At 71.8% G+C, this 56,255-nt stretch carries 51 protein-coding genes, 1 other RNA gene and 3 pseudogenes; 31 read left to right on the forward strand and 24 right to left on the reverse strand.

The genetic code is table 11. The features are described from left to right. Positions 1 to 16 precede the first annotated feature (16 nt). The 6 genes and pseudogenes from AQJ84_RS10560 to AQJ84_RS10585 all read left to right on the forward strand — a co-directional run. The gene (locus AQJ84_RS10560) at positions 17 to 397 is read left to right on the forward strand and encodes a MazG-like family protein (RefSeq protein WP_051869706.1); all 381 of its coding nucleotides are present in this window, start codon (positions 17 to 19) and stop codon (positions 395 to 397) included. 218 nt (positions 398 to 615) lie between these two features. Further along, positions 616 to 1,029, forward strand: a complete 414-nt coding sequence (locus AQJ84_RS10565; RefSeq protein WP_030039174.1) for a VOC family protein — start codon at positions 616 to 618, stop codon at positions 1,027 to 1,029. A gap of 352 nt (positions 1,030 to 1,381) precedes the next feature. Then, complete coding sequence (locus tag AQJ84_RS10570; protein ID WP_030039173.1) at positions 1,382 to 2,467, forward strand: sugar ABC transporter substrate-binding protein; 1,086 nt, start codon at positions 1,382 to 1,384, stop codon at positions 2,465 to 2,467. Positions 2,468 to 2,785: 318 nt separating this feature from the next. Next, on the forward strand, positions 2,786 to 3,283 hold the full coding sequence (locus AQJ84_RS10575) for an NUDIX domain-containing protein (protein WP_037802526.1): 498 nt from the start codon (positions 2,786 to 2,788) through the stop codon (positions 3,281 to 3,283). Between the two features lie 187 nt (positions 3,284 to 3,470). Then, entirely contained in the window at positions 3,471 to 5,363 is a 1,893-nt protein-coding gene (locus AQJ84_RS10580) for a DUF2075 domain-containing protein (RefSeq protein WP_030039170.1), read from the forward strand. Positions 5,364 to 5,588: 225 nt separating this feature from the next. Continuing rightward, positions 5,589 to 6,044, forward strand: a pseudogene (locus AQJ84_RS10585) (immunity 49 family protein); the annotation flags it as partial. A gap of 213 nt (positions 6,045 to 6,257) precedes the next feature. Here the strand turns inward: AQJ84_RS10585 and AQJ84_RS10590 are convergent. Beyond that, positions 6,258 to 6,629 (reverse strand): hypothetical protein, encoded by a 372-nt coding sequence (locus AQJ84_RS10590; protein WP_198536424.1) that lies wholly within the window; start codon positions 6,627 to 6,629, stop codon positions 6,258 to 6,260. 612 nt (positions 6,630 to 7,241) lie between these two features. Here AQJ84_RS10590 and AQJ84_RS10595 point away from each other — a divergent pair. The 3 genes from AQJ84_RS10595 (at position 7,242) to AQJ84_RS10605 (ending at position 9,819) form a co-directional block, all read left to right on the forward strand. Then, positions 7,242 to 8,882: a restriction endonuclease fold toxin-2 domain-containing protein gene (locus tag AQJ84_RS10595; RefSeq protein ID WP_030039168.1), complete on the forward strand. Its 1,641-nt coding sequence runs from the start codon at positions 7,242 to 7,244 to the stop codon at positions 8,880 to 8,882. A 15-nt stretch (positions 8,883 to 8,897) separates the two neighbouring features. Then, entirely contained in the window at positions 8,898 to 9,353 is a 456-nt protein-coding gene (locus tag AQJ84_RS10600; protein ID WP_030039167.1) for a hypothetical protein, read from the forward strand. Positions 9,354 to 9,534: 181 nt separating this feature from the next. Continuing rightward, positions 9,535 to 9,819, forward strand: coding sequence for a hypothetical protein (locus AQJ84_RS10605; protein WP_157875059.1), 285 nt, complete (start codon positions 9,535 to 9,537; stop codon positions 9,817 to 9,819). Positions 9,820 to 9,906: 87 nt separating this feature from the next. Here the strand turns inward: AQJ84_RS10605 and rnpB are convergent. The 3 genes and pseudogenes from rnpB to AQJ84_RS10620 all read right to left on the reverse strand — a co-directional run bounded on the left by rnpB (position 9,907) and on the right by AQJ84_RS10620 (position 12,132). Then, positions 9,907 to 10,313, reverse strand: an RNA gene (rnpB, locus tag AQJ84_RS10610) — RNase P RNA component class A. Positions 10,314 to 10,512: 199 nt separating this feature from the next. Then, positions 10,513 to 11,295, reverse strand: a pseudogene (locus tag AQJ84_RS10615) (DMT family transporter); the annotation flags it as partial. 18 nt (positions 11,296 to 11,313) lie between these two features. Further along, complete coding sequence (locus AQJ84_RS10620) at positions 11,314 to 12,132, reverse strand: AraC family transcriptional regulator (protein WP_030039165.1); 819 nt, start codon at positions 12,130 to 12,132, stop codon at positions 11,314 to 11,316. A 307-nt stretch (positions 12,133 to 12,439) separates the two neighbouring features. Between AQJ84_RS10620 and AQJ84_RS10625 the strand changes: the two genes are divergently transcribed. Both AQJ84_RS10625 and AQJ84_RS10630 read left to right on the forward strand, forming a co-directional pair. Further along, positions 12,440 to 13,279, forward strand: coding sequence for a MerR family transcriptional regulator (locus AQJ84_RS10625; protein WP_078631710.1), 840 nt, complete (start codon positions 12,440 to 12,442; stop codon positions 13,277 to 13,279). Then, positions 13,276 to 13,890 (forward strand): hypothetical protein, encoded by a 615-nt coding sequence (locus tag AQJ84_RS10630; protein WP_030039163.1) that lies wholly within the window; start codon positions 13,276 to 13,278, stop codon positions 13,888 to 13,890. The genes AQJ84_RS10625 and AQJ84_RS10630 overlap by 4 nt, the downstream gene beginning before the upstream one ends. Here the strand turns inward: AQJ84_RS10630 and AQJ84_RS10635 are convergent. After that, complete coding sequence (locus AQJ84_RS10635; protein WP_053193888.1) at positions 13,832 to 15,277, reverse strand: RNB domain-containing ribonuclease; 1,446 nt, start codon at positions 15,275 to 15,277, stop codon at positions 13,832 to 13,834. The genes AQJ84_RS10630 and AQJ84_RS10635 overlap by 59 nt on opposite strands. Positions 15,278 to 15,352: 75 nt before the next feature. Here AQJ84_RS10635 and yaaA point away from each other — a divergent pair, with 75 nt between their 5' ends. Together yaaA and eda are read left to right on the forward strand one after the other, a co-directional pair. After that, positions 15,353 to 16,135 (forward strand): peroxide stress protein YaaA, encoded by a 783-nt coding sequence (gene yaaA / locus AQJ84_RS10640; RefSeq protein WP_030039162.1) that lies wholly within the window; start codon positions 15,353 to 15,355, stop codon positions 16,133 to 16,135. Positions 16,136 to 16,360: 225 nt separating this feature from the next. Continuing rightward, positions 16,361 to 16,984: a bifunctional 4-hydroxy-2-oxoglutarate aldolase/2-dehydro-3-deoxy-phosphogluconate aldolase gene (gene eda, locus AQJ84_RS10645; RefSeq protein WP_030039161.1), complete on the forward strand. Its 624-nt coding sequence runs from the start codon at positions 16,361 to 16,363 to the stop codon at positions 16,982 to 16,984. Positions 16,985 to 16,996: 12 nt separating this feature from the next. Here the strand turns inward: eda and AQJ84_RS10650 are convergent, their stop codons facing one another. Genes AQJ84_RS10650 through AQJ84_RS10660 form a run of 3 tightly spaced genes read right to left on the reverse strand, consistent with a single transcriptional unit; the run spans position 16,997 to position 20,110 of the window. Next, positions 16,997 to 18,454: a bifunctional RNase H/acid phosphatase gene (locus AQJ84_RS10650; RefSeq protein WP_053193891.1), complete on the reverse strand. Its 1,458-nt coding sequence runs from the start codon at positions 18,452 to 18,454 to the stop codon at positions 16,997 to 16,999. 58 nt (positions 18,455 to 18,512) lie between these two features. Next, the gene (locus AQJ84_RS10655) at positions 18,513 to 19,256 is read right to left on the reverse strand and encodes a zinc ribbon domain-containing protein (RefSeq protein ID WP_030039159.1); all 744 of its coding nucleotides are present in this window, start codon (positions 19,254 to 19,256) and stop codon (positions 18,513 to 18,515) included. After that, positions 19,253 to 20,110, reverse strand: coding sequence for a Nif3-like dinuclear metal center hexameric protein (locus AQJ84_RS10660; RefSeq protein WP_030039158.1), 858 nt, complete (start codon positions 20,108 to 20,110; stop codon positions 19,253 to 19,255). The genes AQJ84_RS10655 and AQJ84_RS10660 overlap by 4 nt, the downstream gene beginning before the upstream one ends. 198 nt (positions 20,111 to 20,308) lie before the next feature. Here AQJ84_RS10660 and AQJ84_RS10665 point away from each other — a divergent pair, with 198 nt between their 5' ends. Next, positions 20,309 to 21,709: a hypothetical protein gene (locus tag AQJ84_RS10665; RefSeq protein WP_059198814.1), complete on the forward strand. Its 1,401-nt coding sequence runs from the start codon at positions 20,309 to 20,311 to the stop codon at positions 21,707 to 21,709. 97 nt (positions 21,710 to 21,806) lie between these two features. Next, positions 21,807 to 21,959 (forward strand): hypothetical protein, encoded by a 153-nt coding sequence (locus AQJ84_RS43425; protein WP_164873068.1) that lies wholly within the window; start codon positions 21,807 to 21,809, stop codon positions 21,957 to 21,959. 326 nt (positions 21,960 to 22,285) lie between these two features. Here the strand turns inward: AQJ84_RS43425 and AQJ84_RS10670 are convergent, their stop codons facing one another. The 6 genes from AQJ84_RS10670 to AQJ84_RS10695 all read right to left on the reverse strand — a co-directional run bounded on the left by AQJ84_RS10670 (position 22,286) and on the right by AQJ84_RS10695 (position 28,402). Continuing rightward, positions 22,286 to 23,224 carry a 3-oxoacyl-ACP reductase gene (locus tag AQJ84_RS10670; protein WP_053192001.1) on the reverse strand — a complete coding sequence of 313 codons (939 nt, stop codon included), beginning with the start codon at positions 23,222 to 23,224 and terminating at the stop codon, positions 22,286 to 22,288. A gap of 8 nt (positions 23,225 to 23,232) precedes the next feature. Further along, positions 23,233 to 24,309 carry a Zn-dependent alcohol dehydrogenase gene (locus tag AQJ84_RS10675; RefSeq protein WP_030040294.1) on the reverse strand — a complete coding sequence of 359 codons (1,077 nt, stop codon included), beginning with the start codon at positions 24,307 to 24,309 and terminating at the stop codon, positions 23,233 to 23,235. Positions 24,310 to 24,339: 30 nt separating this feature from the next. Then, positions 24,340 to 25,215, reverse strand: a complete 876-nt coding sequence (locus tag AQJ84_RS10680) for a MaoC/PaaZ C-terminal domain-containing protein (protein WP_030040293.1) — start codon at positions 25,213 to 25,215, stop codon at positions 24,340 to 24,342. A 271-nt stretch (positions 25,216 to 25,486) separates the two neighbouring features. Next, positions 25,487 to 26,320, reverse strand: coding sequence for a hypothetical protein (locus tag AQJ84_RS10685; RefSeq protein ID WP_030040292.1), 834 nt, complete (start codon positions 26,318 to 26,320; stop codon positions 25,487 to 25,489). Then, positions 26,320 to 26,859 carry a SigE family RNA polymerase sigma factor gene (locus tag AQJ84_RS10690; RefSeq protein ID WP_030040291.1) on the reverse strand — a complete coding sequence of 180 codons (540 nt, stop codon included), beginning with the start codon at positions 26,857 to 26,859 and terminating at the stop codon, positions 26,320 to 26,322. Before AQJ84_RS10690 ends, AQJ84_RS10685 begins: the two co-directional genes overlap by 1 nt. Positions 26,860 to 26,971: 112 nt before the next feature. Then, on the reverse strand, positions 26,972 to 28,402 hold the full coding sequence (locus AQJ84_RS10695; RefSeq protein ID WP_030040290.1) for an MFS transporter: 1,431 nt from the start codon (positions 28,400 to 28,402) through the stop codon (positions 26,972 to 26,974). Positions 28,403 to 28,618: 216 nt separating this feature from the next. On the opposite strand from AQJ84_RS10695, the gene AQJ84_RS10700 reads away from it, so the two are divergent. From AQJ84_RS10700 to AQJ84_RS10720, 5 genes are all read left to right on the forward strand, one after another. Beyond that, positions 28,619 to 30,358 carry an MFS transporter gene (locus AQJ84_RS10700; protein WP_030040289.1) on the forward strand — a complete coding sequence of 580 codons (1,740 nt, stop codon included), beginning with the start codon at positions 28,619 to 28,621 and terminating at the stop codon, positions 30,356 to 30,358. Between the two features lie 194 nt (positions 30,359 to 30,552). Continuing rightward, a complete protein-coding gene (locus tag AQJ84_RS10705; RefSeq protein WP_030040288.1) occupies positions 30,553 to 31,203 on the forward strand; it encodes a class I SAM-dependent methyltransferase in 651 nt (216 codons plus the stop codon). A gap of 94 nt (positions 31,204 to 31,297) precedes the next feature. After that, positions 31,298 to 32,257: an N-acetylmuramoyl-L-alanine amidase gene (locus tag AQJ84_RS10710; RefSeq protein ID WP_030040287.1), complete on the forward strand. Its 960-nt coding sequence runs from the start codon at positions 31,298 to 31,300 to the stop codon at positions 32,255 to 32,257. 160 nt (positions 32,258 to 32,417) lie between these two features. Then, the gene (locus AQJ84_RS10715; protein WP_051869876.1) at positions 32,418 to 33,242 is read left to right on the forward strand and encodes a DUF5336 domain-containing protein; all 825 of its coding nucleotides are present in this window, start codon (positions 32,418 to 32,420) and stop codon (positions 33,240 to 33,242) included. A gap of 108 nt (positions 33,243 to 33,350) precedes the next feature. Beyond that, entirely contained in the window at positions 33,351 to 34,361 is a 1,011-nt protein-coding gene (locus AQJ84_RS10720; protein ID WP_030040285.1) for an LLM class F420-dependent oxidoreductase, read from the forward strand. A gap of 23 nt (positions 34,362 to 34,384) precedes the next feature. On the opposite strand, the gene AQJ84_RS10725 is transcribed toward AQJ84_RS10720, so the two are convergent. Genes AQJ84_RS10725 through AQJ84_RS10735 form a run of 3 tightly spaced genes read right to left on the reverse strand, consistent with a single transcriptional unit; the run spans position 34,385 to position 37,864 of the window. Beyond that, complete coding sequence (locus tag AQJ84_RS10725) at positions 34,385 to 35,134, reverse strand: hypothetical protein (protein ID WP_030040284.1); 750 nt, start codon at positions 35,132 to 35,134, stop codon at positions 34,385 to 34,387. Then, a complete protein-coding gene (locus tag AQJ84_RS10730; protein WP_030040283.1) occupies positions 35,121 to 36,692 on the reverse strand; it encodes a vWA domain-containing protein in 1,572 nt (523 codons plus the stop codon). The genes AQJ84_RS10725 and AQJ84_RS10730 overlap by 14 nt, the downstream gene beginning before the upstream one ends. Then, complete coding sequence (locus AQJ84_RS10735) at positions 36,689 to 37,864, reverse strand: hypothetical protein (RefSeq protein WP_225877222.1); 1,176 nt, start codon at positions 37,862 to 37,864, stop codon at positions 36,689 to 36,691. The genes AQJ84_RS10730 and AQJ84_RS10735 overlap by 4 nt, the downstream gene beginning before the upstream one ends. Positions 37,865 to 38,079: 215 nt before the next feature. Between AQJ84_RS10735 and AQJ84_RS10740 the strand changes: the two genes are divergently transcribed. Then, positions 38,080 to 38,373, forward strand: coding sequence for a hypothetical protein (locus AQJ84_RS10740; RefSeq protein ID WP_030040281.1), 294 nt, complete (start codon positions 38,080 to 38,082; stop codon positions 38,371 to 38,373). 266 nt (positions 38,374 to 38,639) lie between these two features. Here the strand turns inward: AQJ84_RS10740 and AQJ84_RS10745 are convergent, their stop codons facing one another. From AQJ84_RS10745 to AQJ84_RS10755, 3 genes are read right to left on the reverse strand one after another with little or no spacing between them, the layout of a single operon-like run. Continuing rightward, complete coding sequence (locus tag AQJ84_RS10745; RefSeq protein ID WP_030040280.1) at positions 38,640 to 39,710, reverse strand: prenyltransferase/squalene oxidase repeat-containing protein; 1,071 nt, start codon at positions 39,708 to 39,710, stop codon at positions 38,640 to 38,642. Next, complete coding sequence (locus AQJ84_RS10750) at positions 39,707 to 40,456, reverse strand: class I SAM-dependent methyltransferase (RefSeq protein WP_030040279.1); 750 nt, start codon at positions 40,454 to 40,456, stop codon at positions 39,707 to 39,709. Before AQJ84_RS10750 ends, AQJ84_RS10745 begins: the two co-directional genes overlap by 4 nt. Further along, complete coding sequence (locus tag AQJ84_RS10755) at positions 40,450 to 41,856, reverse strand: glycosyltransferase family 4 protein (protein ID WP_030040278.1); 1,407 nt, start codon at positions 41,854 to 41,856, stop codon at positions 40,450 to 40,452. Before AQJ84_RS10755 ends, AQJ84_RS10750 begins: the two co-directional genes overlap by 7 nt. Before the next feature lie 209 nt (positions 41,857 to 42,065). Between AQJ84_RS10755 and AQJ84_RS10760 the strand changes: the two genes are divergently transcribed. Further along, the gene (locus AQJ84_RS10760) at positions 42,066 to 42,722 is read left to right on the forward strand and encodes a TetR family transcriptional regulator (RefSeq protein WP_030040277.1); all 657 of its coding nucleotides are present in this window, start codon (positions 42,066 to 42,068) and stop codon (positions 42,720 to 42,722) included. Between the two features lie 312 nt (positions 42,723 to 43,034). On the opposite strand, the gene AQJ84_RS10765 is transcribed toward AQJ84_RS10760, so the two are convergent. Both AQJ84_RS10765 and AQJ84_RS10770 read right to left on the reverse strand, forming a co-directional pair. Continuing rightward, the gene (locus AQJ84_RS10765; RefSeq protein ID WP_030040276.1) at positions 43,035 to 43,268 is read right to left on the reverse strand and encodes a ferredoxin; all 234 of its coding nucleotides are present in this window, start codon (positions 43,266 to 43,268) and stop codon (positions 43,035 to 43,037) included. A 6-nt stretch (positions 43,269 to 43,274) separates the two neighbouring features. Further along, complete coding sequence (locus AQJ84_RS10770; protein ID WP_030040275.1) at positions 43,275 to 44,732, reverse strand: aldehyde dehydrogenase; 1,458 nt, start codon at positions 44,730 to 44,732, stop codon at positions 43,275 to 43,277. Between the two features lie 170 nt (positions 44,733 to 44,902). Between AQJ84_RS10770 and AQJ84_RS10775 the strand changes: the two genes are divergently transcribed. Together AQJ84_RS10775 and AQJ84_RS10780 are read left to right on the forward strand one after the other, a co-directional pair. Further along, positions 44,903 to 45,928 carry an MBL fold metallo-hydrolase gene (locus tag AQJ84_RS10775; RefSeq protein WP_030040274.1) on the forward strand — a complete coding sequence of 342 codons (1,026 nt, stop codon included), beginning with the start codon at positions 44,903 to 44,905 and terminating at the stop codon, positions 45,926 to 45,928. A gap of 27 nt (positions 45,929 to 45,955) precedes the next feature. Further along, positions 45,956 to 46,408, forward strand: a complete 453-nt coding sequence (locus AQJ84_RS10780; protein ID WP_030040273.1) for a nuclear transport factor 2 family protein — start codon at positions 45,956 to 45,958, stop codon at positions 46,406 to 46,408. 57 nt (positions 46,409 to 46,465) lie between these two features. Here AQJ84_RS10780 and AQJ84_RS10785 read toward each other — a convergent pair. After that, a pseudogene (locus tag AQJ84_RS10785) lies at positions 46,466 to 47,113 on the reverse strand (phosphotransferase); the annotation flags it as partial. A 318-nt stretch (positions 47,114 to 47,431) separates the two neighbouring features. Here AQJ84_RS10785 and AQJ84_RS10790 point away from each other — a divergent pair. The 7 genes from AQJ84_RS10790 (at position 47,432) to AQJ84_RS10820 (ending at position 54,596) form a co-directional block, all read left to right on the forward strand. After that, the gene (locus AQJ84_RS10790) at positions 47,432 to 48,667 is read left to right on the forward strand and encodes a prenyltransferase/squalene oxidase repeat-containing protein (RefSeq protein ID WP_053192003.1); all 1,236 of its coding nucleotides are present in this window, start codon (positions 47,432 to 47,434) and stop codon (positions 48,665 to 48,667) included. After that, complete coding sequence (locus AQJ84_RS10795; protein WP_030040269.1) at positions 48,667 to 49,314, forward strand: SCO2322 family protein; 648 nt, start codon at positions 48,667 to 48,669, stop codon at positions 49,312 to 49,314. The genes AQJ84_RS10790 and AQJ84_RS10795 overlap by 1 nt, the downstream gene beginning before the upstream one ends. Further along, positions 49,307 to 50,497, forward strand: coding sequence for an energy-coupling factor transporter transmembrane component T (locus AQJ84_RS10800; RefSeq protein WP_374935411.1), 1,191 nt, complete (start codon positions 49,307 to 49,309; stop codon positions 50,495 to 50,497). The genes AQJ84_RS10795 and AQJ84_RS10800 overlap by 8 nt, the downstream gene beginning before the upstream one ends. Beyond that, entirely contained in the window at positions 50,494 to 52,185 is a 1,692-nt protein-coding gene (locus tag AQJ84_RS10805; protein ID WP_030040267.1) for an ABC transporter ATP-binding protein, read from the forward strand. Before AQJ84_RS10800 ends, AQJ84_RS10805 begins: the two co-directional genes overlap by 4 nt. Further along, positions 52,182 to 53,006 (forward strand): ECF transporter S component, encoded by an 825-nt coding sequence (locus tag AQJ84_RS10810; protein WP_053192006.1) that lies wholly within the window; start codon positions 52,182 to 52,184, stop codon positions 53,004 to 53,006. Before AQJ84_RS10805 ends, AQJ84_RS10810 begins: the two co-directional genes overlap by 4 nt. 337 nt (positions 53,007 to 53,343) lie before the next feature. Next, complete coding sequence (locus AQJ84_RS10815) at positions 53,344 to 53,763, forward strand: aggregation-promoting factor C-terminal-like domain-containing protein (RefSeq protein ID WP_030040265.1); 420 nt, start codon at positions 53,344 to 53,346, stop codon at positions 53,761 to 53,763. A gap of 125 nt (positions 53,764 to 53,888) precedes the next feature. Further along, on the forward strand, positions 53,889 to 54,596 hold the full coding sequence (locus AQJ84_RS10820; protein WP_030040264.1) for a YoaK family protein: 708 nt from the start codon (positions 53,889 to 53,891) through the stop codon (positions 54,594 to 54,596). Positions 54,597 to 54,944: 348 nt separating this feature from the next. On the opposite strand, the gene AQJ84_RS10825 is transcribed toward AQJ84_RS10820, so the two are convergent. Continuing rightward, complete coding sequence (locus tag AQJ84_RS10825; protein ID WP_053192008.1) at positions 54,945 to 56,114, reverse strand: steroid 3-ketoacyl-CoA thiolase; 1,170 nt, start codon at positions 56,112 to 56,114, stop codon at positions 54,945 to 54,947. Between the last annotated feature and the right edge of the window lie 141 nt (positions 56,115 to 56,255).

Below are 56,255 nucleotides of genomic sequence, written 5' to 3' on the forward strand. Positions count from 1 at the left end.
GTGACAGTCTGCCCGCATGACTGATCAGCCCATGCCGCGGCAGACGACCGGAACCGAGCCGTCGGCGGACCTCTGGACCTCCATCGACGCCCTGTGGACCTGGCTGGAGGCCAACCGCCCGGACGGCGCCGGCGGCGGCGACCAGAGCCTGTTCCTTCGCATGCTGAAGCTGTCGGAGGAGGTCGGCGAGGTCGCCCAGGCGGTGATCGGGGTGACCGGCCGGAACCCGCGCAAGGGCGTCACCCACACCTGGGAGGACGTCCAGGCCGAACTGTGCGACGTGGTGATCACGGCGCTGGTCGCCCTGCGAACGCTGACGCCGGACACGCGTGAGGTCTTCGCCGAGCATCTGGCACGGGTGACGGAACGCTCGCTGGGGGCGGCGCCGGGATCTTAGGGCCGGGGGCGTGTGTGGGCCGTGAACCGACGGGGACGTTCTGCCACCCCGTCCTGGTCGCTGATCGCTGATCGCTGGTCGCTGGTCGCTGGTCGCTGGTCGCTTCACGACGACAGGCAGCTGTCGGTGACCCGAGTTAGTCTGCGCTCACCCGAGCGTTTCACCCCTTTCACCCCTTTCACTTGTTTCGCTCGTTTCATTCGCTTCAGGAGGTATTCATGGCCTCGCGCCTCAACCCGTATCTCAGCTTCGACGGCGACGCCCGGCAGGCGATGGAGTTCTACGAGGAGGTCTTCGGCGGCACTCTCAAGCTCAACACCTTCGGGGAGTTCGGCCAGCAGGGCACCCCGGACGCGGACAAGATCATGCACGGCATGCTGGAGACCCCGAGCGGCTTCACCCTGATGGGCGCCGACACCCCGCCCGGCATGGAGTACACGCCGGGCAACACCTTCTCGGTGAGTCTCAGCGGGGACGACGAGACCGAACTGCGCAGATGGTGGGAGAAGCTGTCCGCAGGCGGTTCGGTCGCCGTCCCGCTGGAGAAGCAGATGTGGGGCGACGTGTTCGGCATGTGCACGGACCGCTTCGGCATCCCGTGGATGGTCAACATCGTCCAGCAGAGCAGCTGACGGGACACGGACGGGCCAGGGCGACCTGGCCGTCGCCGCCCCGCCCCCCCCGGCCGAATCCCTGCCCCCGCAGCACATGCTGTGGGGGCAGACGCAGTCCGACCAATGACACCGGCAAGTGGACGGCGTTGCTGCCGTCCTTGGGAGGAGACCCGCCGACGGACCTGACATGGGCGGATGTTATGGGCGGTTGCTGTTGCTATCTCGTTAACTGGAACCCTTGACGCTGAAGGCGCTTACGCGTTGGCTTTCACCACCTGGTCGCCAGGCTGCTCACTAGCCCCGGAAGGCACCTGTAGTGAACAACGCTTCCCCCACACTCCGCTCCGCCGCACGTCGTTTTCCCCTTGTCGTGGCCGCCTCCACGTCGGCCCTGTTGCTCACCGCCTGCGGCGCCATCGAGGGCATCGCCGGGAGCAGCAGCTCCGCGAGCCCGAAGAAGGGCGACGACATCACGGTGGGTCTTCTCCTGCCCGACAAGGACACGAGACGCTTCGAGAAGTTCGACTACCCCCTCATCAAGGAGAAGGTCGCCTCCCTCACCAACGACAAGGGCAAGGTCCGCTACGCCAACGCCGGCGCGAGCGCGGCCAAGCAGAGCCGGCAGTTCGAGGAGATGATCGACGCCAAGGTGGACGTGATCCTGGTGGACGCGGTCGACGCCAAGGCCATCGCGTCCGACGTCCAGAAGGCCAAGGACGCGAACATCCCCGTCATCGCCTACGACCGGCTCGCGCAGGGCCCCATCGACGGGTACGTCTCCCACGACAACGAGCTCGTCGGCCAGGTGCAGGGCCGCGCCATCGTGGGGGCCCTCGGCGACAAGGCCAAGACCAGCAAGATCGTCATGATGAACGGCTCGCTGGCCGACCCGAACACGGCCCTGTTCAAGCAGGGCGCGCTCAGCGAGCTGGACGGCAACGTCATCATCGCCAAGCAGTACGACACCAAGGAGTGGCTGCCGTCGGTCGCCAAGGCGAACATGACGAAGGCGATCCAGACCCTGGGACTCGACAACATAGCCGCCGTCTACTCGGCGAACGACGGGATGGCGGGCGCCGTCATCGAGGCACTGAAGGCAGCGGGCGCGACCAAGATCCCACCGGTGACCGGACAGGACGCCGACCTGGCCGCACTGCAGCGGATCGTCTCAGGCGAGCAGTACATGACCGTCTACAAGCCGTTCCTGCTGGAGGCGGACAACGCCGCGGAACTGGCCGTCGCCAAGGTCCAGGGCCGCACCCTCGAGTTCGACGCCCTGACCCCCGACAACGTCGACAGCCCGACGGAGAAGGCCATCCCGTCCAACCTGGTACAGGTGGTCGCCGTCACCAAGGACAACATCAAGCAGACGGTGATCCAGGACGGCGTCTACACCATCAAGGACATCTGCACGGCGGAGTACGCGGCGGACTGCGCGGAGATCGGCCTGAAGTAGCGAGAACTCGTGCGGGGCAAGGCACCCGGCCTGGCCCCGCGTCGGCGACCTCGTCACATGGGCCAGGCGGCCGGCCCGGCCGTCCGGAGCAGTGCACGGCGCTGCTCCGCGGTGAGGGCACGGCACGGCTCACGCCTCTCCCCCCACGGAGGCATGACTCCGACCGCGGCTACCCGCAAAGCGATCACGCCACTCCGATCGCCCTCTCCGTCTGCCGACGCTGCGACAGCAGATGCCCGGAGCCCCCGAACTCGACCGCCGCGCACGCGAAGCACTCGTCTAAGCTGCCCGCCGACCGGCCGACGAAGGGACGCAACCGTGGCTCAGCCGCACACCGATGACCAGCCCGAAGAGCTGCCACCCGCCTTAGGGTCCATGACCATTCTGGTGGCCGCCGTCATCGTCCACGACAAGGCCACCAACCGAGTCGTCCTCCTTCAGCGCGGCCCGAACGCGAAGTTCGGCCAGGGCATGTGGGACCTCCCCGTCGGCAAGAGCGAACCTGGCGAACCCATCACGGGAACGGCCGTACGCGAGCTGTACGAAGAGACCGGCCTGACCGTGAAGCCGGAGTCCCTGAAAGTCGCCCACATCATCCACGGTGCCCGGGGCGTCGAAGCCCCGAACGGCTTCCTCACCGTCGTCTTCGCCGCCCATGAATGGTCCGGGGAACCGGAGAACCGGGAACCGGGCAAGCACGCGCAGGTTTGCTGGGTCGACGTCGCCTCCCTCCCCGAGGAGTTCGTTGCCACCACCGCCAGCGCCCTCCATCGCCACCTCGCCGACGGTCCCCAGATCTCGCTCGGTGGTTGGTAAGAGGGACGAGTGATCTCCCCCTGGCCGAACCCTTCCCCCATCCCCGCCACGTGATCGGCACGCTCACCTAGGATGGCGAGCACCATCTCAGCGGCCCGACGGGCTTCCTGATCCGCCTGCGCGGCGGACGTCGGAGGACATGCCCCCACCCGCACGAGTCTTCTTCGTGCTGCCTGGGGGCGTTTCCTTGCTGTTCCGTGAGTCCGCGGCGTCCGTGGCCGCCCGCATCCTCGAAGGGTCGCTGGCGCTGCACCTGACCGAGAACTTCCGTCACCAGCACGGCCGGAGGCCCGCACAGGCGGAGATACGGTCCTGGGAACGCAGCCTCCCGGCGCTCGTCAACGCCCTGATCGAGGCCGGGCTCGACGACGTGGAGGTCCTCGTCGAGTACAGCCTGCCCCTCACCAGCAAGCGGGCGGACGCCGTACTCGCGGGCGTGCACCCGACCACAGGCGAGCCGTCGTACGTCGTGGTCGAACTCAAGCAGTGGAGCGCCGCCTATCCGGAGGAGGACGAGCCGCTGCTGTGCCGGATCGACGCGTACGCGCAGCCCGTACTCAACCCGATCGAGCAGGTGCGCGGCTACTGCGAGTATCTGCTGTCGTTCAACGGGGCGTTGGAGCGTATGCCCAAGTCCCTGGCCGGGGTGGCGTTCCTGCACAACGCGACCGAGTTCGGGGTCGCGGGGCTGAGGGAGGTCGAGGAGAACCAGCACGGTCGGATGTACACCGGGGAACAGCGCGGCGCCTTCCTGGACTTCCTGCGCTCACGGCTCGCCGCGAAACCCGGCGCACAGGTGGCGGACGTGCTGCTCGACGCCAAGGTGCGGCCGTCGAAGCAGCTGATGTCCGTCGCGGCAGCCGAGATCCGCGACCGCGAGCAGTTCGTACTCCTCGCCGAGCAGCGGGTGGCGTACGAGAAGGTGATGTCCGCCGTCCGCAGGTCCAAGCGCGGCAACCACAAGCAGGTGATCGTGGTGACCGGCGGCCCCGGATCCGGCAAGAGCGTGATCGCGCTGTCGGTCCTGGGCGAGCTGTACCGCCGTGGAATTCCCGCGCTGCACGCAACCGGATCGCAGTCGTTCACGAAGACGATGCGCAGGGTCGCCGGGCACAAGAAGCGTGAGGTGCAGCAGTTGTTCAAGTACTTCAACAGCTTCATGGACGCCGAGCCCAACGACCTCGACGTGCTGATCTGCGACGAGGCCCACCGACTCCGCAAGACCTCCGCCAACCGCTACACGAAGGCGGCGCTGCGTACCGGCCGGCCCCAGGTCGCGGAGCTGATCGACGCGGCCCGGGTCCCTGTCTTCCTGCTCGACCAGCACCAGGTGGTGCGGCCCGGCGAGATGGGAACCAGGCAGGAGATCGAACGGGCCGCCGCAGCACAGAACCTCGACTGCACGGTGGTGGAACTGGACGGCCAGTTCCGGTGCGGCGGCAGCGACGCGTACGAGAAGTGGGTCGTAGACCTCCTCGGCTTGGACGGCGGCACGCCCAACCAGTGGGAGCCCGACGGCAAGTTGCAGCTCCTTATCGCCGAAACCCCGCAGGAACTCGAGGACTTCCTCGTCGCGCGCCGAGAGGAGGGCTACGGCGCCCGCATGTCGGCCGGCTACTGCTGGAAGTGGACCACGAAGATCACCTCTGACATGACGACACTCCCCACCGACATCGTGATCGGCCAGTGGTCCCGCCCCTGGAACCTGTACGGCGACCGATCCGTACTCGGCGCCCCACCCGCCCCCCTCTGGGCCACCGACCCGGCCGGCTTCAGCCAGGTCGGCTGCGTCTACACCGCGCAGGGCTTCGAGTACGACTGGTCAGGCGTGATCATCGGCCCGGACCTGGTCTGGCGAACGGACCGCTGGGTCGTGGACCGCTCGGCCTCGAAGGACCCGTCTTTCACCAAGGCCACGCCGGACGACGACGTCGACCGACTCATCCGCAACACGTACAAGGTGCTGCTGACGCGGGGCATGGTCGGCACGATCCTCTACTCGACGGACGCGGAGACCCGCGAGAAGCTGCGGTCGCTCATTCATCCGACGTCGCGGGCAGAGGTGGCGGCGCTCGCGTAGTTCCGCGTCTTCGAGAGGTGATCGTCCGTGCCTCAGGCCGGTGTAGCGCCCGGTCGCGTGGCAGCCGCTCCCCGTGGCCTTCGTCCGGTGTCGATGCCGCCCACAAGAGGCGGTGCACTTCCGGACAACGCCTTCGCACGGCCCGAGCACGGATGATCCCCTCAGTTCCACCCAGGCTCGGCGGGCACCCGGCAACGAACCTGCTTCCCGCTCGCCGACCTCCACACCGAGATTCCGCTGGAGCGGCTGCGCCCTGCCACCGGGCAGTCCGACGAGTACATCTACCACTGGGTCGACACCCTGCAGACGTACTGGCTGCGGCGGCCGGGACTGGTGGGGAAACTGACCGCGACGTTCGAAGCGTCCGACCCTTCCGTGGCGCGGATTGCTCCGCGGGACATGCTGCAGGGGCAGCTCTATCCGCCGATCAACCTCTTCTACCACTTCGTGCGCAGGGACGTTGAGGGCTTCAGTCCGGCTCTGGCTGAGGCGTTGAAGCTGCACCGGGCGTACTGGACCCTGAACGAGGAGCGGACGACGGACATCGACGGCAGCATCGCGCTGGGGCCGCTGGCCATCGCGTGCCTCGCCTACGACGGCGAGCTGCCCATCGACGTCGAGTCCGAGTACCTGCCCCACCACCTGCTCCAACACAGCTGGCTCGAGGAGTTCCCGACCTGATCCGCGGGGCTGAGACAGCGAGGGATCTGTCAACTACCCAGCGCTAAGCAATGGGCTTGCGCAAGAGGCGTCACCGGGCGTGACGCGCTGCTTGCGTCAAGCTTCACGCCCGGATGTCCGGGTGGGGAGCGGGTGCCGTTGACTCGGCCCCCGCCTCGCCACGACTCCCACGCGCGGGCACGGTTGTTGCGGGAGCCTCCCCCGCTCTCGGCTTCACCCGAACGGGAGGTGCCGCCATCGGTCTCCGTGATCAACGAATCCGCAGTTCCGCCATGCAACCGGGGTGAGGGTGGGAGCTCCGCCCCCGTCCGCCCAGTACATCTGGAGTCGCGCGATCGCCTCGTCCTTAATCATCCCCGCCACGGTGTCCTCGTCGACGCCCCACGTGGCGGATGAGCAGATGTACCAGGCCAGCGGGAAGCGCGTCGCGTGGCGGCTCGGGGGCACCTCGGTCAGGCAGTTCGCCCTCCGTACGCGAACCCAGAACTCGTCCTCGGTGACGTCCAGTTGCTTCCAGCGGATGTGTCGCCGCATCGCGGCACCGTACGCGGTGCGGTCCACCGGGTACGAGATTCTGGTGCGCATGATCCTGCCGCCGTGCAGGGTGAGCTCGTAGGTAACGTGCTGGGTACCGGTGCGCCAGCATGCGTCCCGGACGCGTTCCCGCTGGGGCGAGGGAAACACGACAGGACCAGATGATCTTCGAAATGTCTCGCGACAACCTCGCTCAGACCTTCGGCGCCGAGCGGGTCAGGCAGGTCCCTCCAGCAGCAGCGCAGGTTCCGGATTCACCGGCGAGGCTTTTGCGCTCCTTACCAACGTCGGTCTTCCGAAGAACGAGTTCATCTCCTTCCCAACATTGATGACGCAGGTGCCGGGACTTCGAGGTACGCCTCTCCCTCACCGCAGCCCAAGTCCGCATCGAGGTCAGCGACACTCGCCCGGACCGGCTGCCCCCATTGCCCGACGGCGCAACCACTGCCACATCGCCGCCGCCCGACACGGCAACAAACGGCCGTGGCCTTCTCCTTGTCGACGCCTTCGCCACCCACTGGGGCTGCGAGCCGCGCAGCGAGTTCGTCAAAACCGTCTGGGCCGAGGTCTCCATGTGAGGGACCGGGCACACAGGGAAGGACACCTGTGCGATAGAACAGGTAGGCAATTGCTCGGGTCAACAGGCCTGTTCGCCGGATGGAGATGAGCGTGGGGCTGCCGCTGGACCTGAAGGTCATAGCCGAGGGCATGATCAAGGCGTCCATGGGAATGGTGGGCACGGTCATGGTCGGCACGCGCGATACCGCCATCGCGCTCTTCCACGAACTCGACCGGCAGCACGGCATGGCCGGGGACGACGATGCGGGGCGGGCGTTCGCGAAGGTGTACAAGTCGGCGGCCTCCACCACGCTCGACAAGATGGGCTTCAGCGCCTACGTGATGGGCGAGACCGGCAAGGGGCTGATGCGCAACGCCCGCGAATTCATGGCGCGTGAGAGCCACGTCGCCTCCGCGATCCTGAACAAGCAGGTGGACCTGACCGCCGGCATGGGCGACCCCGGAGCGGACTGCAGTGAGAGCTTCCTCGGGCGGGGCCAGGAGCTACCGGAAGTGGTCGGCGACACGGCTTGGTACGACCAGTACGCCCCGGCCGGCACGAGCGACCGTTTCCGCGGCTCGCCGGAGAAGCTGCGGGACGTCGCCACGTCCTGGCGCGCGGGCGGAAAGATGATGCTTCGCTTCCTGGAAGACGCCCAGGTGTACGCACACACGGCCGACAAGGCGCACTCCGGGGAGGCCGCGGACGCGTTCCGCCTCTATTTCAAGGCGTTCGTCGGCTTCGCGGGGCCGCCCGAACAGGCCCAGCAGGACGAGACGTTGGTCGCCAACCTCGTGGCGGCGTGCAACCAGCTCGCCAAAGCCTGTGACCAGTACGCGGATCACGTCGAAGCGGCGAAGCGGAAGATCACCCAGAACGATCTGGACCCCTTCCACGTCGAGATGCCGTGGGACCAACCGATGTTCGGCGGCAACGGCGACGACGGCGGGCTCCTCGACGCGGTACTCGGCGATCCCTGGATCCACCAGCTCGGCGACGTCGCCCATGCCCTGGACGAGTCCGAGAAGCGCGTCAAGCTCCCCCAGGGCTCTGACGATCCCCCCGGACTCCCCGTACCGCCTCTTCTTCCCGTGCCCGTTCCGGTCCCCGTGCCGCTGGTCCTCGCCTCCTACCACGGGCAGGCACCGGCCATCCTCCCGGCGATCAACAGGATCGACCCCTCTATCCCCGCCCAGGACCCCATCCCTCCGGTGCCCGGCACCACCCGCCTGCTCACTTCAGGAGAGCAGCCGCAGTTCCGGACGTGGCTGAACTCGCTCAACACCGGGGGCTTCGCCGGAGGTGGCGGTCCCACCAATCCCGACAACGCCTATCAGCTGCGCGTGGCCGGCTACCCGGAGCGCGAAGTGCCGCTCGTCGGCCGTAAGCAGGGGCTCATGGTGGACGGGATACGTCCCGTCGACGGCTACCTCGTCGAGGCGAAGCACGTCCGGGACCCGGACTGCGCGAAGCGCAGTTTCCGCAGCATCGAGCGCGTCAACGAGACGCTCGCCAAGCCCGTGAAGGTGGACGCCAAGGGCGACCCGAAGTGGGACCCGCTGATCGACGGCATGTACCGGGGTGACGAGTCGGAGCTGCGTCGGTACAAGAGCGCGATGGCCAACCCGGCGAACTCCGAGATCCGCGGTCTTGAGATCGTGACCAACGGCAAGGACAACGCGGCCTACTGGGAGTCGATGATGGCCATGAACGGCGTCACCGGCTCCACGCGGTACGTGCCCTGAGAGTGAAGGACTTCTGTGGCAGTCGAGCACACCCTGCGGTCGAACTTCGTCTTCGCTCCGCCCGAGGAGAACCCAGCCGCCTGGCAGGCGAGCCTGGAGACGTTCAGGGACGCGCTGGCGCGGGCTTTTCCCGATGCCTTCCTGGAGACGAACACGTCCAGCCTGCGCGATGTGCCTGTCCTGGACTTCGAGATCGAGGCGGAGACGGACCTCTTCGTCACCGGGACGGCTGCCATGCCCGCCCCGGACTATGCCCACATCAGCATCATCGACGTGACCGCCCACGCGGCCGCCTTGTTCGCCCAGTGGCTCCGCGACTCGTACGTTCCCTCACCCGCCAGTGTGCGTTTCCTGAGCAGTTTCGTCATGGAAAACGGCGACGAGGCGCCCTGGCCCCTCCCCCCGACAGGCGACGCCACGGAGATCGAGTCCGTCATGCGAAGCCACCTGGCCGCGGCCGGAGCCGAGTAGTCGACATGGCCCGTTGACGTGGCAGGAGATCCCGGCCTGGCTTCGACAATCATCGACGGCCCCGGATGACAGCTTGGGTTCTAGAGGTGGTCGCACTCCACGTCCCAGCCCCGATCGACCCGCCAGTGGGCTAAGGCCGCCGCCTGGTGCCGGAGCGTGTCGAGGGCATGTGCTCGACGAGATGCGCCAGAACCGAGGACCGGTTCGCGGTCGCGGCGCGCCCTCTCATCCCGCCCTGTCGGCGTGGACCGTCGAGGTGTTCGAGCGGTATGTCGCAGCCCGCGGCACCGAGCAGCGGGCGGCACCGGGAGGCCGGGCTCCCCCGACCGAGCCGGTCCGGCTGAGCTGGATGGCGCGGACCGAGAGGCGGGAGGTCCTGGACGCGCGTGGAGCGGGGCAGTACGAGCACACGACCTGGGGCCGTAAGTACGCCTCCGCCGACGGATCCGATGGAGCACCTTTCTGACCTGTGGGTTTCCGGGATCGGACCGGCTGTGACCTGCAAGGATCGGTTGCAGTGCCAGGGCCATCACGAGCGGCGCAGCTTCGGCGGCAGACGAGTCGGGCTATACGCCGGGTTCTGTCGCCCGGTCGCCTCGCGGCGGCCGGGGAGACGGCCATCCATCTAGGGCCGGCGTTGCCGCCGGCCTCGTGCGGTCTACCCGCGGACTCGGGCGGGCAGCCCTCAAGCGTCCGCGCAGAGCCGCTTTTTACGGCGGCCCCTTTTGACCTTGCTCCGGGTGGGGTTTACCTAGCTGCCCAGGTCGCCCTGGGCACTGGTGGTCTCTTACACCACCGTTTCACCCTTACCCGGTGCCGAAGCGCCGGGCGGTTTGTTTTCTGTGGCACTGTCCCGCGGGTCACCCCGGGTGGCCGTTAGCCATCACCCTGCCCTGTGGAGCCCGGACGTTCCTCGGGAAGTCCCTCAAGGGGACTCCACGCGGCCGTCCGCCCGGCTCGTCTGCCGTGTGGACCATGGTACCGGGCTCTCACCCTTCCCCGGCCCGGCCGGGGTGCCAGGAGGCACCGGGTGCTCCACCGTGTGCTCGCCCTCCCTCGGTCCGGCCGAGGGACCCGCCGGCCCCGGGCCGGCCGCCGTCGCCAGTACCGAGCCCGCCAGGATCAGCGTGAACGCCGCCACGATGCCCGCCGTCAGCGGCTCGTCCAGGAAGATCGCGCCCGCTGCCACCGCGACCGCCGGGTTGACGTACGTGAAGACCGTCGCCCTGGTCGGGCCCGCCTCCTTGATCAGCTCGAGGAAGGCCACGAAGGCGATCGCCGTGCAGACTGCGCCCAGGGCGGCCAGTGCGGCCAGGACCGTGGGGGTGGGCAGCTCGGCAGGCCAGGTCGCGGCCGCTGCCGGGGCGTAGACCAGTGCCGAGAGGGCCAGGCAGGGGGCGATGAGCTGGAGGGTCGGGACGTTCTTGAGGTGGCGCGCGGCGATCAAGGGGGCCGTCGCGTAGCCGATCACCGTGACCAGCACCTCGGCCAGTGACTTCGCGTCGCCGCCGGTCAGGTGCGGGACCGTGAGGACTCCGACGCCGGCCAGGCCGAGGCCCAGACCGGTCACCCGCCTCAGCCCCAGCCTCTCCGTCTCGCCGAAGAAGCGGGCCAGGGCCACTCCCACGATCGGGACGCCGGCGATCAGCAGGCCCGCCGTCGAGCTGGACAGGTGGCGTTCGGCGTCGGTCAGAGTCCACCAGGGGCCGATGATCTCGATGCACGCGAAGGCCAGCATCGGGCGCCAGTGGGTCCGTACGGTGCCGGGCAGGCCGCCCTGGCGGATCGCGAAGGGCAGGAGCAAGGCCGCACCCAGTGCGCAGCGCGTGAACACCACCATCGACGGGGAGAGCGGGGCGTCCACCGCCACCTTGATCAGCAGGTAGGGGATGCCCCAGACCACTCCCATCAGGGAGAACAGAAACCAGCCGCGTGCAGTCATGCGGCCATGTTCACCGGATCAGCGGCGGGCGTCTTGAACGCTGTTGCGGTACACCGCCGGGGTGACTCCGAGAACCCGTCGGAACCAGCGCGTGAGGTGTGCCTGGTCCGCGAAGCCCACCAGGCCCGCGACCTCCGCCGGACGCAGGCCCGACTCCAGCAGGCCGCGTGCCCGGTGCACCCGGTGCTGCGCCAGCCAGGCGTACGGGGGGATCCCCATCGTCGTACGGAAGGCCCGGAGGAGTTGGTAGCGGGACAGGCCCAGCTCGGAGGCGAGCAGGGCGAGGGAGGGGGGTTCCAGGAGTTCGTCGGCCAGGCGGTCGCGTACGGCGTGGGCGATGTGCGCGGCGCCGGGCACACCATCCCTCGCCGCGCGGGCCGTCGAGTGGCGGCGGGCCAGGGCGGTGAGCAGCCACGGGAGGCGGGACTCCGTCTCCAACGGGTCCGGGCAGGCGCTCAGTTCGGTGTGCGCCAGGCGTAGGGCGGCCGCCAGTTCGGGGTCGTCGAGGAGGGGCTCGCGGAAGTACGGCAGGCCGCCGAGGGTGCCGTCGGTGAGCAGGGAGGGCTCGGGGTACAGCGCTCGGTACGCGTAGCCGTCGGACGCGGCGGGGCGGCCCGTGTGCATCTCGCCGGGGGCCAGGACGACGATGGAGCCCGGGCCGGGGCGGAGGTGGTCGCCCCGGTAGTCGATGACCTCGGAGCCGCCGACGCAGATGCCGATGCTGAACTGCTCGTGCGTGTGCGAGGCGTAGGCGTGCCGGTCGAAGCGGGCGGTGAGCAGGTCGAGGGGAGGGCCGCAGCGGCCCAGGCGGGCCCTGGTCCACAGTGCCTGCTCCATACGTCCCCCTGGTCGTCGTCCCGAGGGTGCAACGTCGTGGTGCTCAGAGAAAGTCCGACGTGTCCAGGTCGAAGGAGAAGGGTTCGGGGAGGGTGAGGGGCTTGACCTCCGCCCGCGTGAGCGGCTCGTGGGCCATGGCGGTCATGTCACGCCCCTCCTTCGGTCGCTCGCCAGACTGGGACATCGGCTGATCACCGTCCGTGAGATCGGAAACCGTTGCCTCGATCGTGGCACACGACCCGCGCCCCCGTCAGGCACCGGCCCGCGTCCTTGACCCTGCCGCGACGTCAGCGTTTCTACTGATCCCATGCGGATCGGAGAACTCGCCGCGGCCGTGGGTGTGACCACCCGGACCGTGCGGCACTACCACCACCTCGGACTGTTGCCGGAGCCCGAGCGGCTCGGCAACGGCTATCGGGACTACACGCTCCGGCATGCCGTCGTGCTCGCCCGGATCCGGCGGCTGACCGAGCTCGGGCTCGGGCTCGGAGAGGTGCGGGACGTGCTCGCGGAGGATGCCGGGAAGGATCTCGTGGAGGTGCTCACCGAGCTCGACGAGGACCTGGCTCGGCAGGAGGCGGCGATCCGGGAACGGCGGGCTCGGCTGCGGGCTCTTCTTCAGGCGGGCGCGCTGCCCGCCGAGGGGCCGGTCTCGCCGGAGCTGGCGACGCTGTTCGGCGAGGTCGGGCAGGTGTCCGGCTCGCCCATGGCCGCCAAGGACCGCGAGATCCTCGCGCTGCTCGACACCTCGGCCACCCCGGAGACCCGGGAGCAGCTGATCGGGCTGGTGGGCAGCGCCTTCGCCACCCCGGGTGGGGTGGAGCGGGCCCGTGAGGCGTACGCGCTGCTCGACGCGCTCGCCGACGCCGGACCGGACGATCCACGCGTGGACGAGGCCGCCCGCGCTCTCGCCGACTGTCTGCCCGCCGAGCTGCTCCCGGAGGCCGACATCGATCACAACGGCAGTTTCCTGCGCGCCTTCTACGCGGATTTCGCGCCGGCGCAGGCTGAGGCGATCCGCCGGACGCTGCGGATCCTGACCGACCCGACCGACCCGACCGACCCGACCGACGTGACCGACCCGACCGACCAAACCGACGTGACCGACCCGACCGACCCGACCGAGGGGGATGTGAGACGACGATGAGGATCGCTCACTTGCTCGTCCTGCACGAGTTGCGCATGCTCGCGAGTCTCGCGTTGTGGGTCGTGCGGAGGACGCACGGCACCGGTGACGGCGGGCGGGCCTTCGGGTACGCCCGGGGGCAGGGCGCGATGATGTTCGGGTTCGCGTTCGTGTGTGTGGTGGAGACGCTGACGATGTCGGTGCTGCTGCGCGACTACCCGATCGTGCACGGCGTGGTGTTGGTGCTGGACGTGTACACCGTCGTCTTCGTCCTCGCGCTGCACGCGGCGAACGTGGTCCGGCCGCATGTGCTGGACGCCGGGTCGCTGCGGATCCGCCGGGCCGTTCACGTGGATCTGCGCATCCCGCTGGAGAAGGTCTCGGCGGTACGGAGTGAGCTACGGGCCGCCCACCAGCGGGCGGACGGCGAACTCGACCTCGCCGTGGGCGCGCAGACCTCCGTCACCCTCGAACTCACCGAGCCCGTACCGCACTCGAACTTCCTCGGTCGACGTCGTGACGTGCGCCTCGTCCGCTTCCACGCCGACGACGCCCCCGCACTCGTACGCGCGCTCACGCAGGGGCAAAGCGCACTCTCGGCTGGGGTCCCGGTCCCGGATCGGCCTGCGTGAGCCGCACCCGCAGCCGCTCCCCCAGCGGCAGCGGGGCGCCGCCCTCGATCCGGCCGATGACCGCGGGCGACTCCAACTGCACCACGCCGCTGGTGGGTTGGCGCTCGTCCAGGTCCACCACGCACCCGTCGAAGACCTCCCCGACCCGGCCTTGGAGCAGCATGGCCTCGACGAGGTCGACGCAGCCCCGCTCGGCGGCCCCCGCGCGCCGGCCGCCGTCGGCCATCTCGCCGCGCAGGGCGTCGAGGGCGGTGAGCACCCACTCCGGCGGGTCCTGGCCGGCGGCGGCCGCGAGGCAGATCTCGGAGGCGTACCGGTCGACGAGGCGGCGCAGCGGGGCCGTGCAGTGGGCGTAGGGGGCGGCGACGGCGGCGTGGGTGGTGATCTCCGGGAGTTCGCCGTTGCGGAAGGGCGTGTAGCCGGCGCCGCGCAGGAGGGTCGTGCACTCCTGGAGGAAGGCCGCGTGCTGCGCGCGCTGCGGGTCCAGGGAGCGGACCAGCCGGTCGTACGAGACGTGGTGCGGCCAGTCGATGTGCAGGGCGTGCGCGGTACGGCGCAGGCGGCCGACCGCGCCGTCGGGGGCCGGGGGCAGCGTGCGGAGGACCCCGGTGCCGTGGGCGATCATCAGGTCCGCCGCGGCCATCCCGGTGAGCAGGGAGATCTGCGCGTTCCAGCCTTCGGCGGGGAGCGGGGCGCGGTAGGTCAGCTCGTACGCCCCCTCCTGTCGGACGATCTCCTGCTCCGGCACGTTGAGCGAGATGCCTCCGCGCTCGACCTCCAGCGCCTCCCGCAGCTCCCCGATCTCCTTCAGGAGCGCGAGCGGCTCCTCGGCCGCGCCTGAGTCGATCCGCCGCTGCACGCCCGCGTAGTCGAGCTTGGCCCGGCTGCGGACCAGGGCCCGGCGGACTTCGGCGGTGAGGGTACGGCCGTCCGCGTCGAGGTCGATGGTCCACAGCGCGGCGGGGCGCACCCGGTCCGGCAGCAGGCTGGCCGCGCCCTCGCTGAGCGCGGGTGGATGCAGCGGCACCTTCTCGTCGGGGAAGTAGAGGGTGGTGACCCGCCGGTGGGCCTCGGTGTCGAGGGCCGAGCCGGGTGCGACGAACGCGGCGACGTCGGCGATGGCGTACCGGACGCGGTAGCCGGTGCCCCGCCGGGACAGGTGCATCGCCTGGTCGAGGTCGGTGGAGGTGGGCGGGTCGACGGTGAACAGGGGGATGTCGGTGGCGTCGTGGGAGGGAGGGGTGGGGGCCTTCGCCGACTGCTCGGCCTCGGCGAGGGCCTGCGGCGGGAAGCTGTCGGGCACGCCGAGTTCGTCGCGCAGTGCGCTGAGGGCGGCCCGGAGGGGGGCTTCGGGGGCTCCGGTCACGCGGAGGTGGCGGCGGGGCATACAGCGAGCGTAGGGCTCGGGCCCTTGGGTGGCACGCCGTACGCTGTCCGGAGCTCTACAGAAGGAGATCCACCCGTGCTTGTCCTGCTGCCGCCCTCCGAAGGCAAGGCCTCCTCCGGCCGCGGCGCCCCGCTGAAACTCGAGTCGCTGTCGTTGCCGGGACTGACCGGCGCCCGCGAGGCCGTGCTCGAGGAGCTCGTCGAACTGTGCGTCGGCGACGAGGACAAGGCGCGCGAGGTGCTCGGGCTGAGCGAGGGGCTGCGGGGCGAGGTCGCGAAGAACGCCGAGCTGCGGACGGCGGGGGCGCGGCCCGCCGGGGAGGTCTACACGGGCGTGCTGTACGACGCGCTCGGCCTGGCGTCCCTGGACACCGCCGCGAAGAAGCGCGCCGCGCGCTCGCTGCTGGTGTTCTCGGGGCTGTGGGGCGCGGTCCGGGTGACCGACCGTATCCCCTCCTACCGCTGCTCGATGGGTGTGAGGCTGCCCGGGCTGGGGGCGCTGGGCGCGCACTGGCGTACGCCGATGGCGTCGGCGCTGCCCGAGGTGGCCGGGGCCGGGCTGCTGCTGGACCTGCGGTCCTCGGCGTACGCGGCCGCGTGGAAGCCGAAGGGTGAGGTCGCCGGGCGGACGGCGACGGTACGGGTGCTGCACGCGCCGACCCGAAAGGTCGTCAGCCACTTCAACAAGGCGACGAAGGGGAAGATCGTCCGCAGTCTGCTGTCGGCCGGGATCTCTCCGGCGGGACCGGCGGAGCTGGTGGAGGCGCTGCGGGACCTCGGGTACGTGGTGGAGGCGGAGGCGCCCGCGAAGGCGGGGGCGGCCTGGGCGCTGGATGTGCTGGTGGACGAGATTCACTGACGCTCCGGCCGGGTCGGAGTACGACTGCGAGGCGTGGGACCACGCGACAGGCACGCCCGACAGGCACCTCCGGTAAGCACCCTCGACCGGCACCCCCGGCAGGCACCCCCGGCAGGCACCCTCGACAGGCACCCCCGACAGGCACCTTCGGCAGCACGTCCGGCCGGCATTGCAGTATGCGCAACGTCCTTTGCGTGACGTGCAGCGCGTCGGCAGGATGGCGTCATGGCCCCGTCGCTCCTGGACCTTGCCCCCGTCGTGCCCGTCGTCGTCATCGAGGACGCCTGCGACGCCGTGCCCCTCGCCCGTGCGCTCATCGCCGGGGGGCTGCCCGCGATCGAGGTGACACTGCGGACGCCCGCCGCGCTCGACGCGATCCGGGAGATCGCCGGGGAGGTGCCGGAGGCCGTCGTCGGCGCCGGGACGGTTCTGACACCGGGGCAGGTCACGGAGTCGGTGGCGGTCGGGGCGCGCTTCCTGGTCAGCCCGGGCTGGACGGACGTACTGCTGACGGCGATGCGGGGGTCCGGCGTGCCGTTCCTGCCGGGGGTGTCGACCACGTCCGAGGTGGTGACCCTGCTGGAGCGCGGGGTGCGGGAGATGAAGTTCTTCCCGGCGGAGGCGGCCGGCGGTACGGCGTATCTGCGGTCGCTGGCGGGGCCGTTGCCGCAGGCGCGGTTCTGTCCGACCGGCGGGATCGGGCTCGGCTCCGCGCCGGACTATCTGGCCTTGCCCAACGTCGGCTGTGTGGGCGGGAGTTGGATGCTGCCGAGGGACGCGGTGGCGGCGCGGGACTGGGCCCGGATCGAGGAGCTGGCCCACGCGGCGGCGTGCCTCCGTACTCCCTGAGGCGGCGTCTGTTCAGCGCAGGTGGGACGTGTCGTTGAGGAGCCGGACGCTGGCGTTGCCGTCCGCGTAGTAGGCCACCGCCGACAGGGAGGCCGCCGACAGTTCCATGCGGAACAGGGACTCGGGCGGGGCGCCGAGGGCGAGCCGTACGAACGTCTTGATCGGGGTGACGTGGGTGACCAGCAGGACCGTGCGGCCCGCGTACGCGGCGACCAGCCTGTCGCGGGTGGCGGCGATCCGGGTGGCGGTGGCCGCGAAGCTCTCGCCGCCGCCGGTGGGCTCGGCCTCCGGGTCGGCCAGCCACTTGGTCAGGTCGTCCGGGTGCCGCTCACGCACCTCGCCGAAGGTGAGCCCCTCCCAGGCGCCGAAGTCGGTCTCGCGCAGGCCGTCCTCGACGGTGACGTCGAGGCCCAGCCGGGCGGCGACGGCCGCGGCGGTCTCGCGGGTACGGGCGAGCGGCGAGGCGACGATGTGCTGGACGGTGCCGCGCCGTGCCAGGGCGGCCGCGACCCGCTGGGCCTGGTCCCGCCCGACGTCGGACAGGGACGGGTCGCTGCCGCCACTCCCCGAGAACCTCTTCTGCGGCGTCAACGGGGTCTCCCCGTGGCGCAGCAGCACGAAGGTCGCGGGCGCCCCCATGTCGGCCGCCCCCCACCCCGGCGACGCCACGACCCGCGCGGCCCGCGCATCGGCGCCCCGCACGTCGGCGCCCCGCACGTCGTCCTTGGCCCGCGCGGCGTCCTCGGTCTCCGCGACCCCGCCGCCCGACGGCTCCGCCGCACCGCGCCGGGAAGCACTGGCGGCGCCAGCCGCGTCGGCAGTGTTAGCCGCGTCGGCAGTAGAAGCCGCGCCGGCAGCGGAAGCCGCGTCGACGACGGCGGAAGCAGCAGCGGCAGCCGCGTCAGCGGCGGAACGTCCCCCCGCCAGAGCCGCCCGTGCCCGCGCCGCGCCCGCGGTCGCGTCTCCGGGCGGGCCGGACGGCTCGGGAGCCGCGGCGGCCACAGCTCGCGCGGCCGCCGTGTCCAGCTCGGCTGTCGACGCGGACGCCGACCACTGCTCCCCCCGCTTGCCCGCGTCCATCGCCTCGTTGGCGAGGCGGTCGGCGTGCTTGTTCCGCTCGCGGGGGATCCACTCGTAGGTGACCTGGGAGGACGGGAAGACGCGGGCCGCCTCCGACGCCAGCGGCTTCATGTCGGGGTGCTTGATCTTCCAGCGGCCCGACATCTGCTCGACGACGAGCTTGGAGTCCATACGGACGTGGACCCGGGCCGTGGGGTCGAGTTCGTGGGCGGCGCGCAGGCCCGCCACCAGCCCCCGGTACTCGGCCACGTTGTTCGTGGCGACACCGATGTACTCGGCCACCTCGACGAGGGTCTCCCCCGTCGCCGCGTCGATCACCACGGATCCGTAGCCAGCGGGCCCCGGGTTGCCCCGCGACCCGCCGTCTGCCTCGACGATGAACTCCCGCACGTCCAAAGCCCCTTAAGCCTTGAGCCCTACGCCTTTGAGCCCTCAGGCCCCTTGCCGACTAGAGACCCGATTCGGACGTGCGCACCAGGATGCGACGGCAGTTCTCGCAGCGGACGACCGTGTCGGGCGCCGCCGCGCGGATCTCGTTGATGTCGGTGATCGCGAGCTCCTGGCGGCAGCCCTGGCAGGTCCGCTGGTACAGCTTGGCCGCGCCGATGCCACCCTGCTGCTCGCGCAGCTTGTCGTACAGCTTGAGCAGGTCGGCGGGGACGGAGGCCGCGATGACCTCGCGCTCCTTGGTCACGGCGGCCACCTCGCCGTCGATCTCCTCGGTGGCGGCGTCGCGGCGCGCGGTCGCGTCGTCGATCTTCGCCTGGACGGACGAGACCCGCTCGCTGAGCTCGGCCACCCGCTCCTGCACGGACTCGATGCGCTCCATGACCTCAAGGACGATGTCCTCGAGGTCGCCCTGCCGCTTGGCGAGGGAGGCGATCTCGCGCTGGAGGTTCTCCAGGTCCTTCGGGGAGGTGACCGCGCCGGAGTCCAGGCGCTGCTGGTCACGGACGGAGCGCTGGCGCACCTGGTCCACGTCCTGCTCGGCCTTGGTCTGCTCGCGGATGGTGTCGCTCTCCTCGGTCTGCGCGGCGACGAGGAGGTCGCGCAGCTGGGTGAGGTCCCGGGTCAGCGACTCGATCTCGGCGTGCTCGGGCAGCGACCTGCGCCGGTGCGCGAGCTGCTGGAGGCGCACGTCGAGGTTCTGTACGTCGAGAAGGCGGATCTGGTCGGCGGGCGCGGCGTTCAGTTGGGGGCTCCCAGTGGGTCAGAGGTGGGCGTGGACGCCGCGTGGGCGGTCCAGGGGTCGGTGACCGTCTTCGAGACGTGGACCCGAAGGCCCCATCCCTTGCGGTCGGAGATCTCGTCGAGCTGGGCGGCGGCCAGCTCGCACCAGGGCCATTCGGTGGCCCAGTGCGCCGCGTCGAGCAGCGCGAGAGGACTGTGGGCGCGGGCTTCGGAGGCCGGGTGGTGGCGCAGGTCCGCGGTGAGGAAGGCGTCGACGCCGGCCGCGCGGACCTGGTCGAAGAGGCTGTCGCCGGAGCCTCCGCTCACGGCGACCGTGCGGACCACGGCCTCGGGGTCGCCCGCCACCCGGATGCCCTGCGCGGTCGCGGGCAGGCGTTCGGCGGCGCGGGCGGCGAGTTCACGGACGGTCAGCGGGTGGTCGAGCTCGCAGATCCGGCCCAGGCCACGGTGGCCGTCGGGATCGGTCGGGTCCGGCACCAGGGGGCGTACGACCCGCAGGTCGAGCGCTCCGGCCAGGGCGTCGGACACGCCGGGGTCCGCGGTGTCCGCGTTGGTGTGGGCGACGTGCAGCGCGATGTCGTGCTTGATGAGGGTGTGCACCACGCGGCCCTTGAAGGTGGAGGCCGCGACCGTCGTCGTACCGCGCAGATAGAGGGGGTGGTGGGTGACCAGCAGGCCGGCGCCCAGCTTCACCGCCTCGTCGACGATCTCCTGGACCGGGTCGACGGCGAACAGGACCCGGGAGACCTCCTGGTCGGGTTCGCCCACGACGGTGCCGACCGCGTCCCAGGACTCGGCCCGCTCGGCGGGCCACAGGCTCTCCAGCGCGGCGATGACTTCAGACAGACGGGGCACGGGGAAAGGCTACCTGGCTGTTCTCCCCCGCTGAACCGGCGACCGGACCCGGACACGGCAGGTGGTCCCGCTCAGCACAGTCGCCCCGGCTTCCTCAGGCGAATCGTTCCTGGGCCACACCTTTGTGTGAAGTCGACGCTTGCCGGTCCCACGTCCGTGCGTACGAAAACTAGCTTCGTCGCCGGAGGTGACCAGACGATGACGGCCTGTGCGATCGAGCCCGCGTCGGACGGCGTGGAGGGTGACGGCGCGGACGGTGACGACGCGGACGGCGCCGCCCGGCCGGAGTGCACCATCACGGCGGACGGCGCCTACGCGGCCCGGCTCACGCTGGACGGCGACTCCTGGTTCCCGGAGCGCTGGACGCTGGACGGCCCGGAACCGTACGCGGTGCCGCTGCCCGGCAACCAGCCGGAGGAGCCCGGCACCGAGGTGCAGCCGATGGGCGACGGACGGGTCCTCATCCGGCGCCTCGCGGACGGACGGCACAACTTCTCGCTCCTCTACCCCACCGGACCCGGCACCGGCGAACTCCCGCTGGGCGCGGTCGAGTGCCCGGACCGGGGCACCCGGCTGCGGCTGCTGCCGCCGGCGCCGGGCGGCGAGAAGGCGTACGCCCTCGCCGTGGGCCGGCACTCCAGCACGGTGTGGCTGGTGGCGGGCGGCGCCTTCGGCCCCGAGCACATCGCGGAGATCCCGGGACGCTGCTCGGGCGGGGCGTGGCTGGACCGCACGGGGCGGATGCTGGCGCTGGACCGGAAGGCCGGCGGCCGGACCAAGGCCGTCGTGGTCGACCTGGAGCGGGGTGGCGAGGTCTCGCCGCTGCTGCAGATCGCGGCGGACAGCGACGACCGGCTGCTGCTCGCCGACCCGGACAGCGGGTTGCTGCTGATCCGCTCGGACGCGCCGTCGCCGGGGCAGGGCCGGCTGGGCTGGGGGGTCGTCGGCAGCACTCTGCCGGTGCGGTTTCCGGAGAGCCTGCGGGTGCCGGGCTGCGCGGTCACGCCGTTCGCCATCCAGCCGGGCCAGGTGCTGACGCCGGAGAGCTGCGCGGTGGCCCTGCGGGTGGACGGGCCGGTCGCCAGCTGGGTCGGGGTGTGGCGGCCCGCGCAACGCCGGATGCACCACCTCCCGGCGCCCGAGGGGTGGCTGGCGGGCGCCGGGCTGTGGACCGGGGACGGTGTGCTGCACCTCCCGTACGCGACGGCCGGTGCGCCGTGCGGGCTGGCCCGGGTGGCGGCACCGTCGGGGGACGCGGAGGGCGCGGGGGGCGCGGGGGATGCGGGGGATGCGGGGAATGCGGGGGGCGCGGGGAAGGCGGGGGGCTCGGGTGAGGCCGGGGGCACGGGGGCCATGGGGAGAGCGGGGGGCTCGGAGGCCATGGGGGGCGCGGCGGGCTCGGGGAGCGCGGGGTGCTCGAAGGGCGCGGGGGGCGCGGGGATGGAGGGTCCGGTCCGGGACGGTACGGCTTCGCGGGCGGTGTCGGGGGACGGTGTCCCGGCGTCCGGTGAGCCGCCGGAACCGGACCCTCCGGGACCGGTCGCGTGGCGCCCTGTGCCGCTTCAGGAAGCTCCGTTGGGGCGTCTTGTAACGAAGTAGTGCCGGTTGGCGTGGCCGCCTGGATCCGGGCCCCGGACCGCCGGTTAAACTCGCCCGGCTGTTCAGAAAGATCATGTTGACGGGGTGAGATATTCCGATGAGCGACGCCAGCACGAACCAGCAGACTGCCGACGTCCAGGAGCCCACCGGCCAGGGCCGGCACCGGGGTCCGGTCGCGGTGCAGGACGGTGAGACGGCCCCCCGCGGCCGTCACCGCAAGCCGGTCGAGCAGACCGAGCACGCGGCCTGACGCAGCCTCAGGCAGTCGTTTTTCCACGAGGTCCCCGGCATCGACGGATGCCGGGGACCGTCGCGTTGTGGCCCGGTCCCGGAGACGGCCACCGACCGCGGCAGCGTTGCCCGGCGTCGCCGCCGCAGCAGTCACCTCAGCCGCTGCCGGGCGGGTAATGCGTCAGGCGCGCCACAACCCCAGCACCTCCCCCGCCGCGAACAGCAGCCTCCGCCGCTGCCGCAGCCGCAGCCGGGCGGGTAATGCGTCAGGCGCGCCACAACCCCAGCACCTCCCCCGCCGCGAACAGCAGCCTCCGCCGCTGCCGCAGCCGGGCGGGTACTGCGTCAGGCGCGTCGCAGCCCCAGCACCTCCGCCGCCGCGAACGTCTCTCCCTCGGGCCGCCCCGCGTAGTGCGCGGTGAGCAGCGCGTCCAGTTCGTCGTAGCTGAACGTGTCCTGCTTGCTGTCGAACTGCGCCTGAATCCGCGGCCGTTCGACGATCGCCACCATGCCGCCGTGCACGACGAGCAGCTGGCCGTTGACCCGTGCGGCGGCCGGCGAGGCCAAGTAGCCGACGAGGGGGGCGACATGCTCGGGGGCGAGCGGGTCGAGACCGTCGGCGGGCCGCTCGAACCCGGCGAAGACGTCCTCGGTCATCCGGGTGCGGGCGCGCGGACAGACGGCGTTGGCGGTCACCCCGTACTTGGCGAGCGCGAGGGCGGTGGAGGTAGTGAGCCCGACGATCCCGCCCTTGGCCGCCGCGTAGTTGGGCTGCCCCGCCGATCCCGCGAGGAACGCCTCCGACGAGGTGTTCACGATCCGCCCGTACACCGGACCACCGACCGCCTTGGACCGCTCGCGCCAGTGCGCGGCCGCGAAGCGGGTGGTGTTGAAGTGGCCCTTGAGGTGTACACGGATGACCGCGTCCCACTCCTCCTCCGTCATGGAGAAGACCATGCGGTCGCGCAGGATGCCCGCGTTGTTGACCAGGACGTCCAGCTTGCCGAACTCGGCGACCGCCGACTCGACCAGTTCGCGGGCCGCCTGGAAGTCCGCCACGTCCCCGGTGTGGGCGAGTGCTCTTCCGCCGGCCGTACGGATCTCGGCGGCGACCTGTTCGGCGGGGGCGGCGGAGGCCTCGCCCGAGCCGTCCCGGCCGGGCTGCCCGTAGTCGTTGACCACGACGGCCGCGCCGAGTCGGGCCAGTTCCAGCGCCTCGGCCCGGCCCAGGCCCCGGCCGGCTCCGGTGACGATCGCGCAGAGTCCCTCCAGTGGCAGTGCCATGCCCGCCCTCAGATCTCGACGCAGGTACGAAGGGCGGCCCCCGTGCGCATCTGGTCGAGCGCCTCGTTGATCTCGCTCAACGGCACCCGGTGGGTGATCAGGCCGTCCAGGTCGACGCGGCCGGCCCGCCACAGGGCGATCGTCCGCTCGTAGGAACGCAGGACGTCTCCACCGCCGTACATCGACGGCAGGATCCGCTTCTCGTCGAAGAACAGCTCGAACATGTTGAGCTGGAGGAAGTCGTCCATGGCGCCCGCGCCGACGACGACCAGGGTGCCGCCGCGACGGGTGGTGTCGTACGCCGTCCGGGCGGTGGCCGACCTGCCGACGACCTCGAAGACGTAGTCGAAGCCCTCGCCACCGGTGACCTGCTGCTTGACGTCGGCGAGTTCGTCGGGTGAGACGGCCCTGGTCGCGCCGAACGTGAGCGCCGCCTCGCGCCGGGAGGCGACCGGGTCGACGGCGACGATCTCGGCGGCGCCGCGCAGCCGCGCGCCCTGGATCGCGGAGACGCCCACGCCCCCGCATCCGATGACCGCGACCGACGAACCCGCCTCCACGTCCGCGGTGTTGAGTGCCGCGCCCAGCCCCGTGGTCACCCCGCAGCCGATCAGGGCGGCGATGTCGAAGGGCACGTCGTCGGGTATCGGCACCGCGCAGCCCGCGTCGACCACGACCTCCTCGGTGAAGGTGCCGGTGCCGGCGAAGCCGAAGACGTCGCCGCCGGGCCGCCGGAAGTTGGGGGTGCCCGCGTTCATGAAGCCGGCCAGGCACAGTTCGGTCTGGCCGCGCCTGCAGGCGGGGCAGACACCGCAGGCGGGCAGCCAGCACACGACGACCCGGTCGCCGGGCTTCAGGTGGCCGACTCCGTCCCCGACCTCCAGGATCTCGCCGGCGCCCTCGTGTCCGGGGACGAACGGCGCCGGCTGGGGCAGCACACCGGCCATCGCGGACAGGTCGGAGTGGCACAGCCCGGTGGCCCGCACCCGGATCCGCACCTTGCCGGGGCCGAAGCCCACCGCCTCGACGTCGTCGAGGACCTCCAGCTTGTCCTGGCCGATCTCGTGCAGTACGGCTGCGCGCATGGTGCGGCTCCCCTCGGGCGACGGTCTGACTCAGGTGTGTTCGACGATGGTGTCGGCGAGAACGGGCGCGTCCTCCCGTTCGACGGCGCTCACGGCCACCCGCACGCCGTCGTCGCGCCGCCACATGCGGATCCGCAGGGTCTCCCCCGGGTAGACGACCCCGGCGAACCGGGTGCCGTACGACCGCACCCGGGTCACGTCCCCGCCGAGCAGCGTGTCGACGACCGCCTTGAGGGTCATCCCGTACGTGCACAGTCCGTGCAGGATGGGCCGCTCGAACCCGGCGACCTTGGCGAACTCCGGGTCGGCGTGCAGCGGGTTCCAGTCTCCGGAGAGACGGTAGAGAAGGGCCTGGTCCTCGCGGACCGGCCGTTCGACGACCCTGTCCGGCTCCCCGGCGGGCGGTTCGAGGCGCGCGGACGGGCCCCGGTCGCCGCCCCAGCCGCCTTCCCCTCGTACGAAGATCTGGGCGTCGTTGGTCCACAGCGGGCCGCCGGCGTCGGCGACCTCGGTCCGCATGACCAGCACGGCCGCCTTGCCCTTGTCGTACACGGCGGCGATGCGCGAGGTCGCGGTGGCGGTGCCCTCGGTCGGGAGCGGGCGGTGGATCTCCAGCTTCTGGCCGCCGTGCAGCACCCGGGCCAGGTCGACCTCGACGCCGGGCATCGACAGACCGCTGATCACCCCGGGCGAACCAGCGCCCGCGACGGTGGCGAAGCTGGGCAGGACGTGCAGCCGGGACTCCAGGGTGTAGCGCAGTTCGTCGGGGTCGGTGGCGGGCGATTCCTTGTCGGGACGCGCTCCGGCGCCGATGCCGAGGTGGTAGAGCTGCACGTCCTTCGAGGTCCAGGCGATCTCACCGGTACGGGGCTCGGCGGCCAGTGCCTCGGCTGCGTCGATGGGCATGGGGCTCCTGAGGGTTCAGAGACCTCGGTACGGCCGTCCGCACCGTCGGCCGCACCGAGGTCGACACGGGCCGATCTAGAACGCGTTCCAGTCCGGCGCCCTCTGTATAGCCCAGCCCTCCGCAGTTGTGAAGGCTCCTGACGGGGTGTCAGCATCGAGGGTCATCGGCTGCGTCCCCGCTCGCCAGACCTCGGCGAGAACACCCGTGACCTTCGTCCTGCCCCGGTCCGGAAACCGCATCCGTGGGGTTCCGCGCCGTCCGGAAGGCCGCCTACCGCGTCACCTCCACCGACTTGTACTCCGTGCCCTTCGGTGCCAGGCACACGAACCAGTTCACCGGAGAGCCCTCGGCCGTGCGGATCGCCGGGGTCTCGGTGGACACCTCCTCGTTCGGCGCGGGCTTGTTCACCTTGGTGGTCGTGCCGTCCTTCCAGGTGCAGGTGACCTGCCGGGCGGTCTTGGCGACCTGGCCCACGACCAGCCGCTGAGGGGCGTCGGAGCCGCCCCTCAGCGCCATGGCGGCGGATTCGATGTCCGTGCCGGCCATGGTGTGGTCGACGCCGGTGAACACGTCCTCCATCACCGTCGAACCCGTGTCACCGTCGCCCCGGTTCACGAAGAACGAGCTCTTGCCGACCAGTTGTGACGCCTCAGCCTCGGGGGGCGTGACCCCGAACTCGGCCATCTCGGCCATCTGGGCCATCTGGGCCATCGCCTCCCCCTCGTCGCGCGGCGCCGCCCACACGTCGATCAGGACATGCCACTTCCTGCCGTTCTCCGTGCCGGTCGCCAGCATGGTCCGCTGGGGCAAGGACACGTCCGCCGACGCGGTCACCGACGGCTGCGTCGCCGCCGGCGTCACCCGCCCCTCGCCCCCACCCGGCAGCCCCGCGACCGCCAGCGTCGCCGAGGAGGCGGCCAGCACCAGAGCCGTGGCCGTCGCCACCGCCCAGCGCCGTGCCCTGCGGCGACGGCCGCCGCGGAGCACCGCGTCGTAGGGGGCTATGCCGATCTCGACCTCGTCCGTGGCGTCGGCCAGCAGGACGGCGATGTCGGTGATGTCGCTGTTCGCCATGTCGTGGTTCGTCTCCCGGTCCGCGCCCATCACGTCCGCCCTCCACTCGTCACCATCTCGGACAGACCCGGTATGGCGCGGAGCTTCGCGATCCCCTTGGCCGCGTTGCTCTTCACCGCACCCACCGAACAGCCCATCGCCTCGGCCACCTGCGTCTCGGTCAGGTCCTCCCAGTACCGCAGGACCACCGCCTCGCGCTGCCTCGGGGGCAGTTGGGCGAGTGCCTTCAGCAGGGCGTTGCGGTCCTCCGCCTGGGAGATACGGTCACCGCTGTCGGCGACCTCGCGCACCAGACCCGAGTCGTCCCTGGGTGCCAGGAACTCCTTGAGGCGCCTGCGGTGCCTGCGGGCGTGGGCGTTGATCATCACGCGCCGTACGTATGCCTCCGGGTCGTCGGCCGAGCCGACCTTGCGCCAGGCCACGTAGACCTGTTCGAGCGTCGTCTGGACCAGGTCCTCCGCGGCGTGCTGCTCCCCCGTGAGGAGAAATGCCGTCCGCAGCAGCCGTGGCCAGCGGCCGATGACGAAGCTCTGGAACTCCTTGTCCCGAGCCTCCTTGCGATCCCCCATGGGCACCTCCTAGATGTGTAAAGGAGTCCATGAGCCGCCCGAACCGTTGCCTCCTTCCGCAGACTCGCGGAACTCGCAGAGACAACCTCCCTCGCACTCGGCGCGCCCCGCCTCACTCCGCGGCGCCCCCACGCGGCAGCCACACCAGCATCAGCGCCACCCCGGCCACGAGCACCCCCGTCCCCACCCGGAACGCCAGCGCGTACCCCTCCGTCAGCGCCTCGGGCGACCCGCGCCCTGCCGTACGGGCCGCCGCGATCGTCGACATGACCGCGAGCCCCAGCGAACCGCCCATCGTGCGCGAGGTGTTGATCAGCCCCGACACCAGTCCGGCCTCGCCCGGCGCGGCCCCCGCCGTGGCCAGCGCGGCGAGCGGCGTCGCGGCCAGACCCGCGCCCAGCATCATCAGGATCCCCGGGATCATGATGGTGGTGACGTACGCCCCGTCCGCGGTCATCGTCGACTGCCAGCCGAACCCGGCGACCGCCACCAGCGTTCCTAGCACCGCCACGGCACGTGTCCCGGCCCGCCGCATCAGCCTGGGCGCGAGTTTGGAGCCGACGACCACGGCCAGGGAGCTCGGCACCAGCGCGAGACCGGCGTCCAGCGGCGAGTAGCCCAGCACGTTCTGGGCGTACAGCGTCATGAAGAACCACATGCAGAACATCGCGGAGCCGCACAGGAACATCGCCACGTTCGCCGACGCCACCGCCCGCACCCTGAGCAGCCCGAGCGGCATCAGCGGAGCCGCCGTACGGGCCTCGACGGCCAGGAAGCACCCGATCAGCGCGAGGCCGGCCAGCAGCGGCACCAGGGTGGCCGCCGCCGTCCACCCCTCGGCCTCGGTCTGCGAGATGCCGTACGCCAGGGTGGCGAGCCCCGCCGTCACCAGCAGCGCGCCCGGCAGGTCGAGCCGCCGTCCGTCCCCGGCCCTCCCCTCGGCCAGCCAGACCGCGGAGCCGAGGAGCACCACCGCCCCCACCGGCACGTTGATCAGCAGCACCCACCGCCACGACAGCATGTCCACGAGCAAGCCGCCGACGAGGCCGCCGGCCGCGCCGCCGCCCGCGCCGACCGCCGTCCAGGTCGCGATGGCACGCGCGCGTGCGGCACCCTCCGGGACCGCGGCCGTGAGGATCGTCAGGGTCGAGGGGGCCAGCACCGCCGCGCCCAGCCCCTGCGCGGCCCGCGCCGCCAGCAGCTGCCAGCCCTCCTGGGCGAGCCCGCCGCCCAGCGAGGCCACGGTGAACACGGCGAGGCCGACCAGGAACATCCGTTTGCGGCCGTAGAGGTCACCGGCCCGCCCGCCGAGCAGCATGAACCCGGCGAAGGCGATGGCGTAGGCGTTGACGACCCACTGCAGCCCCTGCTCGCTCAGCCCGAGGCCGGTCCGCATCGACGGCAGCGCCACGTTCACCACGGACACGTCGAGCACGACCAGGAACTGTCCCGCGCAGGCCAGCGCCACGACCAGCCAGGTGGGCGGCGCGGCAGGGCGGCGGGACATGCGGGTGACGTCAGCGGCTCGGAGCATGGCTGTCATGTTCTCAACCGCCGGACGCTCCCTGCATCGGGATTTCGGCCTAGGCCCAAGGGCGGTGGGGGTCGGGACCCGTCGGCCGTGTCGCTTCGGCCAAGAAACGATAAAGAAAACGTTAGTGGGCCGAAGCATCGGAATAGTTGCCCGGGCGCACGGGGTTCAACGGGCACGTATCCCGCCCGGAACCACCCGACTCCCCTGGCCTGGAGGCCCCACTCCATGACGCACACGTCGACCGACCAGCCCGAGAGCGGAGCGAGCCGGGCCCTCGTCCCGGTGCTCGCCTTCGCGGGCATCGTGGTCGCGGTGATGCAGACCCTGCTCGTCCCGGTCATCAAGGACCTGCCGCAGCTGCTGGACACCGAGCCCAGCAACGCCACCTGGGTCCTGACCTCGACACTGCTCTCCGGCGCGGTCGCCACGCCGATCATGGGCCGCCTCGGCGACCTCTACGGCAAGCGGCGCATGCTGATCCTCAGCCTCGCGGTGATGGTGGTCGGCGCCCTGGTCAGCGCGCTCACCAGCGACCTGCTCACGATGATCGCGGGCCGTACGCTGCAGGGCTTCGCGATGGGCGCGATACCGCTCGGCATCGGCCTGATGCGCGACATGCTGCCCCGCGAGAAGCTCGGCTCGGCGATGGCCCTGATGAGCTCCTCGATCGGCGTCGGCGGCGGCCTCGCCCTGCCCGCCGCGGCCCTGGTCGCCCAGCACGCCGACTGGCACGCCCTGTTCTACGGCGCGGCCGGCCTCGGCGCCCTCGCCATCGCCCTCACCCTGCTCGTCGTACCCGAGTCGCCCATGCGCGCCAAGGGCTCCTTCGACATCCTGGGCGCGATCGGTCTCTCCGCCGGTCTCGTCCTCTTCCTCCTGCCGATCACCAAGGGCAGCGACTGGGGCTGGACCTCGGGCACCACGCTCGGTCTGTTCGGCGCGTCGGCGGCGGTGCTCCTGCTGTGGGGCGTGATGGAGCTGCGGCTGCCGGCCCCGCTCGTGGACCTCAGGACCACCGCCCGCCCCGCGGTGCTCTTCACCAACCTCGCCTCGATCATGGTCGGCGTCTCCTTCTACGTCGTCTCGCTGGTCCTCCCCCAGCTGCTCCAGCTGCCCACGGCCACCGGCTACGGCCTCGGCCAGTCGATGGTCGTCGCGGGCCTGCTGGTGGCGCCCCTGGGCCTGACGATGATGTTCACCGCTCCCGTCTACGCCCGCCTGTCGGCGAAGTACGGCCCCAAGGTCACCCTGATCCTCGGCCTGCTGATCATCGCGATCGGCTACGGCGCCGGCCTCGGCCTGATGAGCGCCCCCTGGCAGAGCCTCGTCATCGCGGTCGTCCTGGGCGCGGGCATCGGTCTCGCCTACTCCTCCCTCCCGGCGCTGATCGTCGGCGCGGTCCCGGCCTCCGAGACGGGCGCCGCCAACGGCCTCAACACACTGATGCGTTCCATCGGCACGTCGGTGTCGAGTGCCGTCATCGGCATGGTCCTCGCCGACACCGCGAACAACGTGAACGGCGTCGCGATCCCGACCATGCACGGTTTCCGCGTCTCCTTCCTGATCGCCACCGGGGCCGTCGCGATCGGCCTCCTCATGGCGCTGTTCCTGCCCCGCAACCGCCCGGCGGACAAGCCGCAGCTGCGCGCGAGCAGCGAGGAGGACGCCAACCTGGAGCGCGCCGAGGAGGCTTTGCGCGGCTTCCGGGGCCGGGTCCTGGACGCCGCGGGCACGCCGGTCGCGCGCGCCAAGGTGACGCTGATCGACCCCCGCGGCCGCCAGGCCGGCGCGACGCTCTCGGACGAGGACGGCACCTACGCGCTCGCCGTTCCGGCCCAGGGCGCGTATGTGCTGGCCGCACGGGCGACGGGGTATGCGCCGCTCGCCTCTTCCGCCACGCATTCCGGTGCGGAAGCCGCGATTGACCTGGATCTGTCGATGCCCGGTGAGCCGGTGAGCCGGTGAGCCGGTGACTGCTTAGCGCTCCGCCGGGCGGGGGGTGCCGCGTGATGCCGGGTGGCGTCTTGTCGCTTCGTCGTGGTTCGTCGCGCAGTTCCCCGCGCCCCTTGAGGGTGTTCGCCGTACCCCCTGCCGATGCGCCGGCGCGGGGGTACGGCAGCATGGGCCGGAAAGCGTCGTACGACCGGGAGGAACCCCTCATGCCCGCGGCCCCCGAGCCCGAGATCCTGGCCGCCTTCGAGGCCGCGAAGGGGTTCATGCCCGTCGGTGAGGGCCTCGCCCTGTACTCGGCGGCCGTCGAGGCCGGGCGGCTCGGGCTGCCGCTCCTTGAGGTCGGCACGTACTGCGGGCGCTCGGCGATCCTGCTCGCCGACGCGGCCCGCCAGGCCGGGGTCGTCGCGCTGACCGTCGACCACCACCGGGGCAGCGAGGAGCAGCAGCCGGGCTGGGAGTACCACGACCCGGAGACCGTCGACCCGGAGATCGGCCTGATGGACACCCTGCCGACCTTCCGCCGCACCCTGCACCGGGCGGGCCTGGAGGACCACGTCGTCGCCCTCGTCGGCCACTCGCCCCAGGTCGCGAAGGTGTGGGGCAGCCCCCTCGGCCTGGTCTTCGTCGACGGCGGTCACACCGACGAGCACGCGAACGCCGACTACGAGGGCTGGGCTCCCCATGTCGCCGAGGGCGGGCTGCTCGTCATCCACGACGTGTTCCCGGACCCGGAGGACGAGTTCACCGGCCAGGCCCCCTACCGCGTCTACCTGCGGGCGCTGGAGTCCGGGGCGTTCACGGAGGTCTCGGTGACGGACTCGCTGCGCGTCCTGCGCAGGACCGGCGCGGGCATCTGATCCACGATCGCCGTCCTGTTCCCGGACACCCCGGTACGGCGAGCCCGTGGCTCGTCCGCGTGAGAGGGCGCCGACCCCCCGTAAGGTGGCTGTCGTGTCGTACGTAGGCCCGGACTTCGATCCTCCCCAGCCCCGCCGTTCACGGCGCCGTCCCCTGACCGTCGCCGTCGCCGCACTCGTGCCGGGCGCGCTGCTCGGCTGGCTGGTGTACGAGGTGGTGGGCGGCACCGGCGGCGGCTCGGGGGGCGCGGTCGGGACGCCCACGGTGTCGAGCGCGTCGGCCTCGCCGAAGACTTCCGCGCCGACGTCCTCCACCACCGAGGACGACAAGCCGCCGGGCCCCTCCCCGACACCCACCGCTTCCGCGCCCGCCGCCACCGGTCCCCTCAAGGGGAAGGTCGTGGTGATCGACCCGGGGCACAACCCGGGCAACTTCCGGCACACCGCGGAGATCAACCGCAAGGTGGACATCGGGACGAACTCCAAGGAGTGCGACACCACGGGGACGTCCACCAACTCCGGTTACGCGGAGGCCGAGTTCACCCTGGATGTGGCCCACCGGATGCGGGAGCTGCTGGAGAAGCAGGGTGCCACGGTGAAACTGACCCAGGACGGCGACCGGCCCTACGGCCCGTGCGTCGACGAGCGGGCCAGGATCGGCAACACGGCGCGCGCGGACGCGGTCGTCTCCGTCCACGCCGACGGCTCGGGCGCCGGCAACCGCGGATTCCACGTCATCCTGCCGGGCAGCGTGCACGCGGGCGCCGCCGACACCCGTGCCATCGTCGGCCCTTCGCGCGAGCTCGGCGAGCGTGTCGCGGGCAACTTCGTGCGCGCGACGGGCAGCGCGCCCTCCAACTACGTCGGCGGCGGCACCGGACTCGTCACACGCACGGACCTGGGCGGTCTCAATCTGTCAACGGTTCCCAAGGTGTTCATCGAGTGCGGCAACATGCGCGATACCAAGGACGCGGCACAGCTGACCAGCGGTGCCTGGCGGCAGAAAGCGGCGCAAGGAATCTCTGCGGGAATCGTGAGTTTCCTGCGCGGGTAGTGATCAGCGCGCTGATCCGGGCGGACACCCTGTTCGGGCGGAGGATAGTGTCCTCCTTACGATGAGGGGCCACCCCCACGCTTCACACAGGGGCCTGACGGCGACATGGTGACAGCGACGCCTCTACCGACGACGAGACGACCTACGAAGGACCTTTGAAGTGAATATCCGCTCCCTCACTCGAGGCGACGGCGTGGTGATCGGAGCAGCGGTGTTGCTGTTCATCGCGTCGTTCCTCGACATCTACTCCGCCGACGGGGCCCCGGACAGCTACGACTTTCCCAGCGCCTGGTCGAGTGGCCCGATCCTGATGGGTGTGGTGCTGGCGGGCATCATCGGCGCCGCGCTCGTCATCATCTCCCGCGGTCTTCCGCAGGTCCCCAAGGTGGCTGGTCTCGACCTCGGTCAGGTCGGCGTCGCGTTCACGGTCTTCGCCGCGTGGAGCGCGCTCGGGAACATGATCGACCCGTCCAGCGGTGTGAACAACATGGGTGGCTTCGGTGACGACGGCCTGGACGCCGGCATCGGTCTGATCCTCGCGCTCGTCGGCAGCCTGGTGCTGGCCGCCGCCGCCGTCGCCACCCCCCTGGTCCCGGCCCTTCAGGCCGCCCTCATCCCCGCCCCCAAGCCGGCCGCCCCGCAGCCCTACGGCGCCCAGCCTCCCGGCGGTTACGGCTACCCCGGTGCCCCCGGCGCGCAGCAGCAGCCGTACGGGGCTCAGCCGCAGCCGGGTCAGCCGTTCGGTGCTGCGCAGCCGCAGCAGGCCCAGGCCCAGCCGCCGGCCCCGGAGTTCTCGCCGTTCTGGTTCGCCGTGCCGGTGGCGCGTCCGCTGTTCGCGGAGGACGGTTCGCCGACGCCGATCGCCGAACTCGCCCCCGGGACCTGGTACCTGGCGGTCGAGCAGCGCGGTGCGGCACTGGTCGCGCAGACGCAGGACGGCCGTCGTGGCGTGCTGCAGGACACGACGGGGATCCAGCGCGGCTGACCCCCGTTCCTCGACGTGCGGCCCCTCGCCCTTCCGGGTGGGGGGCCGTTGTCGTACAGTCGCAGCCCGCACCCCAAACTGACGCTGTGTCAGAAACCTGGAGGCGCCATGCGGCTCGGGCTCGCCCTCGGCTACTGGGGCCGCGGCCCCGACCCGGACCATGTTCCGCTCGCGCAGGAGGCCGAGCGGCTCGGCTACGACTCGGTGTGGACCGCCGAGTCCTGGGGTTCGGACGCGTTCACGCCGCTGACCTGGATCGCCGCGCGGACCTCCCGCATCAGACTCGGCACGGCCGTCGCGCAGATGGCGGCCCGCACCCCGACGGCGACGGCCATGCAGGCCCTCACCCTGGACCATCTCTCCGGTGGCCGCATGCTGCTGGGGCTCGGTCTGTCCGGTCCGCAGGTGGTCGAGGGCTGGTACGGCCGCCCGTTCCCGAAGTCGCCGCTCACCGCGACCCGGGAGTACGTCGACGTCGTACGGCAGGTCCTCGGACGTGCGGGGCCGGTCGAGCTCGACGGGCGCTTCCACTCCCACCCCTACCGGGGCCCCGACGGCACCGGTCTCGGCAAGGCGCTCAAGTCCATCACCCATCCCCTCCGCGCCGGCCTGCCCGTTCTGCTGGGCGCCGAGGGGCCCAAGAACGTGGCGCAGACGGTCAGGATCGCGGACGGCTGGCTTCCGCTGTACTGGTCACCGAGCCGGCCCGAGGCGTACGGCGAGGCGGTCGGTGCGCTGCCCGACGGCTTCGTCGTCGCCCCCATGGCCCGGGTGAAGGTCTGTGACGACGTCGCCGAAGGCCTCCTCCCCGTCAAGGCGATGCTCGGCTTCTACATCGGCGGGATGGGGCACGCGGCACGCAACTTCCACGCCGATCTGATGGCCCGGATGGGGTACGAGCAGGAGGCGCGGCGCATCCAGGAACTGTTCCTGTCCGGTCGCCGGGAGGAGGCCGTACTGGCCGTTCCGGACGCGTTCGCCGACGAGATCTCGCTCGTCGGCCCGCGCGAACGCATCGCGGAGCGGCTGGAGTCGTGGCGCAAGGGGCCGGTGACGGATCTGCTGGCGATGGCGCCGGACCGGGAGTCGCTGCGGGTGCTGGCCGAGCTCAACTCCTAGCCGCGGTCCCGGCTTTCGTGCACTCAGCGGAAGATCGCGATGGCCTCCAGCGTCACCTCGCCGGTGTCCTGCCGCCAGCCCGTCATCTTGCCGAGGCAGCGGGCCGTGAAGGTGCCCTCGGGGATCGTCTCGCGGCGCAGGCCCTCGCGGGCGCCGACGACCCGGACGTAGGGCGGTGTCTGCGGATCGCCGTACGCGGCGCGCAGCACTATGCCCTGCGAGGTGTCCGGGTCCATCACGAAGCGGCCGCGCACCGACACGAACTCGTCGATGTCGCTGAGCGCGATCCGGGTGTCGCCGGCCAGGGCGTCGGCGAGGGCCCGGTTGGGCCGTACGCTGCCGGTGCGCAGGTCGGCGTGGACGATGGCGTCGGCCCGGTCGAGGGCTTCGGTCAACATCCCTATGACGTTGATGGGTTCGTTCTTCTGCACGTACTTGGTGAACTTCTCCTGCGTGACGTCCTTGCCGGCCTTGACGGTCCACGGCATGAGCTTCCCCAGGAGGCTGACGCTGGTGTTGACGTTGGTGCGGTGCTCCACCGCCTGTTCGAGCGCCTCGCTGTAGTGGCTGACCTGGTAGAGGTCCATGACGGACTTCCCGTCCAGGTAGAAGCAGATGCTGTACGCCGTCTGCCGTGCCGCCGTCCGCCTCCGGGCCTCGCGGGCGTGGCCCAGCAGCACGGCGGCGAGCGCCACGAGGCCGGCGGCGGTCACCAGCCAGACCGTCATCCACGGCCACCACACGCTCCACCACAGTCCGTCAGTGACAGCCACGGATCTCCTTGAATGCCTCGGAAAGGGACGAGTCGTCGGCGTCCACCATCCGCCCGCCGGTCTTCGCCGCCGCGCGCTGCAGTGCGGCCGTGTCGGCCTCGCCGAAGTGGACGGGGTAGGTGGAGACGTCGCGCGCCGCGTCGGGCAGGGCCTCGTAGCGGCGAACGAACTGGGCGTAGGACAGGCCCGCGTTGTTCTCGCCGTCCGTCATCAGGACCACGGAGAGGGGACGGTCGGGGTCGGCGGCCAGGGCGTGGGCCGCGGTGCGGTAGCCGTGGTCGAGGGCGGACCACACGGCGGTGGCGTCGCCGTATCCGCCGCGGGCGACGGTGTCGGTGAGCTCCCTCAGGTCCCCCGGGCCGGTGACGGTGATGGTCCGCTCTTCCAGGACCCGTCCGCCGAACCGTACGACGGTGAGGCGTTCGCCCTGGTAGAAGCGGGTGAACTTGCCCGTCGACGAGGAGTCCGCGCCGCTGAGACCGGCGAACGCCTCGCGCAGCGCGGCCATCCGGGCGCCGCGCATCGAGCCGGAGAAGTCGAGCAGGAAGACGACCTGCCCCGCGGTGCGCCGGTCCGGGTCGCCGTAGTCGGCCAGCAGGCGTTCCACCACCGCGAGCCGGTCGGGGAAGTAGAGGGCGTTGCCGATCGGTGCGCGCAGCGGGGCGTCCCGGGTGACCGTGGCGCTGACCGGTCGGCGCCGGGTGTCGCGCATGATCCTCTCCTGTACGTCGTCGCGCCGCAGCCACTCGGTGACCTTGTCGTAGGCGGCGCGACGGGACGGGTCGAGCAGGAGGATGGGGAAGTCGGACAGGACCGTGCCGTCCTCGGGGCGGACGATCTCCAGTTTCTCCTTCAGGCGGCCGGAGGCGTTGAGGGCGAGCAGGTCGGACTCGTAGGCGATCAGCGCGTCGGCGCGGTCCTGGTGGGCGGCGTAGGAGTCGACAAGGTCGGGGGAGGTGGCGGCGGTGAGGGTCTGGCCGGAGCGGAAGCCGCGCAACCGGTCGCAGGAGACGTCCTCGGTGCGCAGGGCGGCGCCGGTGCCGGCGGCGGCGGTGGCGACGCCGACCAGGGCGGCGAGTCCGCTGCCCGCGTTGCGGGGGTCGGCCATGCCGAAGCGGACCGTACCGGTGGCGGCGGCGTCGGCGATGTCGGCCCAGGTGAGGTGGCCGCCGGGGACGTCGGCCCGCAGGGCGCGAGCCGTGTCGAGGGCGAGGCCGATGACGACCGGGGACGTCATCGTCGGTGTCCGCTGCAGCCCGTGCACGGATTCCCTGTCGCGCAGCCGCAGATAGCGGTCGGAGGAGAGCCAGGCGAGGTCGTATCCGGTACGGGCGGCGGCGAGCCGGGTCTCCGCGTCGGGCCGCCGGTCGAGGTCGAGTTCTACGCCAGTGGCGTCCGCCAACTCGTCGAGGAGCGGGGCGAGTACGGCGAGGTCGGGACTGGCGAGCACGCGCAGCCGGACGCGTTCGCCGCCGCCGTCCCCGTCGTCGGTGCAGGCGGACAGCAGGGTGGCCACCAGGAGCGTACAGACCGTCAGAAGCGGGATGCGGCCCCTCACTCGGCGCCCTCCGCGGGCGGGCAGTCGCCGACGATCTGGATCATCCGTTCCAGCAGCGGGAGCCGGGGCAGTACGGCCTTGGTGTCGTCGGCGGAGGTCACGGGTGCCGGGATGTCCCGCTCGCCGAGGAACTCCTTCAGCTGGACGCTGGTCGCGTCGCTGCGGGTGTCCCGGACCCGGAAGCCCAACTCCATTGCCCGGTGCTGGAGTTCGAGGTCGGAGGTGATGAGCTCACCGAGCCGGTCGCCGTCCCGGGTCAGGGCGACGAGCTGGGGTTCGGTGTCGATGCGGGTCGACGGGTAGAGCAGGACGCGCTCGGAGTCGGGGGTGCCGTGCTCGGCCTCGTACGCGATCTGGTGGGCCAGGAACTGGTGCTCGTAGATCACGGCGATCGGCGAGATGCCCTTGCCGTCGGCGGACAGGTACGTCTCCGCCTTCTCCGCGGAGGGCAGCCCCTGTTCGACGAGGAGGGGCTTGATGTCGCGGGCGAGCCTCTCCGCCTCCGGGAGGGTGTCCGGGGCGTCGTTCTCGTGCTCGACGAAGGCGACGAGGCCGAGGTAGGTGCCGCCGGAGTTGCTCTCGCAGATGTCGGAGGACTGGGCGAGGACCTTGTTTCCGTTGTCGACGCCGTAACGGGCGATGCCGATGCCGTCCCACGTCTTGCCGCCCCTCGTCAGGGCGAGGAACTTCTCCATGTCCAGTGTGTAGTACAGGGACTGACCGCCCGACCCGCGCTGGAGCCGGGCCACGCCGTTGCCCCGCAGGGCCTCGGCGTACTCGCGGTAGGTGGCCAGCACGATGGGGCTGACGAAGGGGCGGTACGTCGTCACCGGGCGGTCCGCCGCGGCGCGTTCGCGGGTGATCAGGTCGGCGGCGGGCTGGCCGGACGGGAAGACGACGTCGTAGCCCTTGATGTCCTGGTTGGCTATCTCACGGGAGCCCATGCGGGTGATGCGCACCCGGAAGCCGTGCTTCAGCAGCAGGCGTTCGACTTCTGGGTCCTCGAAGAAGTCCCTCTTGGAGGCCATCTTGGCCTCGATGGTGACGACCTTCTGCAACGGCAGTAACAGATGCCCCGACGCCATCAGCAGTACCAGGCCGACGACCGGGAGGGGCAGCGCGACCGCCAGGGCTCTTCGCAGGCGGCCGCGCGTGGGTCTGGTGACGGTCAACCGAGGCTCCGGCGGAGCGGGTCTGTTCGCGGGCACCGGCGTTCTCCCCCCTGGGTGGGCCAGGATCGTCGATGACGCCAGTGGCCCTGCAACAACGGTAGATCCAACGCGAGTTGAACGAAAGAAACGTGCGCGATGAACACGTACGGGATCCAACGCCCGGGCCCTCGGCCCGGTGCAGGTTTCATCCGGGATTGAGCGGCAACCCGATCGGCATGTCCCCTCGATATCGCAACGGTGCCAATCAGGCCGGCACGATCATCGCGGTCGTAGCCGACGTCATGGCCCTCATCCTGGGCCTGTGGATCCTGATGTACCTGCTGGACGCGAACCGCGCGAACGACTTCGTGCAGTTCATCCACGACGTCGCCCGCTGGCTCGCAGGCTGGTCCCACGACCTCTTCACGTTCGACGAGGCCTGGGCTCGCGTAGTGGCGGGCTACGGCCTCGCCGCAGTCGTCTACCTCTTCGTCGGCCACGCCATCGCCAACCGCGTGCACCGGCACTGAGCCGACACCGAGACCACCCCGCCCCGGCCGCGGACGCACACCTCGGCCGGGGTCCCCGACTCCCAGACCCCCTCAGCCGGTCCCACGACCCGGGGGCCTGGGGGCACCCCCCGGAAAGCACAGCACGTTCGACGAGGCCTGGGCCCGCGTGGTGGCAGGCCACGGCCTCGTCGCAGTCGTCCACTTCCGCGCCGACCACGCCGGCGCCCAGCGCGGGCACCGGCGCTGAGTCCGCACACGGACCGCCGGCGCCCGGCGGTCTCAGGTCAGGCGCAGCAGTCCGGGTCGAGGCCGGTCGGCAGCCGGTCGCCGGCGAAGACCGCGCAGGTCGCCTCGTGGCCGCCGAGGGCGGCGACCGCGAGGAGGAGGGAGCCGGCCGTCCACGTGGTCAGCTCCTGGGGCCAGACGGCCTTGTCGTCGAAGACGTAGCCCGTCCAGTAGAGGCCGGACTCGGTGTCCCGCAGGTGCTGGATCGACTGCAGGATCTCCAGGGCCCGGTCGGACTCGCCCATCGCCCAGAGGGTGAGGGCCAGTTCGGCCGACTCACCACCGGTGACCCACGGGTTGGGGTCGACGCAGCGCACCCCCAGGCCGGGCACGACGAAGCGGTCCCAGTCCTCCTCCATGCGGGACTTGGCCTCCGCTCCGGTGAGCGCGCCGCCCAGGATCGGGTAGTACCAGTCCATCGAGTAGCGGTCCTTGTCGAGGAACCGCTCCGGGTGACGGCGGATCGCGTGCCGTAGGGCACCCACCGCCAACTCCCAGTCGGGCTGCGGCTCTTCACGCTGCTCGGCGATCGCCAGCGCACACCGCAGCGCGTGGTGGATCGAGGAGGACCCCGTCAGCAGCGCGTCCGCGGTCCGCGCGCCGTCGTCCTCCTGCTTCCAGCCGATCTGCCCGCCGGGCTGCTGGAGTCGCAGTACGAACTCGATCGCCGCGTAGACCGACGGCCACATCCGGTCGAGGAACGGCTCGTCGCCGGTGGACAGATAGTGGTGCCACACGCCTACGGCTATGTAGGCGACGAAGTTCGTCTCCCGGCCCCGGTCGGTGACGTCGTCGAACGCCCCGTCGGCGTAGGCCGCGTACCAGGAGCCGTCCTCGTTCTGGTGCTCCGCCAGCCACGTGTACGCCCGCTCGGCGGCCTCGTGCTCGCCCGCCGCGTCCAGCGCCATCGCGGCCTCGGTGTGGTCCCACGGATCCAGGTGGTGTCCCCGGAACCACGGGACGGCCCCGTCCTCCCGCTGCACGGCGAGGATGCCGGCGACGGTCGCGGCGGCCTCCTCCGCGGTGAGGACCCCGGGCAGGACGAGGTGTTCTGTCCGGGGGGTGGTCACTTGGCGGCCACCTCGGCTTCGGCGAGACGGGGCAGGTGCGGCTTGGTCGCGTACGCCACGAAGCTCTTGCCTATCAGCGGGTTCAGCGCCTGCTCGGCGACCCGGGTCGCGAGCGGCTTCTTCATGATGTCCCAGACCAGCAGCTTGTGGTACGCCCGCACCGGCAACGCCTTGTCGTTGTCGACGCCGAACGCGCACTTCAGCCACCAGTACGGCGAGTGCAGCGCGTGCGCGTGGTGCGTGCCGTACGGCTTGAGACCGGCTTCCCTGATCCTCGCGAGGAGTTCGTCCGCCTTGTAGATGCGGATGTGGCCGCCCTCGACCTCGTGGTAGGCGTCGGACAGGCTCCAGCAGACCTTCTCGGGTCCGTAGCGCGGGACGGTGATCGCTATCCGGCCGCCGGGCTTCAACACCCGCACCATCTCGGCGAGTACGCCCTTGTCGTCGGGGATGTGCTCCATCACCTCGGAGATGATGACGACGTCGAAGGACTCGTCGGGGAAGGGCAGCGCGAGGGCGTCGCCCTCCATCGCGGTCGCGGTGGCGCCCTCCGGGGCCTCGCCGGCCTCCTTCATCGCGGCGAACCACTTCGCGACCTCGCGGATCTCCTCGCCGTTCTGGTCGAGCGCCACGACCCGCGCACCACGCCGGTAGCACTCGAACGCGTGCCGGCCGGCACCGCACCCGAGGTCCAGGACGCGGTCACCCGGGGCGAGCGGGAACCGGGAGAAGTCGACGGTCAGCACGTGGCCCTGCTTTCGCGATCGGATACAACGTCAACAACTTCTGGGGCCGCGGAACCTGCGGCGACCGCGGTCGGGGGGCGGCTCGCGGCGGGCAGCGCCGGGCCGGCGATCGCCTCGCGGTACCGGGCCACCGTGCCCTCGGCGGCCTTCGCCCAGGTGAAGCGGGCGAGCACCCGCTCCCGGCCGGCCGCGCCGAGCCGGGCCCGCAGTTCCGGGTCGCCCAGCAGTCGGCTCAGGCCGCCCGCCAGCGCGCCGGCGTCGCCCGGCGGCACCGCGAGGCAGGTCTCGCCGTCCCGTCCGGCGACCTCGGGGATCGCGCCGCCGGTCGTGGCCAGCAGCGGCGTCCCGGTGGCCATGGCCTCCGCGGCCGGCAGTGAGAAGCCCTCGTAGAGCGACGGCACGCAGGCGACCTCCGCCGACCGCACCAGGTCGACGAGTTCGGCGTCCGAGATGCCCTTGACGAAGTCGACGGCGCCTTCGAGGCCGTACCGCTCGACCGCCTGGGCGACGGGCCCCTCCTCGGGCCGCTTGCCGACGACGACGAGGTGGGCGTCCGGGCGCTCGGTGCGGACCTTCGCCAGCGCCTCGACGAGAAAGACCAGGCCCTTGAGCGGCACGTCCGCGCTGGAGGTCGTCACGATCCGGCCCGGCACCACGGGCACCGACGGATTGGGCGAGAAAAGGTCGGTGTCGGCGCCGATGTGGACGACGTGGATCCGGTCGTCGCGGACGCCGAGATCGTCGACTATCTCCTGGCGGGAGGTTCCGGAGACGGTGAGCACGGAGGGCAGCCGGCGGGCCACGCGCTTCTGCATCCGGGTGAAGGCGTACCAGCGGCGTACGGAGTACCTTCGCCGTCGGCCCTCCGCGGCGTCCAGCTCCAGTCGGCGGTCCACGGTGATGGGGTGGTGGATCGTGGTGACCAGCGGGGCGCCGACGTCGCCCAACAGGCCGTAGCCGAGGGTCTGGTTGTCGTGGACGACGTCGAACTCGCCGCGCCGGGCGCGCAGATGGCGGCGGGCGCGCAGCGAGAAGGTGAGCGGCTCGGGGAAACCGCCGGTCCACATCGTCGCGACTTCCAGCGCGTCGATCCAGTCGCGGTACTCGCCGCGCTTCGGGGTGCGGAAGGGGTCGGGCTGACGGTAGAGGTCGAGGCTGGGCAGCTCGGTGAGGCTCAGGCGCTCGTCGTGCCCCTCGTCCAGGACGGGGTAGGGCTGGGAACCTATGACCTCGACGGTGTGCCCGAGGCGGGCCAACTCGCGCGAGAGGTGCCGTACGTAGACGCCCTGCCCCCCGCAGAACGGGTTCCCTTTGTATGTGAGGAGTGCGATACGGAGCGGTCGCTCGCCGTCGGCGGCCGGACCCTCGAAAGGCCCCGCCTGACTGGCCTCAGCGGTCACTCTGGGCCCCCTTCTCCCTGCACTGTCCCGCGAGATTACGCCGGGACGCTAATCTAGAACAAGTTTCAGACTTGATCGTTCAAGAGGCTCTGAATCTACCGGCAGGTAGGCGCGTAGTGAGCGGTGGATCAGGTGATTCACGCCACCACCGGCGCGCCTGGCATGCTGTGCGATCACTCGCCCTCACCGACTGTCACGGAACGGGACCCATGCCTGCGGAAGCCAAGGTGGACAAGGTGGCCAAGGTGGATGCCAGTACCGCGCGGCCCGACTCGGCGCCGCTCACCGAGCGACAGGAGGCGCGCCGTCGGCGCATCCTGCACGCGAGCGCGCAGCTGGCCAGCCGGGGCGGTTTCGACGCCGTGCAGATGCGGGAGGTCGCGGAGTCCTCACAGGTGGCGCTCGGCACCCTGTACCGCTACTTCCCGTCCAAGATCCATCTCCTGGTCGCCACCATGCAGGACCAGTTGGAGCACATGCACGGGACGCTGCGCAAGAAGCCGCCGGCGGGCGACACGGCGGCGCAGCGGGTGGCGGAGACCCTGATGCGCGCCTTCCGCGCGCTGCAGCGCGAGCCTCACCTGGCGGACGCGATGGTGCGGGCGCTCACGTTCGCGGACCGCAGCGTGAGCCCCGAGGTCGACCAGGTCTCCCACCAGACCACGGCGATCGTCCTGGACGCGATGGGGCTGGAGAACCCGACGCCGGAGCAGCTCTCGGCGGTCCGGGTCATCGAGCACACCTGGCACTCGGCTCTGATCACCTGGCTGTCGGGCCGCGCGTCCATCGCCCAGGTGAAGATCGACATCGAGACGGTGTGCCGCCTGATCGACCTCACGGAGCCGGAGGACCGGGGCGGGGCGTAGGCGCGCGAAGAACCTACGAGACGGGTTCCCTTCGCCGGTATTGCCCGGATCAGGTACTGGGGGTCGCCTTCCGGTCCATCTGCGACCTTCCGGCCTCTCAGCCCGACCGTCGACGTCGGCCCCGGCGGAGACGATGCCTCGCGCCCAAGTCGGCTACTCCGGTCGAACTCCCTCACTCGCCTCGTAGGCCACTTCCCAGAGTAGAACACTTATCCAGGGACAAAACCCCCTGAACCATGATTTTTTGCATGCCGCACGGCAGCCAGGCGGCCGCACGGCACGCCCCCGGCCGCCCGCTGCTCGCCCGCCCGTCTACTCCTCGGGAGGGAACACCGGCTCCCCGCTCTCCAGCAGCGTGATCGTGATCGCCTCGACCGGGCAGCCCTCCGCCGCCGCGAGGACCTGCTCGTTGGCGTCGGTCTCGGGGTCGGCGGGGTGGGATTGGCGGCCCGTGTCGAGGCGGAAACCGTCCGGGGCGTGGTGGACGCACTGGGCCGAGCCGATGCACAGGGAGCGGTCGACCTCGATCTGCCAGCGGTCGCCCATGGTCGGTCAGCCCTCCCAGCCCGCCGGCAGGTGGATCATCTTGTGTTCCAGGTACTCGCCGAAGCCCTCGGGCCCGAACTCCCGCCCCAGTCCGGAGTTCTTGTAGCCGCCGAAGGGGCCGAGCATGTCGAGGCTGAAGGTGTTGACCGAGTACGTGCCGGTACGGACCTGCCGCGCGACCTCGACGCCGCGGTCGACGTCGGCCGTCCACACGCTGCCGCTGAGCCCGTAGTCGGAGTCGTTGGCGATCTTCACCGCATCGGACGCGTCGCCGTACGGGAGCAGGCAGATGACCGGGCCGAAGATCTCCTCGCGGGCGATCCGCATGGAGTTGTCGACGTCGCCGAAGAGGGTCGGCTCGACGTACCAGCCGCGGTCCAGGCCCGGCGGACGCCCACCGCCGGTGAGGATCTTGGCGCCCTCCTCCTGGCCGATGCGGATGTAGTCGAGGTTGCGCTGCTGCTGCCGCTTCGCCACCAGCGGGCCCACCTGGGTCGCCGGGTCCAGCGGGTCGCCGACCACCAGCGCTCCGGCCGCCGCCGCGAAGGCCTCGGCGAACTCGTCGTAGCGCGAACGCGGCAGCAGGATGCGGGTCTGGGCCACGCACGCCTGGCCGTTGTTCATCCAGGCCGCCGGGACGATCCCGGCGACCGCCGTCTCCAGGTCCGCGTCCGGCAGCACCACGGCCGCCGACTTGCCGCCCAGCTCCAGGGTCACGCGGGTGAGGTTGCGGGCGGCGACCTCCATCACGCGCTTGCCGGCCGCCACCGAGCCGGTGAAGGAGACCTTGTCGACGCCGGGATGCCCGACGAGGTACTCGCTGACCTCCCGGTCGGCGGGCAGGATCGACAGCACGCCCTCGGGCAGCCCGGCCTCGCGGGTGATCTCGGCGAGGAGGTAGGCGTCCAGCGGCGACTCCGGCGAGGGCTTGAGGATCGCCGTGCAGCCGGCGAGCAGCGCGGGGGCGAGCTTGGCGCCGGCCACGAACTGGGGGACGTTCCAGGGGGCCACGGCCGCCACCACCCCGACCGGCTCGCGCCGCACCAGGATCTTCCCGAGGACTCCGTCGCGCCCCTCCTCGTAGGTGAAGTTCCGCGCGACCGTGATCGCCGAGTCCCAGACCATCATCGCGCCGAGCGCCTGGGCGAGGACGCTCCAGGAGTACGGCGACCCGTTCTCGGAGGAGATCACCCGGGCGATCTCCTCGTGCCGTACGGCGATCGCGTCCTTGACGCGGGTGACGACCTCGATCCGCTCGTCGAGCGTCATCCGCGGCCAGGGTCCCTCGTCGAACGCGGTGCGCGCCGCGGCGACGGCCCGGTCCACGTCCTCGCGCGAGGCGTGCGGCACCCGCCCGATGACCTGCTCGGTGTGCGGCGAGATCACCTCGATGACGTCCTTGCCCAGGGGGTCGGTCAACTCCCCGCCGATGAACAGCTGTCCGTGTTCCACGAGCTCGGTCATGGCGACTGCCTCCCCGGGGGCGCTTACTGACGGTGCATCAGATAGTGAGACTGATACCAGCTCCACCCGGAGGAGTCCACGGACCGCGCACCGGTGACTCGGGCTCCCATCGAAACCTGTTCTAGTTATACTCGGGCTCGCGTGGCCGGAACGCGGCGATTGGGGAGCCCATGACGCAGGTGTACGACCACGGCGGCGGCGTCCGTTCCCTCCGGGTCCCCATCCCGGACAACCCCCTCGGCCACACCCTGGTCTACCTCCTCGACACCGACCGCGGGCCGGTGCTGATCGACACCGGCTGGGACGACCCGGACTCCTGGGACACCCTCGCCGCGGGGCTGACGGCGTGCGGCACCTCACCCGAGGAGATCCACGGGGTCGTGATCACCCACCACCACCCCGACCACCACGGCCTGTCAGGCCGGGTGCGGGAGGCGTCGGGTGCCTGGGTCGCGATGCACGAGGCGGACGGGGCGATCGTGCGGCGCACCCGGCAGACCCGCGCCGAGCGCTGGTTCACCTACATGACGGCGAAGCTCGAGGCCGCCGGCGCCCCCGAGTCCCACATCGCGCCCCTGCGCGCCACCCGTCCCCGCGCGCTGCCCGGCCTCTCCCCCGCCCTGCCCGACCGCGAGATCGTCCCCGGCGAACTCCTCGCCCTCCCCGGCCGCCGCCTGCGTGCCGTCTGGACGCCGGGCCACACCCCCGGCCACGTCTGCCTGCACCTGGAGGAGGAGCACCCCGCCCGGCTGCCGGGCCACGGCCGCCTGTTCTCCGGCGACCATCTGCTGCCCGAGATCACCCCGCACATCGGCCTGTACGAGGACCCCGACGACGCCACCGTCACCGACCCGCTGGGCGACTACCTCGACTCACTGGAGCGTGTCGGCCGCCTCGCCCCCGCCGAGGTGCTCCCGGCCCACCAGCACGCCTTCACCGACGCGGCGTCCCGCGTACGGGAGTTGCTCGCCCACCACGAGGACCGCCTCACCGGCCTGTTGGTCCTGCTGGCCGAGCCGCTCACCCCCTGGCAGCTCGCCGAGCGCATGGAGTGGAACCGGCCGTGGGCCCAGATCCCTTACGGGTCACGGAACATCGCCGTCTCGGAGGCGGAGGCGCATCTGCGGCGCCTGGTGAAGCTGGGCCGGGCGGAGGCGGTGACAGGGAGCGAGCCGGTGACCTACGTGGCCGTCTGACACCCGCCTGGTCGTTTAATACGGGACATGCAGCAACTTCTCGACGAACGCGCCTGCGAGCGCCTCCTCATCGACTTCGTCCACCGGCTCGACCTCGGCGAACCGGGCTCCGTGGCCGAGCTGTTCACCGAGGACGGCAGCTGGCAGTGGCCCGACGGCGACCGGCTGATCAAGGGGCGGGAGGCGCTGAGGCGGTACTTCGGCTCCCGGCCCGCCGACCGGCTCTCCCGCCGCCTGCTGTCGAACATCCTCGTGACCGTCACCTCCCCGGGCACCGCGACGGCGATCTCGTACTTCACGACGTACCGCGTCGACGGCCACGACGGCGGAGCGGATCCGATACCGCCCGGCCCACCGGTCCAGGTCGGCCACTACGAGGACTCGTTCCGCAAGTCACCCGACGGCACCTGGCTGCTCGCCACCCGCGTCCTCCACCTCCCCTTCGGCGGCCCCACCCCGCGCGCGGGGTCGCTGACCTGAACCGCTCATGATGCGGGGAAGGCTGTCGACGAGCCCTGTCGGGACACCGGACACCACCGAGCGGATCAAGTCCTCGGCCGCGCCGAGCAGTTCGATCTCGTGGCGGCTCATCGTCACATTGGCCGCCCGTCGTCGCCGCGCCTGAGCCAGGCCGTCCTCGGTGAGGTGGGAGCGGTCGGCGAGCAGGGCGGTCAGCATCGTGCGGGCCGGGGTGGCCAACGGGTCGTCGGCCACGGCGACCTGGGCGAGGATCATCGCGGAGACGCCCCAGTCCAGGCCCGGTTCGCCCGCCTCCGAGTTGCTCCAGTCGATGACCCGGGGGCCGTCGGCGGTGAGGATCACGTTCTCCGGGTGCAGGTCCAGGTGGAGAACGCGGGCGCCGGCGCCGAGGGGCGGGACCGCGTGCAGGGTGCGCAGCAGCCCGGCCAGGATCGCGCCCGCCTCGTCCGGGCCCAGCGAGCCCGCCAGGCACGCCTCCAGCATCGTCGGCCCGTACAGCCGCTCCATCACCAGGTCGGAGGGCGTCGACTCGGCCCACCGCACCCGCGGCACCGGATAGCCGTGGCCGCGCACGTGCTCCATCACCGCGCCCTCGGCGGCGGCGTCCCCGTGACCGTGCCGGTCGCGGCGCAGCACCCACGCCTCGTCGATCTCGTACACGTCGTTGGCGCGGCCGGAGCCGAGCAGTCTCCCCGTCTGCCACATGCACCCGACCGTATCCGCCCGGACCGGTCCGCCGCACAGGCTGCCCTCGGGGGCTTCTTTACGGGCCGGTAGAGTAGCCGGGTCGTATCACACCCGTACGGGGGGAAGCCGGTGCAAATCCGGCGCTGACCCGCAACCGTGAACCACAGCCGTGGCCGCAGCCGACGCCGTGGTGAGCCGGACTGCCCCGGACGGTCGTGACCGGCTCTCGCGCACCGGCAACCGGCCGGTGTGCGGCACCGTCGAGGTATACGGGGCCGAGCCGCCGGGGTGTCCCGTGCTGCCCGGCTCCCTTTCAGGGAGAGGCATCCGCCGATCATGAACGTCCGCCGCAGCGCAGCGGTGCTGGCCGCCGCCACCGCCGTGATCGGGGCCGCCGCGCCCGCCGTCGCCGCCGACCCGTCCCCCTCCGCGTCCCAGGCGTTGCCCGCCGCGCTGTACGGCGGGACGCCCCCGACGTACGACGGTGTCTGGCGCCAGTCCCTCGCCCTGCTCGCCCAGCACACGGTGGGCGTGCGGCCCGCCACGAAGTCCGTGGACTGGCTGACCGGGCAGCAGTGCGCGAACGGCGCCTTCGCGCCCTACCGCGCCGACACCTCCGCGGCCTGCGACCCGAAGACGACGGTCGACACGAACAGCACCGCGGCGGCCGTCCAGGCCCTCGCCGCGCTCGGCGGCCACGACGCCGTCACCGACAAGGCCGTCAGCTGGCTGAAGTCCGTGCAGAACAAGGACGGCGGCTGGGGATACTCCCCGGGCGGCGCCAGCGACACCAACTCGACGTCCGTCGTCGTCGGCGCGCTGACCGCCGTGGGGGAGAAGCCGGCGGACGTGCGCAAGGGAGACAAGGATCCCTACGACGCCCTGGTGAGCCTCGCCCTGCCGTGCGAGGGCGACGGAGCCGGTGCCTTCGCCTTCCAGCCCGACAAGAAGGGCAAGCTGTACGCCAACGCGGACGCCACGGCGGCCGGTGTCGTCGGCGCGCTCGGCGAGGGGCTGGTCGTGGCGCCCGTGGCGCGGACGAAGGCCGCCACCTGCGCCGACGCCGGCTCCCCTGAGCCGCGGCGGGCCGCCGCGAACGGCGCCGCCTACCTCACGAAGGCCCTCGCCGGGGACGCTCACCTCAAGTCCGCCCTGCCCGGCTCCACCGACCAGCCCGACTACGGCAACACCGCGGACGCGGTCGTCGCCCTCGCCGCACAGGGCCGGACGGCGGAGGCGAGGAAGGCGCTGGAGTGGCTGGAGCAGAACTCCGCGACCTGGGCGGCGCAGAGCGGCCCGGCCGCCTACGCCCAGCTGATCTTCGCCGCGCACGCGACCGGCACCGACCCGCGTGACTTCGGTGGCGCGGACCTGGTGAAGCAGCTCAACGCGACCGGCCCGGCACCGCTGACGGGGAAGGCCGCCGGCGGGACGGCGCGGGCCACCGACGACTCCGCCGACGCCGGCGGCGACTTGGGCGACAGCGTGTGGTGGATGGTCGGCGTGGGCCTCGCCGCCGGAGCCGGTATCGGCTTCCTGCTCAGCAGCCGCAACAAGAAGAAGCAGCCGTGATCCGCCGCCGTGCCGCCGCCCTCCTGGTCCTGGCCGCGTTCCCGCTCCTGCTGAACACCGGCCAGGCCCAGGCCGCGGGCTACCGCTACTGGTCCTTCTGGGAGCGCGACGGCGGGCAGTGGACGTACGCCGGTCAGGGTCCCTCGACCCTCCGCCCCTCCGACGGCGACGTCCAGGGCTTCCGCTTCGCGGTGAGCGAGGACTCGGGCGACGCGACCAGGCCGCGCGGCACGGCCGACTTCACGGCTATCTGCGCCAAGACCCCGGCGCGGGACGGCAGGAAGCGGGTGGCTCTGGTCATCGACTTCGGCACCCCGGCGGACGCCCCGTCCGGCGAGACCCCACCGGCCACCCGCACGGCCTGTGCGGTGACCGCGCCCGACGCCACCACGGCCGAGGCGCTCGCCGCCGTGGCCAAGCCCCTTCGCTACAACACCAACGCCCTCCTGTGCGCCATCGCCGGCTACCCGCGGACGGGGTGCGGCGAGGCCGTGTCCACGGAGCGGAACCCGTCGGACACCGGGAAGGCCGACACGGGCGAGCGGTCGGACGCGGGACCGTCGGTGGGTCTGCTCGCGGGCCTGGCCGCGGTGGCCGCACTGGGCGCGGCGGCGGTGTGGCAGGCACGGCGGCGACGGCGTGACTGACGCGCCCGGCCGCGGGCGGTCACGCCACCGGGCCGCAACCGGTGGGCGCGGCGGCACCCGGCACACCCCGGTGAACGCCCCCGCCCGCCCGCGGCCGCGCCGGGTGGCGACCCTGCACGCCGGGGCCTGGTGGCTCTGGGCCCTGGGCCTGGGCACCGCCGCCACCCGCACCACCAACCCGCTCCTGCTCGCGCTCCTCATCGCCACCTCGGCGTACGTCGTCGCGGCCCGTCGCCCCGACACCCCCAGCGCCCGTTCCTACACCGCCTTCGTGAAGCTGGCGCTGGCCGTGATCGTCATCCGGCTCCTCTTCGCCGTCGTCCTCGGCTCCCCCGTCCCCGGCACACACGTCGTCGTCACCCTCCCCGAAGTCCCCCTCCCCGACTGGGCCCAGGGCATCCGCCTGGGCGGCAGGGTCACCGCCGAGGGTCTCCTCGTCGCGCTCTACGACGGCCTGCGGCTCGCCACGCTGCTGATCTGCGTGGGCGCGGCGAACGCCCTGGCGAACCCGGCCCGCCTCCTCAAGTCCCTGCCCGGCGCCCTGTACGAGATGGGCGTGGCCGTCGTCGTCGCCCTCACCTTCGCGCCGAACCTCATCGCGGACGTGCAGCGCCTGCGCGCCGCCCGCCGGCTGCGCGGCCGCCCGGACAAGGGTGTCCGGGGCCTGCTCCAGGTCGCGCTCCCGGTGCTCGAGGGCGCCCTGGAACGTTCCGTCGCCCTCGCCGCCGCGATGGACGCCCGCGGCTACGGCCGCAGCGCCGACGTCCCCGCCCCGGTCCGGCGTACGACCACCGCCCTCACCCTCGGCGGCCTGCTCGGCGTCTGCGCGGGGACGTACGGGGTGCTGACGGCCGAGGGCGGCACGTACGGCCTCCCGGTGCTGTTCGCCGGTCTCGCCGCCGCGCTCGCCGGACTCCGCCTGGGCGGCCGCCGTTCCCTGCGCACCCGCTACCGTCCGGACCGCTGGGACGTCCGCGCCCGGCTGGTCGCCGGATCCGGCGTGGCGGTGGCGGCCCTGACGGTCCTCGCCTCCGTGCGGGACCCGGAGGCCCTGCACCCGGGCGTGCTCCCGCTCGTCGCCCCCACCCTTCCGCTGTGGCCGGCGGCGGCCGTACTGCTCGGCCTGCTCCCGGCGTTCGTCGCGCCCGACCCCGCCCTCGACCCGAAGGAACCGTCGTCGTGATCCGCTTCGAGAACGTCTCCGTGACGTACGACGGCGCTGCCGAACCCACCGTCCAGGGTGTGGACTTCGAGGTCCCCGAGGGTGAACTCGTGCTGCTGGTGGGCCCGTCGGGCGTCGGAAAGTCGACGGTGCTGGGCGCGGTGAGCGGTCTCGTGCCGCACTTCACCGGCGGCACGCTGCGCGGCCGGGTGACGGTGGCCGGCCGGGACACCCGTACGCACAAGCCCCGCGAGCTCGCCGACCTGGTGGGGACCGTCGGCCAGGATCCGCTCTCCCACTTCGTCACCGACACGGTCGAGGACGAACTCGCCTACGGCATGGAGTCATTGGGCCTCGCCCCGGACGTGATGCGGCGTCGCGTCGAGGAGACCCTCGACCTGCTGGGCCTCGCCGACCTCCGTGACCGTCCCATCGCCACGCTCTCCGGCGGCCAGCAGCAGCGGGTCGCGATCGGTTCGGTCCTCACCCCGCACCCGCGGGTCCTGGTCCTCGACGAGCCGACCTCCGCGCTCGACCCGGCGGCCGCCGAGGAGGTCCTCGCGGTCCTCCAGCGCCTGGTCCACGACCTCGGCACGACGGTCCTCATGGCCGAGCACCGGCTGGAACGCGTCGTCCAGTACGCCGACCAGGTCGCGCTCCTCGCCTCGCCCGGGTCGGCCCCCGTGCTCGGCGCCCCGGCCGAGATCATGGCCGTGTCTCCGGTGTACCCGCCGGTCGTGGACCTGGGCCGCCTCGCGGGGTGGTCGCCGCTGCCGCTGACGGTCCGGGACGCCCGGCGACGGGCGGGCGGCCTTGGGGACCGCCTGACGGGACGGGACGCGACCCGCGACACACCGGCCCTCGCCCCGGCCGCTTTGGCCCCGGCACCCGCCGGGCCCGCCCCGTCCGCCTGGTCCCGCCGCCTGCGCGGAAAGGCCCCGGCGGCCCCCGGCCCCGCTCACCCCGCCGAGGTCCGCGCCCTCGCCGTCCGGCGCGCCCGCGTCCAGGCGCTGCGCCACATCGACCTGGCCGTCGCCCCCGGCGAGACCGTCGCGCTCATGGGCCGCAACGGCGCCGGAAAGTCCACGTTGCTCTCCGCGCTGGTCGGGCTGCTGGAGCCGTCCTCGGGGTCGGTGCGGGTCGGCGGGGTCGTGCCGCACCGCACGGCATCGCCCGAGCTCGTCCGCCGCGTGGGTCTCGTACCGCAGGAACCACGCGACCTGCTGTACTCCGACACGGTCGCCGCCGAGTGCGAGGCCGCCGACCGGGACGCGGGCGCCGCGCCGGGCTCCTGCCGGGCCCTGGTCACCGAGCTGCTGCCCGGTGTCACCGACGACACCCACCCCCGCGACCTCTCCGAGGGCCAGCGGCTGGCCCTCGCGCTGGCCGTGGTGCTGACCGCCCGCCCGCCCCTGCTGCTCCTCGACGAGCCGACCCGGGGCCTGGACTACGCGGCCAAGGTCCGCCTGGTGGCCGTCCTGCGCGGGCTGGCGGCCGAGGGCCACGCGATCGTGCTGGCGACGCACGACGTGGAGCTGGCCGCCGAGCTCGCCCACCGGGTGGTCCTGCTCGCCGACGGCGAGGTGATCGCGGACGGCCCGACCGCGGACGTGGTGGTGGCCTCCCCCTCCTTCGCCCCGCAGGTCACCAAGATCCTGGCTCCGCGGAAGTGGCTCACGGTGGCCCAGGTGAGGGAGGCGCTGTCATGACGGACGCCCGCCAGGCCAGGGCCGTCCGGCTCGGCCCCCGCTCCGTCGCCGCCCTCCTCCTCGTCAGCGCGGTGGGCGTCGCCGCCGTCGGGTGGCCGTTCCTCGCGCCGCCCACCTCCCAGGTCGTCGCGCACACACAGGACGCCCCGTGGCTCTTCGCCGGTCTGCTGCTCCTCCTGGTGGCGGTCCTGGCGGCGACGATCTCCGAGTCGGGGCTCGGCCCCAAGGCGGTGGCGATGCTCGGTGTGCTGGCGGCGACCGGCGCGGCGCTGCGGCCCATCGGCGCCGGTACGGCCGGTATCGAGCCGATGTTCTTCCTGATGGTGCTGAGCGGCCGGGTGCTCGGGCCGGGCTTCGGGTTCGTGCTCGGCTCGTTGACGATGTTCGCGTCGGCGCTGCTCACGGGCGGGGTGGGCCCGTGGATGCCGTTCCAGATGCTGGCGATGGGCTGGTTCACGATGGGGGCGGGCCTGCTGCCGGGCGCCGACCGGCTGCGCGGCCGCGCGGAGGTGGCGCTGCTCGCCGCCTACGGCTTCGTCTCCGCCTTCGCCTACGGCGCGGTCACCAACCTCGCGGGCTGGACCTTCATGAAGGGCAACGCCTCGAACATCGCCTTCGACCCGGGCGGGCCGGTGGCCGCCAACCTGGCCCGCTTCGTCGCGTACTGCCTGGCCACCTCGCTGGGCTGGGACCTGGGCCGGGCGATCGTCACGGTCGTCCTGACGGTGCTGCTCGGTCCGGCGATCCTCAGGGCCCTGCGCCGGGCCACGCGGCGGGCGGCGTTCGAGGCGCCGGTCACATTCGAGCCACCCGGACCGTGAGCCGCCGACCGCGGACGGTTACTCACCTGGTGAACCACCCCACATGACCCACATCACCTACTAACCTGAACAGTAGGAACATTTCAGACATATCACCACAGACGCACCCGCCCCGACCTGCACGATGAGAGCCGGCTCACACGGAGCACCCTTCCTCCGGATGCGACCACAACTAGTAAAAGGGGTCATTGCGGACACCGGTCGAGCCTGTTTCTCTGGATGACGTCGCACGGCGCCGACGTACCCACAGGGTCGCGGCGCCGAGGCATGTCCCCGCCGCGCACCGCGTGGTGACGGCAGGCCGCGACCGTCCGGTCCCCGAGGGAAAAGGTTCTCCGTGTTCGTCACCCGCATCGCCCGTCGCATCGCCTCCCCGAAGAAGGCCCTGACCACCGCCGCGCTGGCCGCCGCCACCACCGGCATGGTCCTGACCGCGGCTCCCGCGCAGGCGGCGAGCACCGCCACCTCCTCCGAGGCCAAGGCGATCGCGCACAGGATGATCCCGAACACGACCCAGTTCGACGCGTTCAGCAAGATCGTCGAGCACGAGAGCGGCTGGGACGTCGACGCGACGAACGCCTCCTCCGGCGCCTACGGCCTGGTCCAGGCCCTCCCCGGCTCCAAGATGGCCTCGGCCGGCTCCGACTGGAAGACCAGCGCCGCCACCCAGATCGAGTGGGGCCTGGACTACATGAACTCCCGCTACGGCAGCCCGACCGGCGCCTGGGCGTTCTGGCAGGCCAACGGCTGGTACTGATCGCACCCTGATCACAGCCCCCGGTACGCGAAGGCGGCGGCCCCCGATCCCCGGGCCGCCGCCTTCGCCGTGCCCGGGTTCTACTGGGTGCACCACAACCCGCCCCGCCGCCCGGAGGCCGCACCATGAGCACGGAGAGCACGCAGGACACCGCAGCGGACCCGGCGGCGGCCGCCCGCGAGGCGCGCGGGCTCCGGCTGGTCCCGGTCCTGCTGACCCTGACCGTGATCAGCGGCCTGATCGACGCGGTCAGCTATCTGGGCCTCGGCCACGTCTTCACCGCCAACATGACGGGCAACGTGGTGGTGCTGGGATTCGCCGCGGCGGGCGCCCCCGGCTTCTCGGTCCCGCACACCCTGACCTCGCTGGGCTCCTTCGTGCTGGGCGCGGTGGCCGGCGGCCGTCTCGCGGTCCACCTCGGCAAGGGCTCCCGCCGCACCTGGGCCCGCCTCACCCTCGCCGCGGAGGCGGCCCTGCTGGGCGCGTCCGCGGTGGTCGCCTTCGCCGCGCCCGACGCCACGGCGACGGTCTACACCCTCATCGCGGTGACCGGCTTCGCGATGGGCCTGCGCAACGCGACCGTCCGCCGCCTCGGCGTCCCCGACCTCACGACGACGGTCCTCACGATGACCCTGACCGGCCTGGCCGCCGACTCCCGCGCGGGCGGCGGCGCCGGCACCCACTCCCCCCGCCGCACGGCCTCGGTCGTCGCGATGCTCACGGGCGCGGCTCTCGGAGCATGGCTGGTCCTCCACCACGGGCTGGGCATTCCCCTGCTGCTCTCGGCAGTGGTGGTGGCGGTGCTGGCGGTGGTGACCTCGGGCCGGGAGTAGGACGTCCCGGCCGGTGCGCGCGGAGTGGCGCGGACAGTCGCGCGTCCGCGGTTCGGGAGGAGCGGCCAGGTCACCCTCGTCGATCGCACGGGGGTGGTACTCGTAGGTGTGGCGGCAGGGCGGGTACTCACCGAGGTCGGGGGCGCACCACGCGGACTCGAGCGCGGCGACGACCCACCGGGGTGTCGCCGCGCTCGTCGCGTGAACCTCACCGGGATCCGGTGGTCGGGGCGGCCGGCCTTGGCGAGGATCCGGTGGAGCTCATCGGTCCCTCCGCGACTCGCGCACCCCGGCGGGGCCGAGCCTCGCCCCCGCCGCGTTGACCACCTTCGGGCTCCCGGGCGGCGCCTACAGCCGCTGGATGATCGTCCCGGTGGCCAGCCCGCCGCCCGCGCACATCGTCACCAGCGCGAACTCCTTGTCCGTACGCTCCAGTTCGTGCAGGGCGGTCGTGACGAGCCGGGCCCCCGTCGCTCCGACGGGGTGCCCGAGCGCGATCGCACCGCCGTTGACGTTGACCTTGTCGAGGTCCTGCTCGAAGACCTGGGCCCAGCTCAACACCACGGACGCGAAGGCCTCGTTGATCTCGACGAGGTCGATGTCCTTCAGTGACATGCCCGCCTTGCCGAGCACCGCCCGCGTCGCGTCGATCGGCCCGTCCAGGTGGAAGTGCGGGTCTGCCCCCACCAGCGCCTGCGCGACGATCCGGGCCCGAGGGCGCAGCTTCAGCGCCCGGGCCATCCGCTTCGACGCCCACATGATCGCCGCCGAACCGTCGCTGATCTGGGACGAGTTGCCCGCCGTGTGCACGGCCGTCGGCATGATCGGCTTGAGGCGCGCCAGGGCGTCCATGGACGTGTCGCGCAGGCCCTCGTCCCGGTCGACCAGCCGCCACATGCCCTGCCCGGCCCGCTGCTCCTCCTCCGTCGTGGGGACCTGCACGGCGAACGTCTCGCGTTTGAAGCGCTCCTCCGACCAGGCCGCAGCGGCCCGTTCCTGGGAGGCCAGCCCGAGGGAGTCGACGTTCTCGCGGGTCAGTCCGCGATGACGGGCGATCCGCTCCGCGGCCTCGAACTGGTTGGGCAGGTCCACGTTCCACTCGTCCGGGAACGGCTTCCCGGGGCCGTGCTTGGAGCCCGACCCGAGCGGCACCCGTGACATCGACTCGACGCCACAGCTGATGCCCACGTCGATCACCCCCGCCGCGACCATGTTGGCCACCATGTGGGAGGCCTGCTGCGAGGACCCGCACTGGGCGTCGACGGTCGTCGCCGCCGTCTCGTAGGGCAGGCCGACCGTCAGCCAGGCCGTGCGGGCGGGGTTCATGGACTGCTCGCCGGCATGGGTCACCGTGCCGCCGACGACCTGCTCGACGCAGTCGGCGGGGATGCCGGTGCGGCCGAGGAGTTCACGGTAGGTCTCGCCCAGGAGATAGGCGGGGTGCAGATTGGCGAGCGCGCCGCCGCGCCTGCCGATGGGGGTGCGTACGGCCTCGACGATCACGGGTTCCGCGGCCATGGGGAGTTCCTCTCCTCCGGTACCCGCGCGGCGCGGGGGCGTCCCGGCCCGGCCCGCCACGCGGAACTAGTACATGTTCTAGTTCCACCTGCAGTCTGCTGACCCCTCGCCCGGCACCGCAAGGGGCGTGCACTCAATTCG

Origin of the sequence: Streptomyces resistomycificus (assembly GCF_001514265.1) — a bacterium.
Taxonomy (GTDB): domain Bacteria; phylum Actinomycetota; class Actinomycetes; order Streptomycetales; family Streptomycetaceae; genus Streptomyces; species Streptomyces resistomycificus.

Coding starts and splice junctions, on each gene's coding strand:
- AQJ84_RS10695 (WP_030040290.1), bottom strand. CDS start 28,402: ATGACAGCCATGCTCCGAGCCGCTGACGTCACCCGCATGTCCCGCCGC.
- AQJ84_RS10770 (WP_030040275.1), bottom strand. CDS start 44,732: ATGACCGAGCTCGTGGAACACGGACAGCTGTTCATCGGCGGGGAGTTG.
- AQJ84_RS10765 (WP_030040276.1), bottom strand. CDS start 43,268: ATGGGCGACCGCTGGCAGATCGAGGTCGACCGCTCCCTGTGCATCGGC.
- AQJ84_RS10565 (WP_030039174.1), top strand. CDS start 616: ATGGCCTCGCGCCTCAACCCGTATCTCAGCTTCGACGGCGACGCCCGG.
- AQJ84_RS10810 (WP_053192006.1), top strand. CDS start 52,182: ATGACGGACGCCCGCCAGGCCAGGGCCGTCCGGCTCGGCCCCCGCTCC.
- AQJ84_RS10740 (WP_030040281.1), top strand. CDS start 38,080: ATGTCCCCTCGATATCGCAACGGTGCCAATCAGGCCGGCACGATCATC.
- AQJ84_RS10605 (WP_157875059.1), top strand. CDS start 9,535: ATGCGCCAGAACCGAGGACCGGTTCGCGGTCGCGGCGCGCCCTCTCAT.
- AQJ84_RS10705 (WP_030040288.1), top strand. CDS start 30,553: ATGCCCGCGGCCCCCGAGCCCGAGATCCTGGCCGCCTTCGAGGCCGCG.
- AQJ84_RS10720 (WP_030040285.1), top strand. CDS start 33,351: ATGCGGCTCGGGCTCGCCCTCGGCTACTGGGGCCGCGGCCCCGACCCG.
- AQJ84_RS10685 (WP_030040292.1), bottom strand. CDS start 26,320: ATGGGCGCGGACCGGGAGACGAACCACGACATGGCGAACAGCGACATC.
- eda (WP_030039161.1), top strand. CDS start 16,361: ATGGCCCCGTCGCTCCTGGACCTTGCCCCCGTCGTGCCCGTCGTCGTC.
- AQJ84_RS10680 (WP_030040293.1), bottom strand. CDS start 25,215: ATGCCCATCGACGCAGCCGAGGCACTGGCCGCCGAGCCCCGTACCGGT.
- AQJ84_RS10760 (WP_030040277.1), top strand. CDS start 42,066: ATGCCTGCGGAAGCCAAGGTGGACAAGGTGGCCAAGGTGGATGCCAGT.
- AQJ84_RS10780 (WP_030040273.1), top strand. CDS start 45,956: ATGCAGCAACTTCTCGACGAACGCGCCTGCGAGCGCCTCCTCATCGAC.
- AQJ84_RS10635 (WP_053193888.1), bottom strand. CDS start 15,277: ATGCCCCGCCGCCACCTCCGCGTGACCGGAGCCCCCGAAGCCCCCCTC.
- AQJ84_RS10820 (WP_030040264.1), top strand. CDS start 53,889: ATGAGCACGGAGAGCACGCAGGACACCGCAGCGGACCCGGCGGCGGCC.
- AQJ84_RS10700 (WP_030040289.1), top strand. CDS start 28,619: ATGACGCACACGTCGACCGACCAGCCCGAGAGCGGAGCGAGCCGGGCC.
- AQJ84_RS10775 (WP_030040274.1), top strand. CDS start 44,903: ATGACGCAGGTGTACGACCACGGCGGCGGCGTCCGTTCCCTCCGGGTC.
- AQJ84_RS10665 (WP_059198814.1), top strand. CDS start 20,309: ATGACGGCCTGTGCGATCGAGCCCGCGTCGGACGGCGTGGAGGGTGAC.
- AQJ84_RS10560 (WP_051869706.1), top strand. CDS start 17: ATGACTGATCAGCCCATGCCGCGGCAGACGACCGGAACCGAGCCGTCG.
- AQJ84_RS10630 (WP_030039163.1), top strand. CDS start 13,276: ATGAGGATCGCTCACTTGCTCGTCCTGCACGAGTTGCGCATGCTCGCG.
- AQJ84_RS10690 (WP_030040291.1), bottom strand. CDS start 26,859: ATGGGGGATCGCAAGGAGGCTCGGGACAAGGAGTTCCAGAGCTTCGTC.
- AQJ84_RS10790 (WP_053192003.1), top strand. CDS start 47,432: ATGAACGTCCGCCGCAGCGCAGCGGTGCTGGCCGCCGCCACCGCCGTG.
- AQJ84_RS10620 (WP_030039165.1), bottom strand. CDS start 12,132: ATGGAGCAGGCACTGTGGACCAGGGCCCGCCTGGGCCGCTGCGGCCCT.
- AQJ84_RS10825 (WP_053192008.1), bottom strand. CDS start 56,114: ATGGCCGCGGAACCCGTGATCGTCGAGGCCGTACGCACCCCCATCGGC.
- AQJ84_RS10590 (WP_198536424.1), bottom strand. CDS start 6,629: ATGCGCACCAGAATCTCGTACCCGGTGGACCGCACCGCGTACGGTGCC.
- AQJ84_RS10670 (WP_053192001.1), bottom strand. CDS start 23,224: ATGGCACTGCCACTGGAGGGACTCTGCGCGATCGTCACCGGAGCCGGC.
- AQJ84_RS10595 (WP_030039168.1), top strand. CDS start 7,242: ATGAGCGTGGGGCTGCCGCTGGACCTGAAGGTCATAGCCGAGGGCATG.
- AQJ84_RS10675 (WP_030040294.1), bottom strand. CDS start 24,309: ATGCGCGCAGCCGTACTGCACGAGATCGGCCAGGACAAGCTGGAGGTC.
- AQJ84_RS43425 (WP_164873068.1), top strand. CDS start 21,807: ATGAGCGACGCCAGCACGAACCAGCAGACTGCCGACGTCCAGGAGCCC.
- AQJ84_RS10625 (WP_078631710.1), top strand. CDS start 12,440: ATGCGGATCGGAGAACTCGCCGCGGCCGTGGGTGTGACCACCCGGACC.